The sequence below is a fragment of the Mesorhizobium sp. BR1-1-4 genome, from assembly GCF_020165375.1.
GTDB lineage: Bacteria > Pseudomonadota > Alphaproteobacteria > Rhizobiales > Rhizobiaceae > Mesorhizobium > Mesorhizobium australicum.
This window is the reverse complement of the sequence record NZ_JAIUIB010000002.1, coordinates 1-57466: the sequence shown is the minus strand read 5'-3', so window position 1 is coordinate 57466 and position 57466 is coordinate 1. Positions and strand designations below refer to the sequence as shown.

Genomic DNA, 57466 nt, shown 5'->3' with positions numbered 1-57466 from the left:
CACGGACTGGTCGACATGCAGCGTTACCTCGGTGCCGCGTCCAAAACACATTGGCCCGTCAATCTGCAGCCTCTCGATCACCGGGCGCGAATCGATGCGCACGATCGAATGCACGTTGCGGGCAAGGGCCGGATCGCCCCGATCGGCATAGAGGTCGAGCAAGGCATGCAGCGGATCGACTCCCCGGCCTTCCTTGGCAAGGCTGAGGAAGTTGAGCGAGAGCTGCGCCACCAGACGCCAGGCGAGATTGTCGGCGCGCGATTCGCCGTCAGCGCCGCCCGGCAGGGATGCCGGGATGGCCGGCTGCGGCGGCCGCAGCGCTCCAAGCAAGCGCACCGTTTCGACTGGATCTGCCGTCTCCAGCGTCAGCGTCGGTGTGTCGTCCAGGATCGGCAGGTCGCGATTGGTGCAAAGCGCCACGATGCCGAGACGCTTGAGCAGCCGGTTTGGCACGCTTCCTGCCGGCCGCGAGACGGCGATAAAGACGTCGTCGCCGGTGTAGGAGGTGCGGGTCAGGCCGTCGCGCCGCTCGTCTTCGGTGGCCCGGCGCGGACGCCGCTCGGTCGAATAGACCCAGCCGCTGCCGCGGTTCTGGCCCAGGCTGAACAATTCGGGAATCGTCGCCTCGCTGCTTTCGGCGTCGGCATCCTCAACCTGTGTGACCCGAAAGATCTCGAAATCCCGCGCCCGGGTGCGGTCGGCATGCAGCACCTGACGGGTTTTGCGCGGATCGATCTCGATGTCGTTGCATTCGCGTTCGAAGAGATTGATGACCGGCGTCACGAACAGCTCGAAATCGGCAGCCGTCACATCGGCGAGTTCCGGCACCGCACGCCGGAACAGGAAGATGATCTCGATCGCCGCCTCACATGTGCGCACCACCGGCTGGAGGCCAGCGACCCGTACGTAATGGAAGCGCTCCGGGATCATGAAATATTCGCGCAGAAGCCGGTAGCCCTCGAAGGTCGCACGGGTGCGTGGCATCAACGCTTCGTCGTCGCGAATGCCTATCATTTCGGGCTCGGGCAGCGCTGTTAGCGGATTGGCCTTGCCCTGCGCGCGCGCGCCGAGCGCCGAGCAGGCGCCGAAGATTGCATCGAAAAGCACCGGCGCCTTGGCGCGCCCGGCGAAATAGAGGTCGAGACGGTCGAGCGACAAGTCGCTGAGCTTGCCTTTTCCTGTCCGAGCGAGCGTGACCCGGAACGCCGCCTCGGCGCGCACGCCGCCGATCGGCGCGATTGCGGCGGCGGCGAGCGCGCTGCGATCCTGGAAATAGCTGACCGAGGTGACGGCGATCGGCCACAGCGTCACCTCCTGCGCGGTGGTAAAGGTCGAGCGTGTCGAAAGCCCTGGATGCAGGGCAGAGACCAGCCGTGTGCCGCGCGCGATGGCGTGACCTGCGAGCATCGACTGCACTTGCTGGCCGGGTTTCAGGACCGCCATCGCCGTCGCCGGCGCCGGCGCGACCAGATCGGGATAAAGCACATCGAGCACGGCGCGCGAGAAGCGCGAGCGCTCCGCGTCGACCTTCAGACGGGTCCGCGCCGCCAGGAAGGCGACGCCGTCGAGCAGCCGTTCGACATAAGGGTCGGGACATGGGACCGTGTCGAGGGAAAGATTGCGGGCGACCGCCGGATGCATGTCTGCGAATTCCGCCGCCAGGGCGCGGATATGGGTCAGTTCCTCTTCGTAATACTCCACAAAGACCCGATCCATCTCAGGTCTCCCTGAATTTGGTTCGTGCCAGCCCGTTGTCGAGATTGATCGTGGTGCGCAGGCGCATACGCTCCGGTGTGGGGGCCATGATCAGCACCGCGTCGATCTCGATCTTGAGACCGATGTTTTTGTCGCCGAGCGTGACGTTGACGATTGTGGCACTCTCCTTCAGGCGCGGCTCGAAGGTGGCGAGCACCGCGCGGATCTCTCGTGCCAGGGAATCGCGGTCGAAATCCCGCGACGAACGGCCGGAAAAAGACGGCACCCCGAAATTCACCACGCTGCGGCGCACCTGCGGAAAGTCAGCGAGCGAGGGCAGTTCGTCCAGGGGCTGTTCGTGTTCGGCGTCGGAGAGCATCGGTACGGATTCGAAGCGCTCGGTGTTGAACAGGGCCTCGATGTCGCGGCGCACGGCCTCTCTCAATACTCGTGCCGAAACGACCACGCCGCGGCCTTCGATCTCGGCGCGATGCTGGCTCTGGAAGACCAGCCGGTGCAGGCGCCGTTTTTGCTCGGATGTGAGTTCGGCGTCGGCGTCGATGGCGCGTGCGCTGCCGGCAAGAAGAGCCTCGACGCGCTCGGCGCCGAGTTCTTCATCCAAGAGACGGCGCAACCCCTCGATCTCCGACGTCAGTCCAGGCAAGTCGTTGACGAGGCGATCCCAAAGGGATGGCTGGACCGCCTCGCGCCTTGCCCGCGAACTGCCGCCAGGTTGCGCTCTCGCGCCAGGCCGCCTGGTCTCACTTGCCGACATAGACGTCCATTTCGATCTCGTCGTCCTTGTCGTAGACAAACTTGATCTTCTTGTAGGCGAAGCTGACTTCTTCCTCGATCAGGTCCGCCTCGTCGGGAGCCTGCCGCATGTCGTATTCCATGATCGAAGCGTCGGTGAGCGTCACGACCAGATAGTCGCTGGTCTCGCCGTCAATGGTGCGGCGTGCCGAAAACACCACCTCGTCGAGCGCCTTGTTCTCGAACAACGCCTTCTTCAGATATGGCGACGACTTGTCGTAGTGCTTGAAGAATTTGATCATTCCCATCGACACACGGCCGCGTCGCGAAAGCGAATTCGGATCATAAGGCGCCATCATCTTGTAATCGACGCCATGCACTTCGATCTCGTCTTCATGCCCGTCGCGCTTGCTGGGCCCCTTGATGTCGGGAACTTTCAAAAAACCATCAATCTTCATTGAAGGAGCATCGTTTCTGTCTGTGGTCGGCATTGTCTTTCTCCACCGCTTTCAAATGAAACAGGATGATGACTTCGCTGCGCTTCAGCCCTTCACGGACGGCAGTTCCGACACCAACCGCAGCGAGGCGTTGATGCCCTCCAACTGGTAATGCGGACGCAGATAGAAACGGGCGTTGTAGTAACCGGGTCTGCCTTCGACGCTGTCGACCTGAACCTCGGCCGCGGCGAGCGGTCGCTTGGCTCGCGCCTTGTCGTCGGCAAAGGCGGGATTGGCCAGCACGTAGCGGTTGATCCATTCGGTCAACCAAGTCTCCATGTCGGTGCGTTCCTTGAATGAGCCGATCTTGTCGCGCGCGATCGCCTTGAGGTAATGCGCAAAACGCGAGACAGGGAAGAGATAGGGCAGGTTGGCGCTCAGCCTTTCGTTCGACTGGGCGTCGGGGTCGACCAGACGCCCAGCACGGGTCTCGTCGTCCTGAAGCGAGTGCGCCCCGATGAAGGCTGCGAGATCGGTGTTCTTGCGGTGCAAGATCGGCATCAGACCGAGCTTCGCCAGTTCCGCCTCACGCCGGTCGTCGATGGCAACTTCGGTCGGGCATTTCATCGCGATTGAACCGTCATCCGTCGGGAAAGCGTGCACCGGCAGATTGAGCACCGTGCCGCCATTCTCTACGCCGCGGATCTGCGTTCCCCAGCCATAGAGCTTGTGGCTGCGGTTGATGTTCACGCCCATCGGGAAAGCGGCGTTCATCCAGACATATTTGTTGTGGTCGCCGCTTACCTCTTCCTCGAAGGTGAAGCCCTTCACCGGAACGGTTTCCGAGCCGTAGGGCAGGCGTGCCAATACGCGCGGCATGGTGAGGCCGATATAGCGGGCGTCCTCGCTCTCGCGCAGCGACTGCCATGAGGCATAGGCCGGGTTGTTCACGATCATTTGCAGGTCTTGCGGGTTCGGCAGTTCCTGCCAGCTGTCCATGCGGAACAGCCGCGGCGAGGCGGCCGCGATGAAGGGCGTATGCGCCGAGGCACAGACACCCGAGATGTTGCGCAGCAGGCCGACGTCGCGCGGGTGGTTGGAGAACTCGTAGGCGCCGATGATGCAGCCGATCGGCTCGCCGCCGAGCATCGAATACTCGTCGGTGTAGACTTTCTTGAAGATTGGGCTCTGGTCCCACATCTGGCCTTCATAGTCTTCCAGCGTGTCGGCCAACTGCTCCTTGGAGATGTTCATCACCCGGATCTTCAGCTTGGTATCCGTCTCGGTGTTGTTGATGAGGTACCAGAGGCCCCGCCAGGTGCCTTCCATCTCCCGCACTTCGGGGGCATGCAGGATCTCGTTGACCTGCGTCGTCAGCATCTTGTCGATGCCCGCGATCAGCGATTTGATCGACTTGATCGCGTTGGACGAGATGGTCGTCGTCTCGGATCGGGACTGAGCGGCCAGCGCCAGGTTGCGCACCAGTTGCTGCAGCTTCTCAGTGTCGTCCTTCCTGACCTTGAAATCCTTTTCAAGCAGGCCGCTGAATTCACCCAGATCTATGGCTTCCGCCTCGGCGGTTGCGACTGCGGTCTTTTGCTGTTCAGCCATGACTTACTCCTCGCCCTTGCCGTCGGACATCGCCTGGCTGGCGATCTTGCTCAGCAAAGGCTCGTTGTTGAGAAGCTGCGCAATGCGCTTTTCAGCATCGACGCGGCCATCCATGAAGCCCAGCAGTTCCTCAAGTTGCCGCCGCATCTTGAGGATCTCGGCCAGTTGCGGCACCTGCTCGGCGATCTTGTCGGGCGCGAAATCACCCATTTTGGAGAAGGTGAGATCGATCGCCATTTCCTCGTCCCGCTCGGCACCTTCGGCCTGCGGCAACGTGTTCTTCACCCGCGCCTTCACGCGCGGTCCCATCGCTTCCATGAATTTGGGAAAGCGGTTGGCGTCGGTTTCGACGAAATTCCGATCCAGAACCGACTTTGAGGCTTCCTTGGTCTGCGAGGCGCCGGAAAGGTCGGCAATGACAGCCATGACGAACGGCAACTCTATCGTTGTCGGGCTGCCGTAGGTTTCGACGTCATAGGCGATCTGCACGCGCGGGGCGCGGTTTCTTTCGATGACCTTCGCTTTGCTCTCTGCTGGCATGATTGTTACCTTTCATCCTTCTGGGCCGGCTTCTTGGGATCGGGAACACCGGCAAGCAGCCGGAATTCCTTCAGCCCCGACGGGGCGAGATCTTCCATCAGTTCCACGAAATCCATATGCACCATGCGGCGCACACGCCGGGCGAGATGCGGGATCGGGCTGGACGGCTCGGTGCGATCGTAGAACGCGACCACGAGGTCGAGGCATTTGACGACTTCGTCGCGCGAATTGAGGCGCTCAGGCAGACCGATGCTGGTTTCCGCCAAGTTTGCCACACTTGCCATCGTCTCGGCTCCATGGCCATTTCGGGTGGGCGTCGATGTCGGTTGAGACGGCTGCGCTGCAGGCTTTGCGGCACCGTTGGCGACCGCGTTGGCACTGGTATTCCACTCCAGCGTCGTCAGCAGTCGCTGCAGGAACTTCTTCAATTCCGGAACGGCTGCACCATTGCCGTCGATGCGGACATTGAGCGCAGCATCCACCGCCTCCAACGCCGAAATGGCGGCGCGCGCATCGCTCAAAAGCGTCATGATGGCGTCGGCGTCTTGATCGGCCTGCGCCGCGCATCCCGTGCGCACCCGGTTCAGCATCTGGTTGTGGGCCGAAGTCAGCGCCGCCCTTTCGCCGGTCCCCAGGCCGGAGGCAGCTTCCTGGAGTATGACGCGCTCGTCGAGCGCGGCCTGTTCGAGGTCTCGCCCGCTAATTGGCCCGATCGCACGCGGTGAGAAGAACACGGTCTGCCTCAGGTTCGCCAGCAGGCCGTCCTGGCCGTTTTGGAGGTCAAGCAGCGCATTGATGCGTCGCAGCGCTGCCTCGCGGGGCGTGGCGGCCGTGCGCAAAGCCGGGTGCATCGTATCCCAATACTGGTCGAACGTCTTTGCAATCAGGTTCAGCCCCTGGGCGAGGCCCGCGAGCCTCTCTTCGTTGGCCAGCGCCCGCGTGACGATCACCAGAAGGCGCAAATCGCGGCCGCGCGATTGCAATTCTTCGGCTTTTTGTAGGACGGTCGCCCAGTCGACCGAAATGGTTGACTGCGAAGCCTTGTTGCCGCCCTCGTGAACGACCTTGATCTGGGCTTCCGTCAGCCGCTCCAGCTCGTGAAAAGCCGGGTCGTTGCGCAAATCCACTCCCGACGGGTTGTCACCGTCAAGAGGATTCAGCCAGAGTGCGAGATCAACCACACCTACCCCCCGCAAGCCGCCCCGTGCCCCCCATGTGACGCAACGTTATCATCGGTCCCGTGCCACGACAATTGAGCAGATGCTCGAAAACTCACAGAAGCTGAATGCTCGGTTATCTTTCAACGAAACCTATGGGCGATCGGCGGACCCGGTATGCGCGATGGGTCACGTCGTTGGCATCGCAGTGCTGGTTCGTTGCGGGAGTTTGCTAGCCTTGTGTAACGACAAGGTGCCGCCCGAACGGGGCCAAAAGGGGCCCGCTCGTCACATGGCTTTGTCAAGCAGCCGCTTCTGTGGCAGGGTAGGGTCAGCAGTTTTCGGGGGCAGGTTCGAATGGAACAGCGCCGGTCGTCGCAGAGTTTCAAGCGCAAGGAACTCGTTGCGAAGCTCAATCCAACGGGGGTGCGCGCCTTCAAGGCCGCCGCCGACACGGCCAAGTTGCGCGGCAACCCTTATGTCGAGCTGGTCCACTTCGTCCAGCAACTGGTGCTGTCCGAGCGCTCGGACGTGCAGATGATCGTCGCTGATGCCGGACTGGATGTCAGCCGGCTGACGGCGGATATGACCCGTGCCGTCGACAAGCTGCCCTATGGCGCGACCTCGCTGGAGGAATTCTCAGATCACATCTTCCACGCCATACAGGAAGGCTGGAACCTGGCCACACTGGAATTCGGGGTAGAAGAGGTGCGCAGCGCGCATATTCTTCTCGCATGCCTGAAGACACCGGTGCTGGAAGGTCTGGTTTCGAAGATCAGCGCTGAATTCGACAAGATCGACGCGGATGGGGTTATCGCCCGCTTTTCCGATGTCGTCGAAGGCTCTCTCGAAGCCGGCTCACCGCCTGCCGCAGTCGCCGCCGAAACGTCGATGAATCGGGGCCCGGGGCGCGATTCGGCACTCGCCAAATACGCCACTGACCTCACCCAGCGCGCCCGCGACGACAAGATCGATCCGGTCGTCGGACGCGATGCGGAGATCCGCCAAATCATCGACATCCTGATGCGGCGCCGGCAAAACAACCCGATCTTGACCGGCGAGGCGGGCGTCGGCAAAACGGCGGTCGTCGAGGGCTTTGCCTTGCGCATTGCGCAGGGCGACGTGCCGCCGACGCTTCAGAACGTCAGCGTACGCATGCTCGATGTCGGGCTGATGCAGGCGGGCGCCAGCGTCAAGGGCGAGTTCGAAAAGCGGCTGAAGGCTGTCATCGACGAGGTTCAGCAGTCAGAGACCCCGATCATCCTGTTCATCGACGAAGCCCACACGCTGATCGGCGCCGGTGGCGCGGCGGGAACCGGCGACGCGGCCAATCTCCTCAAGCCCGCTCTGGCGCGCGGCGAGCTCCGCACCATCGCCGCCACGACCTGGGCCGAGTACAAGCAGCACATTGAGAAGGACCCTGCGCTGACCCGTCGGTTCCAGGTCGTAAAGATCGACGAGCCTTCCGAAATGGTGGCCGTATTAATGTTGCGCGGTGTCGCAGGCGTTCTCGAGCAGCACCACCAGGTGCAGATCCTCGACGAGGCGATCGAAGCCTCGGTTTCGCTTTCGCACCGCTACATCGCAGCCAGGCAGTTGCCCGACAAGGCGGTCAGCCTACTCGACACCGCCTGCGCGCGCGTTGCCATCTCGCAGCACGCGACGCCTGCCGAGGTCGAGGACATTCTGCGTCGTCGCCAGGCGCTCGAGGTCGAGAAAGGCATTATCTCCCGCGAGGCGGCGATCGGCATCGACGTGACCGACAGACAGCGGCGCGTAGAGGTCGGCTTGGCGGAAGCCGAGACCGCGCTTGCGCAGGCGCAAGCGCGTTGGGAGCGGGAGAAGGCGCTTGTGAGCGCGATTCTCGAGCTGCGCGCCAAGCTCCGTGGCGAGGGCATGCCCCTTGACGGGCAGGAGAGCGGGGAAGCTGCTCCGGGGCAAGCTGTCGGCGCGCCAGCGGGCGAGGCGCCTAGGTCACAGGCCGTTGCTGCCCACGAGCCTGCTCCTGCGCCCGATTCCGCCGCTGATCTGGCGCGGCTGCGCGAATTGATGGCGGAACTCGCCGCAGCCCAGGGCGAGACGCCGTTGATCCTGCCCTCGGTCGACCGCAACGCGGTGGCGGCGGTTGTCCAGGACTGGACCGGCATTCCGACCGGAAGGATGCTGTCCAGCCAGACCGAGAAAGCGCTCAAGCTCGCGGCCACCTTGTCCGAGCGCGTGGTCGGTCAGGACCATGCGATGGAGATGATTGCGCGGCGCGTTCAGACCAGCCGCGCCGGTCTCGGCGCACCGGAAAAGCCGGTCGGCGTGTTCCTGCTTTGCGGCCCCTCGGGCGTCGGCAAGACCGAGACGGCCCTGGCGCTGGCCGAGACGCTCTATGGCGGAGAGCAGAACCTGATTTCGATCAACATGTCCGAGTTCCAGGAGGCGCACACGGTCTCGACGCTGAAGGGCGCGCCGCCCGGTTACGTCGGCTATGGCAAGGGCGGCATCCTGACCGAGGCCGTGCGGCGCAAGCCCTATTCGGTGATTCTGCTCGATGAGGTCGAAAAGGCGCATCCCGATGTGCACGAGATCTTCTTCCAGGTCTTTGACAAGGGCATGATGGACGACAGCGAAGGGCGCCGGATCGATTTCAAGAACACGCTGATCCTGCTCACCTCGAATGTCGGTTCCGAGGTTATCATGGACCGCACGAGGAACGGCACCTTGCGCACCGGCATCGACGATCTGGACACCGCTTTGCGCGATCCGCTGCTGAAAGTGTTTCCTGCCGCTTTCCTCGGCCGCGTGGTGACAATCCCTTACTACCCGCTTTCGGACGCGATGATCGAGGCGATCACCGCACACCAGTTCGGCAAGATCGCGCGGCGTCTCAAAGCCAGCAACGAAGCCGAGTTGGTGATCGGCGAGGGTGTCATGGACATGGTCAAGGCGCGTTGCACCGAGATTGAATCCGGTGGGCGCATGATCGACGCCATTCTCACCAACACGTTGCTGCCGGAACTCAGCCGCGGCGTGCTCAATCGCACGCTTGAGGGCAAGAAGATGACGAAAGTCACCGTCGGTGCCTCGGCGCAAGGATTTACCTTCGTGTTCGAATAGAGCCCGACCGAGATTTGCCGTCTCGCATTCGAGCAATAGAGCCGCGAGTGTCGGTGACCTTGCGGTCGCCTTCCACTAAGCGGGCGCCGTCTCCCGAACGAAATGCCTGGCGAACCGCGTTCATAGGCAGGCGGACCGGAACAAAATCGGCATCGCGCATCGCACTGGGAATCTCGTCCGACATTGGTTCTCCAACCGGCCTCTGCGGATTGCCGAAAACCGACCGGCGGTCGCCTATCTCCACAATCTCTCCCGGATATATGACAGCGACGCGATGGGCGATGCGCTCCACGACCGCCATGTCATGGCTGATAAGCAGAATGGCGATCACGCTGCAGATCCATCCGCAGGTTGCTAGGCTGGGCCTAGATCGTGACCTCGAGCGAGGCCCACCGCTTCATCGGCGATGAGGAGACGGGGATCCAGCGCCAAAGGCCTGGCGATGCAGATGCGCTGTCGTTGACCGCCAGAAAGGCATGTGGATAGCGTTCGAGATGCTCGGGCTTGGCCAGTAGGTCGGCGGCCCGTTCACGCGCAGCACGATACGACTAGTCTCGAGGACCGCAGACCGACCATTGGTTCGCGCGGGTCAATGAACAGTGGGAGGTGGCGATCTGGTATCAGCGGCGAAATGCTGGCGAGCGTGTGCGCCGCGCCACGGTCATTCGGATCGCGGATACGTCACGCGACTAGAAGGCGACCTTCAGTCCGAGCTTGGCGCCGATGGTGGAACTGTCGGACGACACCTTGCCACGGACTTCGCCGTTGACGGTCGTCAACTCCGAGACCTTCAGGTTGAACCCGGCTGATAGCGCCGCGGAAAAATCGGCATCGTCAAAGGAAATCGTCCTGGTGTCGATTTCGGTCGTGTTCTTGTAACTGAAACGCTGCTGCAATTCGGCCCTTGCATAGGGGCTGAACACCATTCCGTTGCTTAGCTTGTAATCGCCATAGATCCCAGGCTCGAGCTTAAACGCGCCAAAGGAAAGCCGGCTCTTGCCGAACTGGTTGCCGCCGCTGTCGGTAAAGGGATCGCCTCGGAATGACACGCCAAGCAGGCCGCCACGCAGGTCAAAACGGGTGCGCTCGCCCAAGGTGAAGATGTGGCCGACCGATCCCGTAACCGCATAGCCCTCGGTGTCATAGCTGCCGGTGGTGCCGAGCACGCCGTTGGTCACGTCGCTACCGCCGAAGAAGCCGGAGGCGGAGACCAGGGCGTAGTTGTAGTCCTTGCGCAACAGCGCGTAGCCGCCGAACATGCCGGCCTTATTCGTGCCTTCGCCTATGGCGTCAAATCCGCCGAACGCGCCAAGGTTGACATCTGTCGAGGCATAGCCGGCGAAAACACCGATGTTGAGGCCATACTCATTGTCGAACTGGAAATGCTTGGCGGCATTGAAATCCAGGCTGATCGCGGCCGAAAAATCATTGGCATCGAACCTCGGACCAGGGCCATTCAAACCACCGCCACTGATAGTGTAGCCGTCATGCTCGGTATGAGCGAATTGGCCGGAGGCAAAGACGCCGAAGCTGGACGAAACCGGCACCATTCCAGATCCGGATGCGGGCGAAAGGGGGAGGTCAGCATCGATCGCGTCGCGGTTTATGCCGTAGAGAGCATCGATTGCCACCGTGACCGCGCCGGCGTTGGTGGCGCTGATCGGCGCCGCCGCAATACCGAAATTGGCCGGCGTGGCGCGCAGGAACAAGCCGCCATTCGGGCCAGTGACGATCGCATAGGTGAAAAGTGAGCCCAGCGTGCCTGGAGTGCCTTGGATGTTGAAAATCCCGGCAATCGGCCCGCCGGTCGAGACGATGATCGGAATATCGGTCGCCTGCGTGAATTGGGGCGTGCCCAGTAGGTTGACGATGATGGTGTTGACGCCGGTGGCCGAAAATGCGTTGGCGACGAGTTGGTCCGACTGCAAAGTCTGTTGATTGATGTCGAGACCGATGCTTGCTCCGTTGAGGGTGAGGCCGCCCAGCGTCAACACGTCATCGGCGGCACCGTCTGTCATGTTGATCAGCGAATTCGTCGCGATGATCGAACCTGGCATAGTGACGTTGCCGTTGATGAACAGCGTCGAGCCATTGCCGAGGTTCAGTTGGTTGATGCCTTGCGTGCCACCGCTGAAACGGAGCGTGGAATGATCGGCGGAGAAACTATCGAACCCGGCGAAATTCTGGCTTTTGCCCCCGGCAGCGAGGTCGGTATCGGTGACGGTGCCATTGGCATTGGTTCCGCTGAAAAGGACGTGATCGCTCAGATTGAGCGGATCGACCGCGCCGGATCCGTTGATGATGAGCGTGTCGGGTCCAAGGCCGGTGATGTCACCGCCGATGGTGCCGCCGGAGAGCTGGACGTGGTCGGCGTCGATACCACCCTTGATGGTGCCGCCGGAAACCGAAACTTGGTCGAATCCGGCACCGCCGCTGACATTGCCGTCGACGGTGCCGCCAGAGACCGTGATCGTGTCGTTGCCGTCGTCCCCCGAAACGGTGGATCCGATGGTACCGCCGCTGATGACAATCACATCGTCACCGGCGTCGCCGATGACCTCTCCCGCAAGCGCGCCGCCCGAGACGAATATCTGATCGTTGCCGGCGTTGCCTTCCAAAAAGCTGTTTACGGCACCCCCGCGCAGAGCGATGACATCATCGCCGGCCCCACCGCTCACCGAACCCGCGAGCGAGCCACCCGTCATGGTGAAGGTGTCGTTACCGTCCTCCAGTCCGACGGAGTCCGGTCCATCCACGTTCGGATCAATCCCTAGGATGGCATTGCCCGAAATTGATACGATATCGTTCTGGCTGCCAGCAAAGATCGAGCCGTCGATCCTGCCGCCGCTCACGTCAAAGCTGTTGCCGCCGCCTTCGCCGAACACCGAACCGATTACATGACCCGCGGTCATGTTGAAAAGATCGGCGCCCTCAGCGAGGTCGACGCGGCCCGGCGCCGCGGTCGTTCCGATGGTGCCGCCGTTAATGTCGACGGTGTCGTTGCCTTCGTTGCCGAATATGCTGCCACCGACGGTGGCGTTGTCGCTCACCGTTATCGTGTCGTTTCCGACATCTCCGTCAACATCGAGATCGACTGTGGCATTGCCGTTGATCGTGATGCGGTCGTCGCCTGCGTTTCCCGTCACGGAGCTCTGGACCGCACCACCGCTGATGTCCAGCGTGTCGTTGCCATCGTCACCGCTCAGGCTGCCGTCGAGGACCCCACCGGTCATGGTGAAACGGTCATCGCCGTCGCCAAGCCCAATGGCACCTCCTCCTTCCGAATCGCCGTAAACAATGGCGCCATTCTTGACGGTGACGCTGTCGGCGCCTCCATTTGTCAAAACAGAACCCACGACAATGCCGCCGTCGCCATCGCCGACGCTTGTATCGGTGCCCATGGTGATGGTGTCGATGCCATCGCCGCCGATGACTGAGCCGTCAATTTCACCGCCGGTCATCTCCAGCGAATTGTTGCCTTCGCCAAGGTAGATGGTGAAAATGCTGCCGCTGTGGATGATGACCGTGTCATCGCCCGCCCCAGTGTCGAGATTGGCGTCGACGTGCGGCGCGAACGGCTCACCGTTGAAAACCCCATCGGACATTTCGAACCGATCGTTGCCGCCAAGGAGTTGGATGGTTCCCGCTCCCGGCTGTAAGGAGGTCGTGGCCTGCGAGGTTATCGGCGGCAGGCCACTGACGTTGGGTGTAGGCGTACCGTTGTTGAGGATGCCGCCAACGATGTTCACAATGTCGTCGCCATTGCCATCATAGTCGTTGACGATGACAGTCGACGAGCTGTTGTCTTGCCCTTGGTAACCCTCGAACCCCGTCGTGAATACGCCCCCGACGTCCTGGACAGTTCCGGCTGTGTTGCACGCGACCGTGACCGACGTCGTTTGGAATGTCGTTACGGCGGAGATGCCTGACCCGACTGTTGTCGAGGCGCCTTCCGCGGTGGCGGTGCAGGCTGCCGCGCCAGACATTTGGAACGTGGACGCTGCCGCTAACGCAAGCAACGAGACACCCCCCAGTTGATAGACCCTGCGCGGCACTCTCATTCGACCTCACTTACGAGAAATCGATACCGTCACAAATCAGGCTATTAAAATCGCTCGTCGACCCATCTGGTGGGTTCGATGCCTTGCTGACCGGAAGTGTACGCGGCGCGCTGCCCTATGGCAATGGAAAGGCGTTCGCCCCCAGACCATTGTAACGCCATATGTGGCGACAAGGTCACTATCCAAAACTCGGATCGAGCTGCTGACATGGCAGTACATCAACGTCAAAGGAGACTATTATAGTTCAGAATAGGCTGCCGAAACGGTCATATCTCCTGCATGGGCGACCTTGCGGTCAAAGCTTGCCCATATTTCGCCGCCACATTGCTGCGCCCAGCGGTGGCAGAAAGAGAAATCGGTAGGCAAATCCACATCGGGCGTCACGATCTTTGAAAAAGGCGTCAGAAAGCTGTCGAACTGTGCGCTGTATTTGTTATGTTTGTAGCGAGACCGGTTCACCGTTTCTGGCAGCTTCTCGATTATCTCGGTGACGCAGTCGCGGGAAACCAGAAAGACGCCCGTGCCGCATAGCGACACCCGGACGAAGCCGCTCATCTCCTGCCGGGGTTCGATGATGGTTCCAACGAACTCCAGACTCCGTGCAAAGGCCTTGTCGAAGGGCAGTTTCGACAGCGAGTGAAGTCTGCGGAGATCGATCAGACGCCGAGGATACAAAGTGCCGACCACCGGCTTCTCAAGCGCCAGCATCGCGGCGATGAGATCAGGCGAAAAGCCCATGTCGCTGTCGATCATCAGGATGTGGCTGCAATCCGGTTTGTTGTAGTAGAAATTGGTCAGCAGATAGTTGCGGGAAAATGGGATATCCGTGTACTCGATTTCGGACAGCGTGAAGGCGTAGCTGGACAGGCTCTTGTGGGTCAGGGCCGCGAACAAGCTGCGGACGAACACGCTTTTGTAGGCTGCTCCATAAACCGGTAGCGCAAGGTTGATCTTGATCGGCATCTTGTCCTCCACAATCCAGCGACTGAGCCCATACAAGTCCCTTTCTTCTATCTTTGAAACGCGTCTTGGTATAAAATCTGCTGACCTTTGGGGGGCGCAGGTCCAGACGCTCGGGCACGCTTGCGTTTGCGTCGTGGTGCGCTGTTTCGAAAGTTGCGAGATCAACATTGACGCAGGCCGGAACGAGCATGCTGACATGACCCATCGCCTCAGACTGCTGTTTCGCATCCCGCTGCTTCTGCTTCTGATGTTCCTTGGCTCGGCTGGCGCTCGCGCCGCGGTCGAACAGACCCCGTCGCCGCAACCACGCAACCGGCTGGCGATCGTCATTGGCAATTCGAGCTATCAAAGCACCCGGCTTGAGCATCTCCCCAATGCGACGAACGATGCCATAAGGCTTTCAGAGAGCTTGAAGCGGCTGAATTTCGAAGTCCTGACTGGGACCGATCTTTCGACCGATGGTTTTGCCAAACTCCTGCAAGACGCTGATGCGCGATTGCCCGGCGCCAGTGCCGTTCTGATTTTCTACGCAGGTCACGGCGTCCAATTGAATGGCGAAAACTACCTGCTGTCGGTCGATACGCCCGATCCTGAAAGCCTGGAAAAACTGACGGGCAGCGCCATCAAGTTAAATGATGTGATCGCGCGGTTCGCGCGCCGCGATCGCCAGACATTCATATTCCTGGACGCCTGCCGCAACAATCCGCTCGGTTCCGGCCCAGGCGCGAGCAATGGTCTGGCGCAAGTTGAGGTCGGTGAAAACACATTCGTTGCTTTTGCCACTCAGCCTGGCAATGTCACGGCCGATGGTGGCGGCGAAAACAGCCCGTTCACCACTGCACTGCTGAAGAATGTCGAGATCCCCGGGCTCAGCATTTCGGACATGATGATCCGCGTGCGCAACGAAACGGAAGCGCTGACGGTCGGGCGTCAAGTACCTTGGGATCAATCGAACCTGCGCGAGCAGTTCTATTTCACTGAGCAACAGGTACTCGATCCGGGACAGTTGAGCGCAAGCCTTTCACGCATCCTGGCAGACCCCACAGCTAAGAAGAGGTTGCAGGTTGAACTTGCCTCAAATGATCTGCAAACAGCCGTGGTCATCGTTGGACAGACATTGCGGTCGGTCGAGATTCCGGCACCGTCATCCAGTTTGGCGGCGCCTGTTGGCACTCAGGTTGCCAACATGTCACCCACTGAAGGGGTTGAAGACGCTCGCCAAAGTGTCGTCTCCGGTCTCGAAACCCTTATAATCGGCGCCTCCGCGGGCGTAGCGGACAAGGACAGGACGGCCGATCTTGCACGCAACGTTCAGACGGAACTTCGTCGCCTGGGCTGCTATCGGATGCAGGTTGATGGGGACTGGGGCGCGGGCTCAATTCGTGCTCTCACCGACTATTACAAAAACACCAAGCAGGTCGCAGCAACGACCGAGCCAAGCGTCGGACTGCTCGGCGATCTATTTCTGCGCTCAGGCAGAATCTGCAAGCAACCGGTCATCGTCAAGGCCAAGCCGGCCAAAGTGGCCTCGGATGCCGCCCCGTCGCGAAACACCTCCGGCGGCATGACACCGAAGCGCTCGCAGGCCGCGCCGAGACGCCCCGCAGCTCCCCCACCCGACATTTCAGGCGGCATCGGCATTGGCGGTGTATTCTAGGCAGGGCCGCCTTTGCTCACCGGCCAAGTTGGCCGTAAACCGGCAAAAAATGGGCAACCCCAACCTCACGAGGTTTTTCATGCGGCGCACGGTCGGTGGAGGCGAAGGCCGGTTATTCGATCGCCTACCAAGCGGAGGTCGAGGCTGTGACAGCGGCTTTGAAGATTCAGGACAGACTCCCGCGTACGCTTGCAAACTCACTTTTCGGCGTTGTCTCCAAGCTCGAGATAATCGTTGCCGCAGATAGCGACATCGACGGCCCGACAGATTTTCCCTGGCCACACATTGAGTGGATCCTGCATGCCTTGAAGGCAACGCCGGAAGTGTGCCGCCTGAGCGGCCGGACCGATCCATCGTGCAGGCGGATTGTCGGCGATATCAAACAATCGCCGCCGATCTGGTCGGACTAGAAAAACACTCCGCTGACCTCCATTTCGGTTCAGTTGGAGACTTCAATCCCGCCTGATTGAATGTCCGCTATCGGCTCTCGATGCGAGAATTCTGTCAGTCCGCTCCCGGCCTTGTGTCCACCCCAAAGGTCGTTTTCTCTCCGGCAACTCCTTGCGAAGCGCACGGAGATTTGACGTCAAAACGTTCGGCGGTGTCGGACGACCGTTGTTTATGACCCTGCAATCGTCTTGCGACGGCCGGTTGGGGTGGAAAGCGCCCATTTAGGGGACTAGACTTAGCGACCATGCTGGAACCGCTGGATCGAACCTATGGATTGCGGATGGCGGAATCGTTTCGTTCAAGGGATTCGATTATCCGACACGCATGGCCGTCGTGCGTCTTGCCGATGGGGGGCTGTGGTTGTGGTCACCGGTCGAAAGGACGGCTGCGATCGAGGGTGAGATTCGAGCGCTGGGTCCTGTCCGGCATATCGTCAGCCCCAACAAGCTGCATTACCTTTTTTGGGGTGAGTGGCAGGCCGCATTCCCGGCCGTGAATTTGTGGGCGACGGCGGCGACAATCGCCAGCGCAGGCAACTCCGCTTTTCGGGGGTACTGGCCAGCGATCCGCCCGCCGAGTGGAGTGGGCAGATCGACCAGTTCTATTTCACCAATTCGCCATTCATGGACGAACTGATCTTCTTTCAGCGCGCATCGCGTACCGCTATCATCGCCGACCTCTCACAGAGCTTCAGCGAGACGTTCTTGAAACACCATTGGCCATGGTGGATGCGGCCAATCGCAAGACTTTCGAAAATGGTCGAAGGCTGGGGCTATCCGCCGATCGACTATCGCCTCAGTTTCCGCAACCGCGCAACCGCGCGCCCAAAGCTTCGTGAGTTGATCGGAAAACATCCCGAGCACGTCGTCGTGGCACATGGTGAGGTTGTCAGGACGGGTGGCGAAGCCTTTTTGCGGCGTGGCTTTTCATGGCTGCTCCATTAGTCCCAACGTCGCCAATTGGACGGTTGCCGAATGGCAGCTATCCGCTGACCTTACACAACAGCGGACGGTCGTCCGGCCCCAACCAGTCGAGCTTCCCCTTGGTCAACAAGCCTTTATCGACTCTTTTTGTAGGATAAGGTAGAGACACGCCTTGCATTGAACACTAGCCCTTCTCCTGGTCCGAAGGTTCGCCAGACCGTACGAGATCATACGAAGGATACGGGTTGGCTAACCATCCGGTAAGCCATTGGATTTGTTGAGGAAATTTACACCCTCCGGGCCCACCATTGTTGTTATTTACCAATAGCGTACGGGCAAGTTCGCCCGCGGGTTCGCCAAACGGGATATTACCGTCCCGGGAGCACAATGATCGTGACGCAGAAAGGGATCACCCTGAAAGACGTGGCCGCCGCGGCCAACGTTTCGCGCGCCACGGCGGCGCGGGCGCTCAACAGTTATGGTTACGTCGGCGACGGTACGGCTTTGCGCGTGCTGGAAGCCGCCGAGCGACTGGGCTATCGCGCCAACCTCGTCGCGCAGGCCCTGCGCAGCGGGCAACTGCCGATCGTCGGCTTCATTCCCGGCGACATCCAGAATCCGTTCTTCGCGCGCATTGCCCATGATATCGAGGCGGAACTGCGCAGGCATCGCCACAATCTTCTGATCGCCAGCAGCGAAGAGAATGTCGAACAGGAAAAGGAACTGCTCGAAAGCCTGCGTTCGCTCAGCATCCGTGGCTTCATTCTCGCGCCGACCTCGGCGACGGACAGCCAGCATATCGTGCAGCTCGCCCGTGAGGGCACGCCGGTCGTGCTGATCGACCGTGTCGTCAAGGAAGTGCACTGCGACAGCGTCGTCGTCGACAATGAAGGCGGTGCGCGCGCGGCCGTGGACTACCTGGTTGCCAATGGCCATGAGCGCATCGGCCTGTTGCGGGACGAATCGCGCATCTTCACCGCGCAGGAGCGCCTTGCCGGTTACCAGAACTCGCTTGCGGCGCATGGCATTGCCCTCGACCCGTCGCTGGTCAGCGTGTCACGCTCGACCGTGGAACATGCTGTCGAAGCCACCATCCGACTGTTCAGCCGCCGCGATCGTCCGACCGCCCTGTTCACCGTGGACAGCCTGATGACCCAAGGCGCGTTGCTCGGCCTGCGCTCGATGGGACTGTCCATCCCGCATGATGTTTCGCTGGTCGGGTTCGACGATTTCAACCTCGCCACCTTCACCGATCCCCAGATCACCGTCATTGCGCAGCCGACAGCCGAAATAGGGCCGCTTGCCGCCAAAATGCTGCTCGACCGCCTGGCCGGCAAGAAGCTGGCCCCGCGCCACACGCGCTTCCCGACCCGTCTCATCGTTCGCGGCTCGGTCTCGCGGCTGCACGGGCGCTGATCGCCCGATCCAAATAGGCTCTTCCGCGAATTCGTCCTGTGAGGGGGCTTGCCAACCTCTGAAATGCGTGCGTTGAATATGTGAGATCGATCTCACAATCATTCGGATCGATGGTGGCCATGGCGATCCGCCGGCGGTGCCTGCAACGAGCGGACGCCCTGCCGCAGCGAAAATACGAGGAAGACCTGCATGCTCAACTTTGACAAAGACCGCTTCATCAAGATCCAGGGCGGAGCCGTCTCCTTCGCCGGAGAGGCGAGGGCGCTCATGCACCGGCTGCTCGGCGAGGGCGTCGAGCGGCTCTATTTCATGGGGACCGGTGGCGTGCAGCTTCTGACCCTTCCAGCGATCGAGCTGGCCGAGCGTCGTACGAGCTTCCCGGTGCGGGGAGAATATCCGGCGCAGGTCGTGCTTGATCAGCCCGCCGGGCTGGACCGGAAGTCGCTCGTGGTCATCCCGTCGCTGTCGGGCACGACGAGGGAAAGCGTGCAGCTGCTTTCCTTCCTGAAGCAGAGAGGCGTGCGCACGCTCTCGCTCACCGGCCATTCCGACACGCCACTTGCCAGGGAAGCCGATTTCACCTTCACGAACTTCGCGGAGGACGACACCTCTTCGGAGTCCTTCTATCTGCAGTCGCTGCTGATCGTGCTGGCACTGCTGGCGGAGCGCGGCGAATACGAGGACTTCGACGCCACGGTGGCCGAGCTCAAGAGACTGCCGGAACTGCTGGTTGGGGCAAAGGCGGCCTATGAAGACAGCGCGGCGAAACTCGCCGACACGATCAAGAACGAAACCTATCACATCTTCACCGGCGCCGGCTCCGTCTGGCCGCAAGCCTACTATTACGGCATGTGCATTCTGGAAGAGATGCAGTGGATCAGGACCAGACCGGTCCATGCCGCCGACTTCTTCCACGGCACGCTGGAGCTGGTTGAACCGGGTGTGAGCGTATTCCTCTTCAAGGGGGAAGATGCCAGCCGTCCGCTGGGTGATCGCGTCGAAAATTTCATCAAACGATACACCGACAAGGTGCACGTTCTCGATGCCGCGTCGGTCGAACTGCCCGGTATCTCGCCTGCTGTCCGCAAGCTGATCTCGCCGATCGTGCTTGCGACGTTGCTGGAACGGGTGAGCGCGCATCTGGAAGTGTTGCGCAATCACCCGCTGACGACGCGCCGCTACTACAAGCGCGTCGAATACTGATCACCTCACCTCATAAAAACGAAGAAGGGAACTGATCATGAAATATTCAACACAGGCGGCAATCGCCGCGCTTGCCGCGGCATCGGCACTGGGTCTGACAATGGGACAGGGTATCGGCGCCGAGGCGGTCCAGGCCGATCCGAACGCTAAGGTCGATTACCAGGGAACGCTGTCGGTCCTGACGAAATTCGGCGCGCAGCAGCTCGCGCCGTATTTTGTCGGCGTCGCCCAGGACTATGAGAAGCTTCATCCCGGCGTGAAGGTCGAACTCATCCAGGAAAGCGACGACAGCGTCAAGGACAAGACCAAAACGCTGGTCGCGTCGAACTCGCTCCCGGACATCTACTTTTCCTGGACCGGCAGCTGGGGCGGAAACTTCGTGCGCGGCCATCGCGCCGTCGACCTGACCCCGGTCATCGGGCCCGATACCGAGTGGGGCAAGACACTGACGCCGGCGGCCGTTCAGGCCTTCATGTACAATGGCAAATACTACGGCATTCCGCTCTATCTCGACGCAAAATTCATGGGCTACAACAAGCAGGCGTTCTCCAAACTCGGCCTGAGCGCGCCCAAGACCTTCGAGGAGCTCCTGTCGTCGTGCGAGACGATCCGGAAATCGGGCATGACGCCGATCTCTTTCGGCAACAAGGAAGCCTGGCCGGCAATCCACTATGTGGGGCAGCTGCTCGCCTACGACGTTCCGCAGGCGGTACTCGAGAAGGATTTCGACCCCGGCACGGCGGACTATAGCGACCCGGGCTATGTCGCCGCGCTCACCCAGTACAAGCAGCTCATCGACAGTTGCACGGATGGCGGCGCCTCGGTGAACGGCACCTCCTATTCGTCGGCCATCCAGACCTTCAGCAACACGAAATCGGCCATGTACTACCAGGAAATCATCGAGTTCGATCAGAGCGCGTCGGCGGATTCCGCTTTGAAAGTATCCGATCTGGGCTTCTTCACCCTGCCTGTGCCGAACGGCGCGAAGGGCGACGCGAAAGCGATCGAAGGCGCGCCGGAGGGCTACATGATCAGTTCCGCCTCCAGCAACATCCCGCTGGCGATCGACTTCATGAAATTCGTCACGTCCAAGCAGAATGGCCAGGTGCTCTCGGCTCCGCCCTACGGGCAGCCCAGCGCGACCATCGGCGGGGCGTCGGAAGCCAACATGAACCCTTCCGTCGTGGCCGGTCTCAAGGAGATCGCCTCCGCTTCCTACCTGATGCCGTGGCTGGACACGGTGAACCCGCCGCGCGTGGCCTCCGCCTGGCTGTCCAGCCTCCAGGCCCTCACCGGCGGCTCGATGACGCCGGAACAGGTCATGGAGCAGGTCAAGCAGGCGGCCGCGGCATCGAAATAGGCCAATGGCGAATCCCGGTCTGGCCAGAATGGAAGGCGCTGCCTTGAGCAACGCCAAGGGCGAGCCGGCGGCGAAAGCCGGCCGCCGGTTCCGCCACTGGGGCTCGCTCCGGTGGGTCGCCGTTGCGGTGATCCTGGTCGGCTGGTTCGTGTATTACCCGATCGTCGACAACTTCATCGTCAGCACCACCGACGAGGATATTTTTACCGGCGAGACCACGAATATCGGCCTCGCCAACTATGAGCGGCTGCTGCACGACCCGGTCGTCTGGGTGGCGTTGTGGAACAACACGCTCTACGCGTTGATCTCCATCGTCTTCCAGGTCGGCGGCGCCTTCGTGCTGGCGGCGCTGATCGAGGGGCTGGGCAGCGAGCGGCAAAGGCGCTTCTGGCGGGCGATTTATTTCATTCCGTCCGCGATCTCGATCACCGTGACCGGCCTGCTGTTCTATTTCATCTACCAGCCGGATATCGGGCTCTTGAACGCCGGGCTCAGGCGCATTGGCCTGGAACAACTCATCCAGCCCTGGCTCGGCGGCGAGCACACGGCGATCTACGCGATCATCGCGATGAGCCAGTGGCAGGGCTTCGGCTATTCGACGCTCCTGTTCGCGATCGCGATCCAGAAGATTCCGCGCGATCTCTATGATGCCGCGGTCATGGACGGAGCCGGACCGCTGCGCAGGCTGTGGAGCGTGACGCTGCCGCTGACCCGCGAGATGACCGGCCTGATGATCATTGTCACCATCACCGGCGCGTTCCAGGTGTTCAACGAGGTCATGGTCATGACCGCCGGCGGCCCCAACAACCGCAGCCAGGTGCTTGGCACATGGCTTTACCAGCAGGGCTTCATCCAGAACAATTTCGGCTACGGCGCCGCGATCGCCGCCGTGATCTTCGCCGTGACCATGATCACCGGAGCGGCCCAGCTTTGGTACACCAGGCGCCGGAGGGTCGAGCTGTGACGGTGATGGCGGCCAGCGGGCGGACCGCGCGCCCGGCCTTCGGGAGCGCTCTTGCGAAAGCCTTTCTGTACTCGTTCCTGATCTGTCTCGGCATCGTCGTGCTTTATCCGCTGGTCTGGATGGCGCTCAACGGCTTCAAGGATAATGGGCAGATCTTCGGCGACCCGTTCGCGCTGCCGTCGCGGTGGACCTGGGGCAATTATGTGCAGGCCTGGAACCGGGGCGTCCGCGACTATCTGGTCTCGAGCCTGCTGGTGACCGTCGCTTCAGCGATCTGCACGGTGCTGATCAGCGCCTGGACCGCCTACGGGCTGACGCGAACGCCAATGCCCGGCAAGCCGCTTATCGTCGGTCTGGTTCTTGGCGGCCTCATGCTCAGTCCGACCGTGGCGCTGATCCCGCTGGTGCGGATGCTGCAGGCCATCGGCCTCTACAACACCTACTGGGCGCTGATCATCCTCTACACGGCGTTCCGGATTCCGTTCAGCACCTTCCTGATCCGCGCCTACATGCTTGGGCTGCCGAAGGATCTCGACGAGGCGGCCCGCATCGACGGCGCCAGCGAGGGGCAGATCTTCTGGCGCATCATCCTGCCGCTGTGCCAGCCGATCATCATCTCCTGCATCATCCTGCACGTGCTGTTTGCCTGGAACGAGTATTTGTTCGCGATGGTCTTCACCAATGGATCGGCGGTGCAGACGCTGCCCGTCGGCCTCACCTCGCTGATGTCCAAGAACGGCACCAATTACGGCGTCGTCTTCGCGGCGATGACGATCTCGGCCCTGCCGATCGTCCTGCTTTTCTTCGCCGCACAGCGGTACTTCATCCGCGGCCTCTCCGAAGGCATCGGCAAATAAATCACCGGGAAGGACATCCATGTCGCAATTCAAGGTCGACCAGTTGATTGGGGCCAACTTCGCCTTCCAGCATTACGCATTCGAGCGCGTTGCCGAGATCCTTCGCGGCTTCGGCTTCAAGGAGATCGAGCTTTGGGGCATCGCGCCGCATCTCGACCTGTTTCATGCGACAGACGCGCATGTTCGATCGGCTCGCGAGATACTTGCGCAGAACGGACTGACGGTCTGGTGCTTCACGCCCGAGCAGGTGATCTATCCGATCAACATCGCGTCGGGCGACGGCGCATATCGCCGCGACAGCGTCAGGCGGTTCTGCCGCGCGGCGGACATATGCGCCGAACTGGGCGCCCGATATTTGTTCCTGACGTCCGGGCGTGGATATGAACACGACCCGCCGCAAGAGGCGTGGGCACGGTCGGCCCAGTCGCTCGCGGAGATCGCCGCCCATGCGTCCTCGGTCGGCGTGCGCTGCCTGCTCGAGCCGCTGCAACGCGTCGAAACCAACGTCGTCACCAATGCGGCGGGCCTGCGCGAAATGCTCGATGAGATCGGCGCCGACACCATGGACGTGGTCCTGGACACGGTCGGCATGGCCACTGCCGGCGATACCGTGGCCGACTATGTCAGGCTGTTCGGGCCGCGCCTCGGGCATGTCCAGATCGTCGACGGGCTGCCGGCGGGGCATCTTGTCTGGGGCGACGGCAAGCTTCCGATCGGCCAGTATCTCGACGACCTCGCTGCGTCGGGCTATCGGGGGAAACTGACCTTCGAGCCGTTCGGAAATGGCTCCTATGCTCTGGACCCGGTCGCGGCGTGGACACGCAATCTCAAGGCGATCGAGCCCCACATGACGCGGGCGCCGACAGCAGCATGACCGGAGGAGCACCGCCCAATCTGGTCGCCGTCGGTGACAACTGCCTCGACGTCTATCTCAACAAGGACCTCCTGACCGTGGGCGGGAACGCCCTCAACGTGGCCGTTCAATGGCGCCGCAATGGCTGGAGCGCACGCTATTTCGGCGCCGTTGGCGATGATCCTGAAGGCGAGATAACGCTCCGCGAGATCGAGACCGCCGGGCTGTCCCGCAACGATGTCGAGATGATCTCCGGCGACACGGCTGTAACCTTGCTGCGCGACCAGTCGGGCGACCGTACTTTCCTGTTCGAATCCTTCGGCGTCGGCGAGAATTACATGCCCGCGCCGCGCAACTGGCAGGTCATTTCGAAAGCCGATTGGGTGCATCTGGGCACCAATGCCAACGAGGATCTCGTGCGCCGCCTGGTTCGCGAGCGCGTGCCGTTCAGTCTCGACGTCTCGACCGCGCATCTGGCCTTGCCGCTGGAGGGCGTGCCTCTGGTCTTCGCGTCCGGTCCAGACGAGCCGAGCGTGCCGGTCGAGCCCCTCATGACCGCGCTGCGGTCGGCCGGGGCGCGCCAGGTCGTGCTCACCTGCGGCAGCCGCGGCGCCTATTTCGGCGACAGCCAAGGCGTTCGCCATGTCGAGGCGTCGCCGACCGCCGTCGTGGACACGTGCGGTGCGGGAGACAGCTTTATCGCCACCTTCATCACCGCGTTCTGCTTCGCGGGTCTCGATGCCGACGATGCCATGCGAAAAGCCTCTCTCGACGCCAGCAGGACCTGCACGCATCTCGGCGGCTTCCCGCAGGAACCGCGCCCCATCCCCGACTGGCTGCCGCTGAAATATGCCGACGTGATCAATCGCGAGACGAGGGTCTGACATGGCCACTTTACGGATGAGACAGCCGGCGGTCGCGGCGACAGCCGATCGGTCGTTCTGGCTGCAGGACATTGCCGCTGCCCCGGCGACCCAACCCTTGGTCGGCGGCGAGCAGGCCGACGTGGTGATCGTCGGCGGCGGCTATACCGGGCTGTGGACGGCGTTGCGGATCCGCGATCTGGCTCCCGAAACCCGCGTCATGGTGATCGAGGCCGATCAGTGCGGCTCCGGCGCTTCGGGGCGCAATGGTGGACAGGTGCATTCCTGGTTCGCCGAGCTCGATCAGATCAGCGCCGTCGTCGGCGAGGAGGAGGGGCGGGCGCTTTGCGCCGATAGCGTCGATGCCATCGCAGAGCTGGAGAAACTTCAACGCGACGGCACGATCGATATGGATCTTCGGCTCGACGGCTGGCTGTGGACGGCCAGTTCCTTGGCCCAGGAGGGAGCCTGGAACCGCGCTGTCGCGATGGCCGAGGCAGCCGGGGCCAACCGCTTCCGGCAGCTGACCGGCGAGGAGATCAAGCAGCGGACCGGGTCTTCCGCCTCCTATGCCGGCGTCGTCGAGGCGAATGCCGGAACCGTGCATCCAGCCAAGCTGGCCACCGGCCTGCGCGATCTGGCGATCGCTCGCGGCGTGGTCGTCCATGAGCGCAGCCCCGTCACCGAAATCGTGCCCGGCAGGACCTGCCTGGTCCGGACCGCGCAGGGCGAGGTGCGGGCCGGGAAGGTCGTGCTGGCGGCCAATGCCTGGCTGTCGGCGCTGCCCGAACTGCGACGGCATCTTTACGTGGTCGCGAGCCAGGTGGTCGCGACCGCGGAAATCCCTGACTTGCTCGACCGGATCGGCTGGCGAGACGGAGCCTCCATCTGCGACGCGCAGCGCCAGGTCCTCTATTACCAGCGCACTCCGAAAGGCCGGGTGGTCTTCGGCCGCGGCAGCGGCAACATCGCCTATGCGGGCAATTTCGGCCAAAGCTTCAACCGCAGCCCCGAACACGGACGGGACAATATCCGCGAACTGGCCCGCGTCTACCCCGAACTGCGAGGGGTGGCGATCGACTATGATTGGGCGGGCCCGATCGACTGCGTGCCGGAGCATGTCCCCGTCTTCGATCACTTGAAGGGTCATCCTAACATTTTCTTTGGCATGGGCTACAACGGGACCGGCATTGCCCAGACCCCAATCGGCGGCCGCGTCCTCGCCAGCCTTGTTCTGGAACGGAAGGATCGCTGGAGCAGCAGTGGGCTGGTGGGGCTCGATCGGCGCAAGACGATGCCTCCGGAACCGTTCCGCTATCTCGGCGCCAAGCTTGTGCGCGCCGCGATCGCGCGCCGGAACGACGTCGAGATCCGCAATGGGATGCCAGGCGCTCTAACGCGATTCCTGTCGGAACGCACGCCGGGCGGCGGGGGCTAGGCATCTTTAGACCCGCAAGGACCTGTTGTTGCGCCTTTCTGGTGAACACGGGCGCGGACGCTGGCGGTCCGATTATCCGAACGCCCTTCAGCTTTCCTTGTTGAGGTCGCCCGCGCCGGGAGTAATAGTTGCCCGGAAATTCGCGAGGAGGAAGGGATGACGGTGAATTTCGACCCGAGGGCGAAGGCCACGTCGCTCTACCATGGCGAATTCCGGCCGATGTTCATCGACGGCAAGTGGGTCGCAGCGCAGTCCGGCGAGGTGATGCAGGCGCTGAATTCGGCGACCGGCGAGGTGCTGGCGACGGTGCCGCGTGGCGGAGCCGCCGATGTCGATGCAGCGGTCGCGGCGGCGCGCGCGGCTTTCGAAGGTCCATGGTCGAAATTCTCGCCCTATGAGCGGCAATGCGTGCTGCTCAGGATCGCCGACCTGTTCGAGACACATTGGGAAGAGCTCAGCGTTTGCGACACGCTCGACATGGGGCTGCCGATCACGCGCACGCTGGCCAACCGGCGCCGCGTCATCGGCATGCTGCGCTTCTATGCAGGCATGGCGACGGCGCTGCATGGCGAGGCGATCGACAATTCCATTCCGGGCGAAATCGTCACCTTCACAAGGCGCGAGCCGGTTGGCGTCGTTGGCGCGATCATTCCCTGGAACGCGCCGACCGCGGCCTCGATCTGGAAGATCGCGCCGGCGCTCGCCACGGGCTGTACCATCGTGCTGAAACCGTCCGAGGAGGCATCGCTGACGCCGCTGCTGATCGCCGGGCTGATGCAGGAAGCCGGCGTGCCCGACGGCGTCGTCAACATCGTCACCGGTACCGGGGCCGAAGCGGGCGCGCGGCTCGCCGAACATTCCGACGTCAACAAGATCGTCTTCACCGGCTCGACGCTGACAGGTCAAGCGATCGCGCGGGCCGCTGTCACCAACCTCAAGCGCGTCTCGCTTGAGCTCGGCGGCAAGTCACCGATCATTGTCTGCCGCGACGCCGACATCGACAAGGCTGTCCCAATCGCGGCGATGGCGGTGTTCGTGCATTCGGGCCAGATCTGCATTGCCGGCTCGCGCCTGTTCGTGGCGCGCGAGATCCATGACGAATTCGTGCGCCGGCTGGCGGAGTTCGCCGGAAAACTGCGCATCGGCCATGGCATCGAGGCGGAGACCGAAATCGGGCCGCTCATCAATGCCAGGCAGGCCGGCAAGGTGGAAGGCTACATCAAGGCCGGCAGCGACGAAGGCGCCCAACTGGTCGTCGGCGGGGCGCGGCTGACAGGCGAACTCTATGATGGCGGCAACTTCATCGCGCCGACCGTTTTCGGCGCGGTGTCGGACACCATGACCATCGCGCGGGAGGAGATTTTCGGACCCGTTATTTCGGCGATGCCGTTCGACACGCTGGACGAGGCCGTCGCGCGCGCCAACGCGACGCCCTACGGGCTTGCAGCCGGCGTCTTCACCACCCACCTCGGCACCGCGCACAAGCTAGCCCGCCGCATCAAGGCCGGCTCGGTCTGGGTCAACATGTACCACGCCATCGATCCGGCCGTGCCTTTCGGCGGGATGAAGATGTCCGGCCATGGCCGCGAGGGCGGCATCGAGCATCTGCACGAGTATCTGGAGACCAAATCCGTCTGGATCCAGACGGATTGAGGGCGTGGCGATGTTCAGGTGAGGGCGCCCGCGGTCCGGGCCCGTCGCCGACTGCCGCGCATCGGCCGGAGCAAGGCCCTTGTTCAGGAACTTTTCGTCATCTGGCGATTTTCGATATAAGATCGAATCCCGAACAGAAGGGTGTTTGCGATGACGACGAAACGATTGGCGATCTGCGCTCTTGCTCTCGCGATGGGCTTCGGCATGTCCTCGTTGGCTTTCGCGGGCGCCAAGCACCGTCATCACCAGGACGAACAGGAGCGCTACGTTCCCGCCAATGACGATCTCATCGACTTCCTCTTCGGCGGCCCGCGCTACTATGACCAGCAGTTGTTCACAACGGCCGCTGGAGCCTGCTCCTACCACCGGACTGGTCCGGACGGTTTTGCGATAAACAAGATCAACGATCACCACTGCGGAAAATGACCGGCGGACGTTTCGTCCGCGATCAGGTTAGCACGTTGCGAACGTGACACGGTCCGCCGGCGCGGCCACGCGCCCGGCGTAACATTGCGATCCGCCCCGTGGCGTCTACGAGGTTCGCATCAGCTTGCCATAGCGCTTGATCAGCCGGTCGCGCTTGAGGCGGGTCAGCCTGTGCGTCCAGAACAGCCCGTCGAGCTGATCGATCTCATGCTGATGGCAAACCGCCAGCAGGCCCTCGGCGTCCTCGAACCGCTCACCGCCATCCAGATCCTGATAGCGAACGCGGATGCGGGCGTGCCGCTCGATGTCGTCGGTGACACCGGGCATCGAAACGCTGCCTTCCTCATGACGGATCATTTCGGTCGAGGCCTGGACGACGGACGGATTTACATAGATCGCCGGTTTTGCCGCGGAAGGGAGCTGGATGACGACCAGGCGTTTCAGAATGCCGATGTGCGGGGCGGTGATACCGATTCCGGGGGCCGCGCGCATGGTGTCGATGAGGTCGCTGGCCAAGGCCTGCAGATCGTCGTCGAACAGCTCCACGGGTTGGGCCACGGCGCGAAGGAGGGGATTGGGGAATTTCACGATCGACCGAACTGTCATGGACCTCGCCTCAACTCGGCAAGCCTGCGCGGATTTCTGCGTCATGTTCGCCGGGCATGGGGCTTTTGGCCGGTGTCTTTTGTTCCCATCCGGAAAAGCGCGGCGCGGCCGCCGCCTGCAGGAGGCCGTCCACCTTCAGCCACGTGCCGCGCGCGGCCATGTGCGGATGCAGTGCCGCTTCGTGGGGGCTGAAGACCGGACCGACACAGGCGTCCGAGCCCGCGAACAACTTGACCCACTCGTCGCGAGATCGCGTGGCGAAGATCGCCGCCAGCCGTTCGCAAAGCCCGGGCCACAGTTCGCGATCGAACTGGCTGGCGAATTGCGGATCGGCGGTCAAGCCAAGCCTGTCGAGGAAGAGCGCGTAGAATTTCGGCTCGACGCACTGGACGCTGATGAAGCCGGCGTCCGATGTCCGGTAGACGCGGCACCAATGCGGTCCGTCGAGAAGGCTCCGGCCGCGGTCGGCGGCAAGCGCGCCGGACCGTGCGAGCGACATCAGCAGGTTCATCATATGGGCCGAGCCGTCGACGATCGCCGCGTCGACGACGATGCCCTGGCCGCCGGCGCGCGCGTTCATCATGGCGGCCAGCATGCCGATCACCAGATAGAGCGCCCCGCCGCCGACGTCGCCGACCAGCGTCGGCGGCGCCATGGGCGGCTCTCCAGGCAAGGAGCCGTACCAGAGCGCGCCGGACAGGCCGATATAGTTCATGTCGTGGCCGGCGGTGGCGGCCAGCGGACCGTGCTGGCCCCAGCCGGTCATGCGGCCGTAGACCAGGCGCGGATTGGCCGCGAGGCAGGCCTCCGGGCCAAGCCCGAGACGCTCCATGACGCCGGGCCGGAAACCCTCGATCAGCCCGTCGGCGGTGGCGATGAGGCGCGTCAGCACGGCCACGTCATCCATATTCTTCAGGTCGAGCGCGATGGAGCGCTTGCCGCGATCGAGCAGCGAGCGCTGGGGGGCGCCCGGCACGGACGGCTCCCTGCGGTGGACGACGATGACATCGGCGCCGAGGTCCGCGAAAAGCATGCCGGCGAAGGGCGCCGGTCCCAGCGCCTCGATCTCGACGATGCGGATTCCCCTGAGCATCCATCCTCTCTGGTGTTGCGCGTCTAAGCTATTGCGGAGGGCGACGGTGTGTAACCCTGTTCTTTCGCCATTGAAGCATGTGCCGCCCGCATATACTTCAGGACCATGAAAAAAATTGGTTTCCTGTCATTCGGGCACTGGTCGCCCTCTTCGCAATCGCAGGTGCGTTCGGCATCCGACGCGCTGTTGCAATCGATCGATCTCGCCGTCGCCGCCGAGCAGCTCGGCGCCGACGGGGCCTATTTCCGCGTGCATCACTTCGCCCGCCAGCTCGCCTCGCCATTCCCGCTGCTGGCGGCCGTCGGCGCCAAGACCAGCCGCATCGAGATCGGCACGGCCGTCATCGACATGCGCTACGAGAATCCGCTCTACATGGCCGAGGATGCGGGTGCGGCCGACATCATCGCCGGCGGCCGGCTGCAGCTCGGCATCAGCCGCGGCTCGCCCGAGCAGGTGATCGATGGCTGGCGCTATTTCGGCTATGTGCCGCAGGAAGGCAAAAGCGACGCCGACATGGCGCGGCATCACGCCGAGGTGTTCCTCGATACGCTGCGCGGCGAAGGCTTCGCGCAGCCCAATCCACGGCCGATGTTCCCCAACCCGCCCGGCTTGCTCAGGCTCGAGCCGCATTCGCAGGGCCTGCGCGAGCGCATCTGGTGGGGCGCGGCGACCAACGCCACCTCTGAATGGGCGGCGAAGCTCGGCATGAATTTGCAGAGCTCGACGCTGAAATTCGACGAGAGCGGCAAGCCGTTCCATGTCCAGCAGGCCGAGCAGATCCGCATCTATCGCGAAGCCTGGAAGGCGGCCGGGCATGAACGCGAACCGCGCGTCTCGGTCAGCCGCAGCATCTTCGCGCTGGTCGACGACCGCGACCGCGCCTATTTCGGGCGCGGCAATGAGAGCCGCGACCAGATCGGCTTTATCGAGGAAAATACCAGGGCGATCTTCGGCCGCAGCTACGCCGCCGAGCCGGACGTGCTGATCAAGGAGCTGGCACAGGACGAGGCGATCGCCGAGGCCGACACGCTTTTGCTCACGGTTCCCAACCAGCTCGGCGTCGACTACAACGCCCATGTCATCGAGGCGATCCTCACCCATGTCGCGCCGGCGCTCGGCTGGCGCTGACCCGTGCGGGGAGCGGTCGTCGGTCTAATGGATCGAGGGAGGTTGCCGCATGTCCAGGAAAGCCCTGATTGCCTGGGGAGGCTGGGAAGGCCACACGCCAGAGCGCAGCGCCAACGTTATCCGCGACATGCTGGAGCGTAACGGCTTCGCGGTCACGCTCGGCGAGGGGACAGCGATGTTCGCCGATCCGAACCTTGCTTCATTCGATCTCATCGTGCCTGTCATCACCATGTCGACGATCGAAAAGGTCGAGCTGAACAACCTGACGCAGGCGGTTCGCCTGGGGAGCGGGCTGGGCGGCTTTCACGGCACGATGGGCGACAGTTTTCGCGCGGAGCCCGACTACCAGTTCATGACCGGCGGCCAGTGGGTCGCGCATCCCGGCAACATCATCGACTACCATGTCGTCATCACCCGGCCGGACGATCCGGTCACGAAAGGCGTCAGCGATTTCGCCTACCGGTCGGAGCAATATTACATGCATGTCGACCCGGGCAACGACGTGCTGGCGACAACCACCTTCACCGACGCGCATTTTCCCGGCATCGACGGCGTCGTCATGCCGGTCGTCTGGAAGCGCCGCTATGGCGCGGGCAAGGTTTTTTACAGTTCTCTCGGCCATACGGCGGATGAGTTCGCGGTGCCGGAAATGGCGCTAATCATGGAGCGCGGTTTGCTGTGGGCCGCGCGCGACTAGCCTACCAGTCCGCGACGCGGTCGCCGCCGGTGAATTGCGCGCTTTTGCCGGTGTATTCGAACAGTTCGATCTTCACCCCGTTGGGGTCGCGCAGCCAGGCCTGGTACGTGTCGTCGCAGGCGTGCTTTTTGGCGGTGATGTCCACGCCCATGGACGCGATGTGCGCGATCGCGGCGTCGATGTCTTCGACTTCCAGGCAGAAATGGTTGATCTGATCCGTCTCGCTGAACCGCGCGCCCTCTTTCTGGAAGACCTCGACATGGCTGCGGCCGCCGCAATTGAGGTAGAAGCCGAAAACCGTGCCATCGCGCAGGAAATTGAACTGGATGTCCACGGCAAGGACATTTTCGTAGAAGCGCCGTGTTTCTTCCAGGTCGTTGGCGAAAATGCAGACATGGGCGAGTTGCTTGACTTTGATCATGGCTGGGTTCCGTGGCTTGGCCCGTTGTGCATGGTAAGGCGGCCCGTACGGCGCATCATCACTCGATTCCGCCGGTGACCACATAGGCGCCGGCGCTGCGTCCATCCTGTAGCCGCACCACCGCCGTGACGATCGAACCGTATGAGCCGCGCCAGACGCTGTGAAAGCGCCGATGCTCGACGGCAGGGACGAGCGCCCGCCCGCTGAGCCGCGTGCCGGCTTGGTGCATGTCAATCGCCTGGCCGTTGACATGCACCTTGAGGCCGGCGTGCTCCGCTTCGCTTGCCTCGACAGCCAGGTCGATTGTGACCGTGATCTCGTCGTGATCACCGGACGCGCGCGTTTCAGCGGTTAGCGCGATTTCCACTATCGGCGCCTTGCCATTGCCGGCTTGAGTACGCTGGCGCGAAAAGACATCATCAGGCAATTCAGGCGTGCGCGGCGGCTGGGTGCGGCGCTGCGTGGAACGCTCGAAATCGCCGGCCATGCAAAGCAGCCTTTCATCGTCATAGGCCTTGCCTGCGAAGGTCAGGCCGACCGGCATGCCGATGTCGGCCATTGTGCCCATCGGCACGGTGACGGTCGGGATGCCGAAATGGCGCCAGACCAGATTGCCGTTGGCGACCCAGGTGCCGTTGCGCCAGGCCAGATCGGCTGACGCCTCGTTGACGTCGGCGTCGGCCGGGCCGACATCGGCGGCGGCCGGCAGGACCACGGCATCGAGGCCTTGTGCGTCCAGCCAGTCCTCGAAGTCGATGCGTCTTGTTGCTTCGAGTCCCTTGATGCCATCTGCGATCGTGGGAATGTCGGCCAAGGGCGCGACGCCGAGCTTTGCCCGCTCGACATACTCGGCCAGATCGAAGCCGCCTTCATAGCGGTCGGGCAGCGTGCCCGGTGGCTGCGGGAAGATTTTTGGGCCGTCGACCGAGGCGAGATCGGGCAGAGCAGGGTCGGCGTTGGCGCGCAGGAAATCGTCCCAGCCCCAGATGCAGAGATCCCAGATTTCGCGGTCGGCGAAGTCCCCGGGCACCAGCCCACGCTCGACCATGGTCCGCGCGCCTGGGCGGTCGCGCTCATAGTTGGAGACGACGGGAAAGTCGACCTCGACCACTTCGGCGCCGAGCCGCCGCAGATCCGCGGCCGCCTGTTCCCAGAGATCAAGTACCGAGGCGCGGGTTTCGATCGGGCGATCTATTTCCGTGTCGCGGCCGATATACATTCTGGGTACGCCGAGCCGCTTGCCCTTCAGCGAACCCGCAAGCGTCAGGTCGGTATAACGTCGTGGCCGCATCGCGGAGCTTTTCGGCAGCGCCACCCAAGGCTGGGCGCGCCAGAAATCGCCTCGCGTTTCCGGATCGTCGGCGACGATGACGTCAAGCAGTTCCAGCATGTCGGGCACGCTGCGCGTGTGCGGCACCACGACATCCATGGTCGGCACCAAGGGCCAGTTGCCGCGCACCGAAATGACGCCGCGCGAGGGCGTGTAGGCGACCAGCGCGTTGTTGGTGGCCGGCGCACGGCCGGACGACCACGTCTCTTCGCCGAGCCCGAAGGCGCAGAAGCTGGCCGCCGTCGCGGTGCCCGAGCCGTTGGAGGAGCCCGACGCGAAGGCGGCGGTCAGATAGTCGCCATTGTAGGGGCTTTCAGCGCGGCCATAGACGCCGCGCTGCATGCCGCCATTGGCCATGGGCGGCATGTTGGTGAGGCCGATCAGCACCGCGCCGCCGGCGCGCAGCCGGGCGATGGTGAAGGCGTCCTCGTTGGCGACGAGATGCTCGAAGGCGGGCGAGCCGGCAGCCACCGTCAGGCCTTTGACCTTGTAGCTGTCCTTGGCGGTGTAGGGGATGCCGTCAAGCGGGCCAAGCGTCTTTCCTTGCCGACGCCGCTCGTCGGAAGCGGCGGCATCCTCGAACATTTCAGGGTTGAGCACCGGCACGGCGTTCAGCGCGATGCCGTGCCGGTCGAAATACGCGATGCGCCTGACATAGGCCGCGACCAGTTCGACGCTGGTGACGGCGCCGTTGTCGAGCGCTTGGCGCAATTGGTCGATCGACGCTTCGACGAGGTGAAGGCTGGTCTCGGTCATCATTGGCCCCAGTGTCTGTACGCCATGGATGAGCGAGGCCGCCGGCTTCGGCAAGAGCCAATTGGAACTCTTTCGCGGCTCCCCGAAAAAATCGATTCTTTAGGCAACCTCCGATGGACGCGTGCGTTGCTGCGTTCCGGGGAAGGTTGAGGTTTGCATTGAACCGTTTCGAGATTCTGAACGAGCCGACAGGCACGTATTCCATTTTCGACAGATACACCGAATTGCCGGTGACGGTGCAAGGCAGGATTTTGATCGGGCTCTGCCGGCACGAAGTGCCGCTTGCCCTGCTCCGCGCCATGGAAGACGACGACAGCGGGATGCCGTCGCTCTCCCCGTTGGGCGGCTGTCGATCGTACGAACATCAACGAGATGACTTGCAAGCGTGAATGAATGCTCGCATAAGTTGCGGCAAGGCATACAGCATGAAGAAAATGGTGCCGTTATCGTAGCATGAAAGGGGAATCATGCCTGACCAGATTGCGCTTGTCCGCGCAGCCATCGCGCGGCTGCTTTCGGAAAAAACCGGGGCTCCCGTGATTTCGATGAGGGAGAGTATCGCCGAACTGCCGGCGATATCGGGTGCGCCGCTGACTACCGAAAGCCTTCAGGATCTGCTGCTGGAAATGGCGGAGGTGCGCGGGATGATGGTGGCGCTCGATCTTTAGCAACTACTGGGGAAGCGCCACGCGCTTTCCCCAGAGAACCGCTAAGCCCTAGTTGCCTAGGTGTCTAGTCCTGGGATTGCCCTTGGTCGGCTGGCAGCGGCCGATCGCGGCCTCCCTCGATCGCCCTGTTCCGCGCCGGTTCAAGCGTACCGTCGCCGTAGATCATGCGGCCGGCGCGGAAGGTGGCTCGCACACGTGGCACCGGCTGGCGGTCGGCCACGACAAGATCGGCCAGCAGCCCAGCTTCGATGGCTCCGCGATCGGTGAGCCCGAGTGCGGCGGCCGGGTTGGCGCTCGTCAGCGCCGCCGCCTTCGCCAGGCCACCGTCGCTCAGTTTCGCCAGGCCGAGGACGGCCGGCAGGATCGAGGCCGGGTGATAGTCGCTGGCCAGCATGTCGAGCAACCCGGCCTCATAGGCCTGGCGAGCGGAAAGATTGCCGGAATAGGATTCTCCGCGCAGCGCATTGGGCGCGCCCATGGCCGTATACATGCCGAGCCGGCGGGCTTCCCGCGCCGCCTCCAGCGTCACCGGGAATTCGCTGAGCACGGTTCCCAGGCCGTGGACGAATTCCACCTTTTCCGGCGTGTCGTCATCGTGCGAGGCGAGCACGATGCAGCGCGCGCGGGCAAACGCCGACAGGCCCTGCAGCGTGCCGAGCACACCGCCATGCCCGTTCCGATCGGCCATGCGCTTGCCGACGACCTCGGATACGTCGGCTATCGACATGCCGCGCTCCTTGGCCAGGCGGGCGATATACAGTTCGACGTCGCGGTACTGTCCCTGGCCGGGCGTGTGATCCATCAGCGAAACCAAATGCAGCTTGCCGGCATCCATCAATCTTTCCAGCACGCCGACAGCCGCGCTGAACGTCACCTCGAAGCGGGCATGGATGCGGTGATCGACCAAAAGGTGGTCTTTCAGCCCGGTGATGGTCTCGATGATGGACGATGTGTGTTCTTCCGAGCGCAGCAAGGCGGCCGTGGCGCTGTTGCCGATGAAGGAGAGCGCGGCATAGGCGGTGGTCACGCCGCAGGAGGCCAGCCGCTTGTCGAGCTCGGCGATGCCGATTTCCATCGGCACGTGGACCCCGCTGCGCGGCTCCACTTCCCGTTCCACCATGTCGCCGTGCATGTCGATGAAACCAGGCAGCAGCAGGCGGCCGCCGCCGACGAAGTCGGCATTCTCGACAGGCTGGTCTCGGATCTCGGCGATCCGGCCGTCTTCGATCCTGACCGCGCCATTGGCAATGACACGGTCGCGCAGCACAATCTGGAATTCGCTCAACCACAGATCGTGTTTCTTCGGCTGATTCCGGTGGGGTGCGGCCCTGTCCGTCCGTTCAAGCATGGTCGTCTCCGAAAACAACATTCCACATGTCCCGATCGCCCTCCGGCCGGGCGGTTTCAAGGCGTGTCGTGTGGATGGTTCATTCCCGAGGATCGGATAAGCTCAGTTGGTGACAGCTTTGTGTAGGACAGTCAGGTTCGGCCGCCGTGCTGCCACCGGTGGCTAAACCGCAAGATGTGACGATACGAGACGCACGTTGGCTGCCTACGTCAGGAGTGCGCCTCATTTCAGTCATTGCCATCATAATGGTCGCTGCCCAGAAGAGGACATAAGCGAGGCAGAGCCCCTTGGCACCTTTGCGCCAGGAGCGGAAGTGGGCGCCTTACCCCAAAGCAGATGTTCGAGGGCAGGTGCGCAAACCAAAAAAGCGACTATGGTCCCACTTTTCGTTTTTTGGGGCTGGTCAACCTGAGGCCCGACGCTGGCTAGGAGACGGTGCTGGCTACATCGTGGATAGCGGTCAGAAGCCGATCCGCGACAAGGATGACGCGCTGCCGCCAATGCAGGCTCATCATGATCGCAACTAGGGCACTCTTAGTTATCGCCGCCCGTGGCGGGGAAATCCATCATCGCAGTTCCTCGCTGCTGCGAATCGGCCGATGCTAACCGTCCTAATTGTTGAAATCCCGATCGGAGGCTTGGTGGCAGGAAGTCAGAAAAGCAAAGCCAGGCGAACCAAGCCGCTGCCCATAGTCGACGCCATGTCTCGGCTGGACCTTATGCTCAAGGCGATCGAGAGAGAGACACGCGACGCGATCTGGGCAAAAGGCGACGCTTGAGGTCGGAAACGATATCGTCATGGCCCACTATCATGGGCAGGCCTTTGTAGGGGCCGATTGCTACAACATGCTTCGTAACAGCACACAAACGGCCCTCATTCTATCGCTATGCAAGCTGTTTGAAACGGCCGCGCGCCGTCAGGGCCTCTCCGAGTGGCTCTCAACCGCAGTGATCTAGCCTCAATCCCGCTGTTCCTTCATCTGCTCAAACAGAAGCGCTGCCGTGCCAACTTAATCGAACGAGCTTCCGCTGGATGGGACGGAAACTCGCTCGGCATGTCGCAGAAGTGGGAAAGGGATTGCTTGGCCGCTCTTCAGTGCTGCGACGAGACGGCGCGCCGCTTGTGGTCCATTGGGGGCCGGCGTGCAGCGGCAACGTTGGCCGTTTTCAGAGATGACCACGTCGCGCATCTTCGAGGGCTGCAACCTCGACTTCAAAGAAAGGGAGCAGCTCTGGATGGAGGAGGCGCGTGCCTTCTGGACGCCAGCGCTGGCTGCAGCGATTGCAGCCGACCCATCTGCGATGGAGAATGCCGACGCAGAATGACGGGCCGCTCAGGGGAGTCTAGCTCTCAAGATCGACCTCAACATCCTGTTCAATTACTGCGCTTTCCACCGCCTCGGCCATAATACGGCGGAATTCGTTGTAAGTGTCGGCGCCTGGATCACGGCTCTCCACCATGACGACGAATGTGACCTTGCAGGACGTGTCGCGGATCGTGTTTGCGCTGTACTTAAATGTATCGCGCCAGAACAGCCTTGCTCCCACTCGGAGGGCAGGCTGCGCTCCTGGGATCGTCACACCTACAGTTCGACGGCAGTCCTTTTCGTAAATGCGCACAGGGTCCCACTTGTTGTCCTCACGCCGTGCGTCGGTCTCGAATTGATGAGGATTGGAACATCCGGCCAAAGCCTTGTTCTGCCACGCCCCGTTTTGATTAACGCGGTAGTACAGACCGGCTTCTATCCGCGTTTGAAAATAGTGGCTCCCTTCGTTGTTCACGAGTGGATTGAGAATAGCGACGAGCTTTGCTCTCCCCCTGAAACGATCGCTAGCCATCAAGCTGGGAGGGATGCGAATACCGAGCCAGTAATATCGCTGCATGTAGGTTAAGTCGGCTGACCATGCGACGATCGCAGCGTGTGGTGGGCAGTTCCACGGAAGCTCTGGTCGGGTCGGCGAACCAAAACCCATCTCGTGGCTGAAGCTGGGCAGATCCGACGCGTTGAGCAGTAGTGCTTTCACCATGTCAGGCGACGGAGTGGCGAGGTTTTCCCAGGTATGAGCAGCTAGTCTTGAAATCAGCGGCGCGGCAAAGCTCGTGCCGGTCTCGGAGGTACCTCCGAGCACCCTCAAGGTGGAAAACCAGCTAGCTTCTGGCTTCAACATACCCTCAGGTCCTAGCCCGGTTCGGGACACCGCACATGGGCCTCCTACTGTGCCATCGTTCAAGTGCTGGCGGCCAGCTACGACTAGCGCGGATTCGCAATCCGCTGGCGGCGCGAGTCGAGTGCTACCCCCGGATCTATTTCCAGCGGAGATCACCAGCAACTTGTTGTGACGTCGCGCTAGCTTCGCTAGGCCATGTCCAAGCTCGCTGACTTGATCGTAGTGGCAGTCACGATCAGCATTCGCCGACAAATTCCAGACGTGAGTGTCAGGACGGTCGATAAATGCCTGTTCGATGTGAGCGAGAGTTCGATCGTCCTGCATCGTGGCTCGCCGGTCGCGCGGGACTGCCTGAACCACACCAACGCGGCAATGGAGTTGGGGGAGCCGCAAACGGTTGCTCCATAAATGAGCATCCACCACTACCGACGTCACCTTATTGCCGTGGTCTTTAGCCGCGAGAGCGTCAGCGATAAGAGGAGGTGCTTGGCGCCAAGCGATGGCATTCTGATAGCGGCGAGCATGATAGCCGCCATCAATCACCCCCACGACAGGGCTATTTTCAAGATCAGGCAAATCGACGTCTGGCTCAGGACCTTCGCCTGGAAGAGTCGGCTGTAGACCGGCAACGGGCTCCCAACGAGTGATCGAGCCGGTCAAGATTAAATCGCGCAAACCCTCCTTGTCACGGAGCCCCAATGCTAGCGAGCTTCTCGGCAAAGGGTCCTCGTTGCTGTGTAGCGTCAGCGAGCGGCTTGATTCTTTATCCTCTTCCTCGCCGAGGATGACCAGCGCAGCCCGGCGATCAAGATAAAGGCGATCCGCGTTAGCCAGCCGCTCGAAAACCTGCATTATTGATTGCCTGGCTGCGGTATCCTCCAGCGGGGCGATGCGAACATTGAAGCGACGCAGTCCTGTTTCATCGATAGGCGCCGCAGCCCAATCGGCATCGATCCGATCATCCGAGGCTAGGATCTGAGCAAAAACCTCGAGTCGCTCGACGCTGTAAATGTCGCACCGGTGCGCTATGGTCCGTGCCTCCGCGATCCTGCCTGCCAAGTTCGATATGGCTGAGTCGGGCACTTCGACAACGTAGCCGTCCCGCCAAGCCATCTTCATCTTGACGCCGACTTCCGCTGAAAACAGGTCGTGCGGCGTATGCGTACTGGCTAACGAGTCCTCATGCATGCCTGCCCAAAGGAGGCGGCGACCATGGTGAGCCGCGCGCCGATATTCCACTTCGCGCGGCAATGCTGCGAGCCTGTTCAGAAGGTATTCGCGATGATTTTGAAGGCGGCCGAAATCCTTTATGCGTCGTTCATCCTTACCGCGCGCATCAGGCCGTTCCCTCACCGGTTCGGTGAGTAGGCGCAAAATAGGGTTCTGGACGACTTCTCGACGCTCAACCACCTAACCCCCCTTTAAGCCGTTTTTCGTTCACGCTGACGCTTCGCCATCGTGGTTGCCGCCTGTCGCGTCACGCCCGTTAGTAAGCCGAGCTGCTTGTAATTCAGCAACTCCAGCGAGCTTAGTCTATCAAAGAGCTCGCGTTTGGACTTGCTATCTAATTCTTTTGGCGATGGCAGATGCAGCTTGCCCGCTTCGCTGTTGATGATAGCTGCCGCAAGGGCGCCGACGTCAATATCCCGTTGATTGATTAATGCGGTGCGCCTGGCTGCTAGCGATAGCTCTCGAACATCCGAGCACGATAGGCCGTGTGAGATCTTCGCTAAGGGTTGCGATTCAGGTCTAACGTGGTCCTGGAACAGGTAAAGCTCCCAGAGCGCTTGGCGCATTTCATCGTCCGGCAGCGGCACTTCCAAATGATATGGAAATCGGCGAAATATAGCTGGATCAAGCAGATGCGCGTGATTGGTCGCCGCTACTACCACGGTTTGCTCATCCAACATGTCCAGAGCTTGGATCAACGTATTAACCACTCGTTTGATTTCACCAAGCTCTCGATTGTCATCGCGCTTCTTGGCTACTGCATCGACCTCGTCGATGAAGATAAATCCGGTCCCAAAGTTGGCATATTCGAACAAGGCGCGAATGTTTTTCGCTGTATCGCCCAGCAGCGAGGAAATAATGGAGTCCAGTCGCACAACATGAAATGGTCGGCCAAGTCGTGAAGCAACATGACCGGCTATGAATGTCTTGCCCGTCCCAGGCAGGCCAGACAGCAGCAAATTGAATCGAGACCCCAGTCCAGCTTGCACTAATCGGTCGGCATTTTGGGCTTCCGTGACAAACCGTTCCAATATCTCTGATTGGGCATCTTCTAGGATGAGAGGCGTAGTGGGCCAGGGCATTTCCTCGGCCAACGGAATTCTAGTCTTATTGTCGACGGGCAGGCGCTCTATATCTCGCATGCTGTCCAGCGATGCGGTACGTCGCCTCATAAGTGAGCGAATGCGACTGACGATCTCCTTCTGATCCTCGCCTTTGTATTCGCGGGCGAACAATGCCGCCACGCGGCGCACCTGATCATGATCCCCGGCAAGAGCGGCATCAACTAGATCGGCGAACTGGGTGGCGCCGCCCGGGAAATCGATGTCCATCGGCGTTCCTGCGAGACTGGGCTTCAATGCCGTGGATCGCATGGGTGGGCTCCTTGAATATAAAGCCCGACAACCTTTTGAGGCTGTCGGGCAAATTTGATGAGGGAATAATTGCAGATAATTCGGTAAAGAGCAACATAAATCGAGATAGGAGCAACATTGGTAGTGAATGCAAGCGCCGCCAAAACGTGCAATTGAAGGTCTGCCTAGGCAGGGCCCGCCAGGGTTTCAAAGTGCTTATGGCACTCGTCAGCTTGGCCCCCGGATTTTCCCTCACCGGCGTGCAGCAGTCGGGCAACCGCGCGACCGCTCTAGCACAATTAGGTCGTTGACGTTCCTACCGCCAACACGATTCGCAGCCAATCGACCTATCCGAAAACGGATACCTTGGACCTTGCGCCAAGTCGCCAGCTAGGCTGCCCGAAACCGGACGTTGGCAGGGTCTGGTAAGGGCCACTTCGGGCTCTAGGCTTCTATCGAAGGTATGTCTGCTTCTCGTTAAACGTCCCCAATAGCGGACCGTCCGCTTGCGGCCCCACAACGGCCGTTTATGTTCATCGCGAATCGCCAACGCGCGTTGTCATAGTCCCACCCTGTGGTGGGCTGGTGCCATCACCAAATCTCACGCCACTCGCTGGCCGGCGGTAGCCGGGTGGCCCCGGAGTGATTGAAGTGCATGGCGCTGGGGCTGAAGGCGGTTGGGGCGTAGCTTGCGGTCGAATCTGTCCTGGCGGTCAGCCGCCGCGGCTCTCAGCGCCGTTGCATTGGCGCTACCCCGGGGCGAAAATGCTCTCCATGAAAGCAGTTCCCAGGCTCACCACACCAAGGCTCGTGCTTCGGGCGCCGGGCGAGCGGGATATCCCGGCGTGGTTCGCGCGCGCGAGCGATATCGAATCCGCCTCCCTTGCCGGCGATCCCGTTGCCGACGACATCAGCGCGGGCGAGCGATGGCTCGCCCTTGCGCGTCAGCGGTTCGCCGACGGCCGGGCGATCAAATGGTCGATAGACCAGACAGGCGTGGCGGACGCGATCGGGACGATAACCCTGTCCTTCGGCGCGGACGATGCCAGGTCGGCCGCATTGGGATTTGTGGTGGGGCGTGCGCATTGGGGGCAGGGGCTGGGCTCCGAGGCGGCCCGCGAGGTCATTCGCTACGCCTTCGAGACCCTGGCGCTCGCACAGGTGACGGCCGAGGCGGCGGCGCGCAATGTCGCGTCGCTGCGGATACTGGCGAAGCTCGGCTTCAAACATGTCGACAGCTTCATCGATGAGTCCGACGGCGAGCAATGCGAGCGTTTCGTGCTCGCCGCGCACATAGGACCGTTGGTCCTGGCGAACCAGGCTTAGAGCTATCGGAGCACGCCAAAGGCCGCCGTGTTTGCTCAGGTCAATCGCAGCTGGTCGCCGCCTTGAGCGCTTCGGCACGGGCCGGTTCGCGCAGGTCAGCGATCCGTCGAACGGAAGCGTAGAATCTCGGATAGTCGCTGGAGCACAGCTCGAACAGGCGAATAAACGCAGGAACCTGTTCGCCATAGACAGACGTCGCGGCGAGCTTTGCGTTGTTGATCGGCGCGTTGAACCAGGCATCGTATCCCCGGTATCCGTGCCAGCTTCCGTCGCGCATTTGCCGGTAGCGCGTCCGCAACCTGTCGAGCGTGGCTGCCTTGGCCGCCGCCATCCCGTCGGGGGGCCGGGAGCTTTCATAGACCTGCCGCAACTCGTCGCGGGTTTTCGACACCAGTGCGAGAAAATCGGCGCTGCGCTTGCGATCGGCCTCGTAGCGGCGCAATCCGGCGCGATCGCCGGCGGCGCGGAGCCATTTTCTCGTGCCGGTGGTTTCGACGGCGACCGCGAAAGCCTCATTGAATGCGGAATCGCCGTTCACATAGAGGCGCTGATGCGCGAGTTCATGAAAGACAAGGCTCGCCAGATAGGTGTCGTCCTGACGCAGCATGGTCGAGAGCAGCGGGTCGCTGGACCAGCCCAGCGTGGAATAGGCGGTGATGCCGGTGACATAGACGTCCAGCCCCTGTCGATGAAGTGCCACGGCGCTTTCGGTCGCGGATTTCCGATCGAAGTATCCCCGGTAGGGAACGCAGCCGAAAACCGGAAAGCACCATGTCTTGGGCGTGAGCGAGAATTGCGGGGCGGCAAAAACGGCCCAGGTCACGGCATCCCGGTGGATGTCGACATAGCTGCGATAGCTGCTGTTGTCGGGCAGTGCCAGCTCATCCGTCGCGAACCGCCTTATGGCGCTCGCCGACGTCAGCTTGGCGCGCAATGCCTCCGGCGTCCAAGGGGCCTCGATCAGTTTTCCAACGTCTTGGCGCGCGGCCATGATCCGGACATGGCCCTCCAGCGATTGCGCGTAGTAGGAAACGCTGGTGCAGCCGCTCAGTGCGGACGCCACGGCCGCCACCGCAAACAATCGAAAAACGCGCTTCACTTCTTCCCCACCGCTTCGTCACCTGCCCATGGAGCACATGTTGCGCCCCAATGTCCAAACCGGCGCACCAATTTTCGTCAAGATTGATAGCGAGCAGCGGCGCGGACCGTCGACCTGATTTCTGGCTGACGACAAATCTCCCCCACCGCTGACTCTTTTCCAGATCCTCAAACGTCTTAGCTACAGTGAAACACTGGAGCAGGGTCAAATGAGCCTCAGGGACAAGAAAATCGTGGTCACCGGCGGCAGCCGTGGGCTTGGCCTCGGACTGGTCGAAGCGCTGGTCGAGCAAGGCGCCAGCGTGACCGTGGTTGCACGTGGTGCCGAGGCGCTGCAGGCGGTCGGTGCGCGGCTTGGGGTCGCCACCATCGCCGCCGATGTCACGGACGAGGACGCCGCCTATCGCATTCTTGGCGAGGTCCGCCCTGACATACTGGTGCTCAACGCCGGCGCCACGCCCCGGATGGGGCGGCTGGACCAGTTGAAGTGGGAGGACTTCTCCATCGCCTGGGAAACCGATGTCAAGGCCGGGCTCTACTGGCTGCAGGCGGCGCTGAACCTGCCGCTCGGGCCGGGCAGCCGGGTGCTGGTCGGGTCGAGCGGTGCGGCCGTCACCGGGTCGCAGATGTCGGGCGGCTATGGCGGCGCCAAGCGGATGCTCTGGTTCATGGCCAAATATGCCAATGGCGTGGCGCAGGAGAAAGGCCTCGGCATCCGCTTCCAGGCGATCGTGCCGCGGCAGATGATCCTCGACACCGGCATCGGCGATGCGGCGGCGAGCGCCTATGCCGGCTCAATGGGCATCACGCCGGAACAATTCGTCACCCGCTTCGGCGCGCCGATGCCGCCCCGGGCGTTCGGCGACAGGGTGCTCTCGCTGCTGGAAGACCCGCAATATGGCGAGGGCGTCGTCTTTGGCCTCAGCGGCGACGCCGGGGTGACGATCATGGAGGGCGCGGGTCCTTGAGCGACGGAAAGCCAGCGGTGGAGCGCGACCGGCAGGAAGGGCTGCTCGCCCTTGCCACCGCCTTGCGGCCGGAGCTGCACCGCTATTGTTCGCGCCTGATGGGCTCGGTCATCGACGGCGAGGATGTCGTGCAGGACACGTTCGCGCGCGCCGTCGTTGCCCTGGAGGAGTTGTGTGAGGCGCCGCAGCTCAGGCCCTGGCTGTTCCGGATCGCCCACAACCGCGCGCTTGACCTGTTGCGCAGCCGCGCGATCCGCGCCGCGGAGCCGATCGAGGCGGCGCTCGACATAGCCGACGAAGCCGACCCGGTGGAGGTGCTGATGCGCAGGCAAGCCGTGCAAACCGCCGTGTCGCGCTTCGCCGAGCTTCCGGTGACGCAACGCAGCGTGGTCGTCCTCAGGGATGTGCTCGACGAGCCGCTGGCCGACATCGCCGCCCTGCTCGGCATCACGGTCGATGCGGTGAAGGCGCATCTGGCGCGCGGCCGCGCCCGGCTTCGGCGGATCAACGCCCAGGCCAATCCGCTTCCCGACGCTCGCATCGCATCGGCGGCCATCCTGCGCTACGTCAATCTGTTCAACCGACGCGACTGGGACGGCTTGCGCGCGCTGCTGGCCGACGATGTGAGGCTCCATCAGTCCACGCACAAGCCGCGCGCAGGGGCCGCCGACGTCGGCATGTTCTTCACCATCTACGCCAGGAGCGACGGCTTGTGGCTCAGGCCGGCATGGGTCGAGGGCCGCGAGGTGATCGCGGTGTTCGAAGACCGGGCCGACGCGAAACCCAGTCATTTCATGTGGTTGGAATGGCGCGACGGCCGGATCAGCTTCATTCGCGACTACCGTTATGTCCGGTACGTTCTCGAGGACGCCGACCTGGTGCTGGCAAGGTGAGGCGCCGTGCCTTCACGAGATGAGGGCGGAGACCTCGCGGTCGGACGGACGCTCGCTCGCGGCCAGCCCGGAGGCCACGCCGGCGCGGTCGGCGGCGTTGCGGTTCTGGCTCATCTTGCGCTTGCCTTCGAGCCTGACGACGGGCATGCGCAGGCCGACAATGCCGCGAAGCTGCGACTGGACGAAGTCGAGCGGCGCGTCCGACACGGCCCAGGGCGCGGCGCGCGCGCCTTCGTGCAGGTTGGTCAGCCGGGTGACGACCTCCAGCAGCCTGTCCGCATCCTCGAAGAACTCGACCGGACCGTAGGCGTGGACCGCCGCGTAGTTCCAGGTCGGCACGACCTTGCCGGTTTCCTGCTTGGTGGCGTACCAGGCCGGCGTCACATAGGCGTCCGGGCCCATGAAGATGGCGAGCCCGTCGCCGATCGCGGGAACGCGCCACTGCGGGTTGGCCTTGGCCAGATGGCCATGGATGACGCCGTGCTCGCCCTCGGTCTCGTCGAGAAAAAGCGGCAGCGGGGTGGCGAGCGGCCCGTCCGCCGTGGCGGTGACGAGATTGGCCAGCCGCGCGGCGCGGATCGTCGCGATCAGGCTGTCCTTGTCGTCGTCGCGGAAGGCGGGCGGCGTGTACATTTTCGAACTCCTCGCGTTGCCCTCACAGATGCCACACAATCGGGCCCGTTGGAAATATCCAGTTCGAGGCATCCAGGTGGCCAGTCGATCGGGGACGGTGCTTTGCCACGGTGCTGGCCGGATGCCGCTGAGATCAGCCGAGAAGGTTGCGCGCGGTCCTCATGAAGATCTTCGAGCCGATCGGGATCAAATCGTCGGGAAAGTCGTAGTCGGGATTATGCAGGGCAGGGTGCCGCTCGCCCGCACCGAGGAAGAACATCGCCGACCTGGCGCTGTGGCCGAACAGGCCGAAATCCTCCGAGGCGCGCATCGGCAAGGCTTCCTCGCCATGCTCGACGCTCTCTTCATCGAGGGCGCGCCGCAGGTGCTCGACCGCATCCGGCGCGTTGACGCTGGCGACGAAGATCTCGTGATAGTCCCAGCTGGCTGAGAGGCCGTGGCGGCCGGCGATCTCCTTGACCAGGGTTTCGGCGGCGGCGCAGAGGTCGGCCATGCGCTCGTCGCGGCGCGTGCGCAGCGTTGCCCAGACCTCGGCGTGGGCGGGCGCGATGCCGAACACGGCTTCGCCCATCCGCGCATGGGTGACGGTGACCATGGAGAAATCATCGACGGCGAAAGTCGCGCGGCCGAGCGCGGGCAGGGCCGGCATCAGCTCCGAGATCGCCGGCATGGGCGAGGTTCCGGTCTCGGGCATGGAGGAATGCGCGGTCTTGCCCTCCAGCACGATGCGCATGCCGCGCGAGGCGCAATTGACGACGCCGGGCTTGAGCCTGACCTCGCCGAACGGCACGCCAGGCAGATTGTGCAGCGAGAAGGCGAAATCCGGCGCGATCTCGCCAAAGCGCGGATCGGCGACGACGCCGGCCGCGCCATTGCCGGTTTCCTCGGCGGGCTGGAACATCAGCACGACGCGGCCGCTGGCGGGCCGTTCGCGCCCGAACTGGCGGCCAAGGGCGGCCAGGATAGCGGTATGTCCGTCATGGCCGCACATATGCGACTTGCCAGGAATTTGCGATGCATGCGGCACGCCGGACAGTTCCTCGATGGGCAGCGCGTCGAGTTCGGACCGAAACAGGACGGTTGGTCCGTTTTTGCCGCTGTCGTAGATGGCCGCGACGCCGTGGCCGCCGAGGCCGGTCAGCACCTTGTCCGGCCCGGTGTCGGCAAGGAAGGAGACGACCTCTTTCGCCGTCTTCTCCTCCTCGTTCGAGATTTCCGGCTGCCGGTGCAGCTTGCGCCGCCACTCGGTCAGTTCGACAATGTCGCGATTGGTCAGGGTCATGGTCTTTCGCCTCCACTGCGGTCCTGTGCTAGCGATAAACGGCCGTGCCTACCACGGTCCAAGTCCGGGGCTTTGGCGGGCCAGGCCTCGCGACCGGTCTACTTCACGCGGTTGGGGCAGAGCGCCTTGAACTGGTCCAGCGTATAATCGTAGCCCGAGGCGCCGGAGCCATCCAGCACCACCTTTTCGTCAACGGCGGTGATCCGGTAATCCGTCGTCACATCCGTGCCCTTGTTGCGGCCCTGGAACAGCATGGCGGCGCCATAGAAGGTGGTGAATTCGCCGGTCTTGCAGTTGGCGGTGATTTCGAAATGCAGGGGCGCCTTCATTTCCGCATCAATGCACTCCTGGGTGAAATCATGGCCATATTCGCGGCAGTAGAGGCGGGCCTTCCGCCTGTCGTGCCTGGCCAGGATACTGGCGTGCGTGGAGCCGATGCCCGACTTTTTGACGATGGTAAGCTCCATTCCAACCCGGGCGCCGTAATAGAGTGTCGCGGCGCCAGCCGGCGCGGCCAGCATCACGGCGCAAAGCACAGCCAACAGACGTCGCATGGAAACTCCTCCCTTGGCCGGGAAGGATTGACGCACGGGACGGGGCGGTCAAGCCCCAATTGGCCCCACTGGCTGACGCTTCCCGGCCATGTTCCAGGTCGAGTGGACTGCATTTTGCCGCACCTGGCCCAATCGCCTCGGCTCGGGAAACGGATGGTCATTATGAGACGATTGTTTATAACGGTCGCTGAAAATCGCGATACCAAGGGGAGACGATGCGCTACATACGTCCGCTTTCAATCGAAGACGCCGTCGGCCAATTGGCCGGATCGGCCGGCCCGGCCGCCATTCTTGCCGGTGGCAGTGACCTCCTGGTGAGGATGAAGGGCGGCTTTGTCGAACCCGAACTGATCATCGATATCAAGTCGATCGCCGGCTTGCGCGAGATCAGGGAAACCGCCGACGGCTTCAGCATCGGCGCCGCCGTGCCTTGCGCGGTGCTGGGCGAGAACGCCGGCTTGAAGAAGGCTTGGCCCGGAGTGGTCGAGGCGGCCAAGCTGATCGGCTCGAAGCAGGTGCAGGGACGCTGCACCATTGTCGGCAATCTGTGCAACGCCTCGCCGGCGGCCGACAGCGTTCCGGCGCTGGTGGCGGCGGGCGCCAAGGCCGTGGTCGTCGGCCCGTCGGGCAAGCGCACCATTGCCGTCGAGACCGTGCCGACCGCGCCGGGCCGGACATCGCTCGCCAAGGGCGAGATCATCGAGGCGATCCTACTCGGCAAGCCCGCGCCGCGTTCGGCCGATGCCTATCTCAGGTTCATTCCGCGCACCGAGATGGACATCGCCGTGGTCAGCGCCGGCGTCAACCTGACGCTGGACGGTGCTGGCGTCGTGACGGCGGCCCGGGTGGCGATCGGCGCCGCGGCGCCGACCGTGTTGCTGGTGGAAGAAGGGGCCGAGGCCCTGATCGGCCGCAAGCTCGACGAGGCAGCGCTGGAGCGGCTGGCCAAGGTCTGCGCCGGCGCCTGCCGGCCGATCGACGACAAAAGAGGCACAATCGAATTCAGGCGCAAGGTTGCGGGCGTGCTGGCCAGGCGGGCCGCAATGACCGCCTATGCACGTGCAGGAGGCAAATGATGGCTGGCGTAGCGGTTTCAACCACGATCAATGGCGACAATGTCGAATATCTCTGCCAGCCCGACGAGACGCTGCTCGACGTGCTGCGTGACCGGCTCGGACTGACCGGCGCCAAGGAAGGCTGCGGCACGGGCGATTGCGGCGCCTGCAGCGTCATCGTCGACGACCGGCTCGTGTGTTCGTGTCTGGTGCTTGGCGCGGAAGCGGAAGGCCGCCGCATCGAGACCGTCGAGGGCATGGCGCATGGCGACAGGCTGCACCCGCTGCAGCAGAAATTTCTGGAGCACGCCGCACTGCAATGCGGCATCTGCACGCCAGGTTTCCTGATCGCGGCCAAGGATCTCTTGGCCAAGAATCCCGACCCGACCGAGGAGGAAATCCGCTTCGGCCTGGCCGGCAATCTCTGCCGCTGCACCGGCTACGACAAGATCGTGCGCGCCGTCCAGGACGCGGCCATCGTTATGAAGGGAGCCTGAGATGAATTTCGATCCGCGTTTTTCGGGGCGTAAATTCGCATCCGTCGGCACGCGCCCGATCCGTCCCGACGGTGTCGACAAGGTGACCGGCCGCGCCCGCTATGGCGCCGACTTCAACATGGCCGGCCAGCTGGTCGGCCGCGTGCTGCGCAGCCCGCACGCGCATGCCAAGATCCGCAAGATCGACACTTCGAAGGCGGAAGCGCTTGCGGGCGTCAAGGCGGTGATCACCGCCGCCGACCTGCCCGACCTCACCGATGGCGATGCCGCCATGTACGACATCCTCGACAATTGCATGGCGCGCACCAAGGCGCTCTATGACGGCCATGCGGTGGCCGCCGTCGCCGCGATCGACGCCCGCACGGCCAGGCAGGCGCTGAAGCTGATCGAGGTCGACTACGAGGTGCTGCCGCATGTCACCGATGTCGACGAGGCGATGGCGCACCACGCGCCGCTGATCAACGACACGATCTTCACCGAGGGGCTGGAGGAAAAGCCGGTCAAGGCTTCCAACGTCACCAAGCGCTCGCAGTTCGGCCATGGCGACGTCCATCAGGGTTTTGGGCAGGCCGACTTCATCGTCGAGCGCTCGTTCAAGACCGAGCAGACGCACCAGGGCTATATCGAGCCGCATGCCTGCGTGGCCAATGTCAGCTCCGACGGCACGGCGGACCTGTGGGTCTGCACGCAGGGGCATTTCGTCTATCGTCAGCATTGCGCCCAGCTGCTCGGCATGGAAGCCTCGAAGCTGCGCGTCACCTCGTCGGAGATCGGCGGCGGTTTCGGCGGCAAGACCCATGTCTGGGCCGAGCCGGTGGCTCTCGCCCTGTCGCGCAAGGCCGGCCGCCCGGTGAAGCTGGTGATGACCCGCGACGAGGTGTTCCGCGCCTCGGGCCCGACCAGCGCCACCTCGATCGACGTCAAGATCGGCGCCCGCAAGGACGGCACCATCACGGCGGCGGAAGCGACGCTGCGCTACAGCGCCGGCCCCTATGCCGGCTCCTGGGCCGAGATCGGCGCCATGACGGCCTTCGCCTGCTATCGTCTCGATAACGTCAAGACGGTGGGCTACGAAGTGCTGGTCAACCGGCCGAAGACCGCCGCCTATCGCGCGCCCTCGGCGCCGATGGCGGCCTTCGCGGTGGAAAGCGCCGTCGACGAGCTCGCCAAGGAGCTCGGCATGGATCCGGTCGAGTTCCGCATCAGGAACGCCGCGCAGGAAGGCACGCGCTCGTCCTACGGCCCGGTCTACGGCCCGATCGGCATCGGCCCGACGCTGGAAGCGGTGAAGAGCCATGCGCACATGAAGGCGCCGCTGAAGGAGAACCAGGGCAGGGGCATGGCCTGCGGCTTCTGGTTCAATTTCGGCGGCCAGACCTGCGTGGACTTGAACATCGGCATGGACGGCTCGGTGTCGCTGGCCGTCGGCACGGTCGACGTCGGCGGTTCCCGCGCCTCGCTGTCGCTGGTCGCGGCGGAGGAGCTCGGCATCGACTATTCCCAGCTCAAGGCGGTGGTCGCCGACACCTCTTCCCTCGGTTACAACGACATGACCGACGGCAGCCGCGGCACCTTCTCGTCCTCGATGGCGACCATCTCGGCCGCCCGCAACGCGATAAAAATCCTGCGCGAGCGCGCCGCGCAGATGTGGGACATCTCGGTCGACGACGTGATCTGGGAACAGGGCCATGCGGTCGCCAAGGGCGAGAAGCACGGCAATCTCGGCAAGCTGTCGCTGAAGGAGATCGCGGCCAAATCGGGCACCACCGGCGGGCCGATCGCCGGCCACAGCGAGCTCGTCGCCGACGGCGCCGGCGTCTCCTTCGCCACCCATATATGCGATGTCGAGGTCGACCCCGAGACGGGTTCGACCAGGGTGATCCGCTACACGGTGGTGCAGGATGCCGGCAAGGCGGTGCACCCGACCTATGTCGAGGGCCAGTACCAGGGCGGTGCGGCGCAAGGCATCGGCTGGGCGCTCAACGAGGAGTATATTTACGGCAAGGACGGGCGACTGCAGAACGCCGGCTTCCTCGACTACCGCATCCCTGTCTGCTCCGACCTGCCGATGATCGACACGCAGATCCTGGAAATCCCCAACCCCAACCACCCCTATGGGGTGCGCGGCGTCGGCGAAACCTCGATCGTGCCGCCGCTGGCGGCGATCGCCAACGCGGTGTCGAACGCGGCCGGCGTGCGCATGACCCACATCCCGATGTCGCCGCCGCGCATCCTGGCGGCGATCGAGGCGGAACGGGAAGGCTAGGCCATGATGCCGAAAAGTGCGAAGCGGTTTTCGGACAACATCATGGCCCATACTGAATAGGGTCTTGCTCTGATGGTCGAGGTCACGCTCTGGGGGGCGCTCAGCCAGCTTGCCGGAGGCCAGAGCAAGGTCGAGGTCCAAGCCAAGGACATCAGGGAGCTGTTCAGGAAACTGGCTGAACAGTATCCCGCGCTCGAGCCATGGATCGAGAAGGGGATCGCGGTGGCGATCGACGGGGTGATTTACCGGGATACGTGGGGGAAGACGCTGCCGCCGGGGGCGGAGATATTTTTGCTGCCGAGGCTGGCTGGAGGGTGAGGGGGACACCCCGCCTTCGTTTAGCACTATGCCTTGATAGGGTCGCAAGCGAACTGTCTGGCTCCGGGTGCCAATGGTCGATACTAGGTATAGAACCTGCTACTTGGCTGTTGTAGAGGTCAGACCGTCGGCGCCTATTCTGGAAATTGCTGATTCCGCGGTCCATCCTGCGCTGCCATCGCCGCGTTGCTACCCGCTGCCCAGGTGCGATAGATCAGGTTGTCGTCTGCGAGGAAAAACTCGCCACCAAGCACCTCTGCGCCATCTTCCACGAGGCGCTTTTTCATGGCGTCCTCGCCGGCGATCGCAATTTCTGCATTCGCATATGGTGCGGCGTCGGGCTGAGGGTTTGGCTTGAAGACCTCCCAATGGAAGGCTCCTCTGGGATAGGCGCTCTGGATCTGATCGCGACGCGCCTGCGGGCTCTTTGAGAAGCCTACTTTGATGATGTGTTTGTCTTCGACTTCATCATCCCGAAGCCCCAGATAGGCGCCGATGTTGCCCACGAGGCGGAGTATATAGATATGCTTCGGCCCGTCCGTCTCCCCGACCAAATACGGCCGTGAGGCCGGTCGAACGGCGCGGCTCGGGCTAAGCGCGGATTCGAGGGTCTGAATTGTGGGGTCCACCGGCTCCGTCTGCCCATAGACCGGCACCTCGTAGACGTCCAACTCATAGAGCTCTGCCGCCTCGTCGGCTGAGACGGGGACGCCGTTTGCTCCTATGAGTTCTGCATTCGAGCCGCGATAAGCCTGAGGAAACAACTCTTCTACTGGACGCCAATCCTCCGGAACGATGCGCCACGCCCTCGTCGCCTTTACCGCATAAAGCCACTTCCCGCGGGAGTCCCGATCGCGCTCCTTTTCAGCCCAGCGATCCCCCGAGATGAACTCCTGCGCGTGACCGATGTCGTGGGAGATCTCAAGCACTCCGACAACCTTGCCGCGCATGTTCTCCGGGCCCTTTCCCTTGGTCACGTAGATCGCGACCAGTGTCCCGGGTTTAGAGTTGCTAAGGTAACGGGCCCGCCGAGCTTCGTCGGCAAATCCGATGCATCCCCAACTGGCTGGATCGAAGCCCCAGAACGATGTCAGCCAGACTTGGCGGCCATCGGGTAGGGTATCGGTGGCCGGGGCGAGTTCTGGAACCGACGTCCAGTCAAACGCAAACACCTCTTGCTGGGCAGCCTCGATGTCTATAGCTCCGAGTGCGCTGCGGATGTATGCCATCGCATCTTCAGCCGGATGCCGCTCCCCCTTCTTCACTAGGATCGTCGTGAGAGGCGGCAGCCCACGATCCGCCAAATAGTGCAGAATGATCTCGAGATTTCGCCCAAGCCCGCGGCCCGTTGGATGGTTCCAGCCTACTGCCTCACCAACCTGCTGGTATGTCGTCCGCCTCTTATGCAGAGCCTTTGCAGCCAGGAAGCGGGCGATTTCGAATTGAAGCGCGTCCATTGGTTACCCATCATTTCAAGTGAATGCACAAAGGACCAATTTTTCATCAATTCCATTGCGCACTGATGTACAGGGGAGGTTAGCTTGCTTCCTTGCTGCCAGAAGTCCCCGACCCTGGCTTCGTTCGCGGCCAGTGGAAAGACCGTGCTAGAGCTCCGCTACCGGGCAAGAAGTCAAAAACGAGATCAGTAATTGCGCTTATAGCAGTCGCCTCTTTCATGCCGAGTGACATCGGCTACCCCCTCTCAGCATTTTCCGACGTCTGGTCCGGATGAATAGCAGGTGTCTGGATTTCGACGTCGCAAACCACGCTACAGAAAAATCCGCTCGTGGTGGCGAGTTGGCTGGTTTGGGCATCTATCGATCCGTCGGCTTTCCTTGTAAGTGACCGACTGTGATCGTCCGACCGAAACCGCATGTATCGGCTGATGTTGGCTAGGCCAACAAACAATGGCCGAAACCCAAAACCGTGCCCCTGTTCGGTGTAGTAACGGGATACTCCTTCGTCCAAGGCCAATTCGAGCGCGGTGCCCGCATCAACCAGATGGGCATATGTCGGATTGCTGCGAAGGCTGTTCAGTACCCCCCTTCCAGCATCCCCCACAACAAATTCGAAACGGCCGGGTGAGGCGCTATAGACAACGTAGCCGGAATCGATACGACCGCTATGGTCGATGACGTTTGCATAAAACTCGCCAATCGCCGCCGTTAGCTTACCGCCATAGTCGTCAGAAAAACCGGCCGATATCGCTGCCCGTTTGGCGCGTAGCACGAAGTCGGTCCATGCGAGCTCATCTAGCAGAAGTTTGTCGACCGAAATAAATCCCTGGTATCCCGATCTTGGCTCGAACCAAGCATCCGTTTCGCGCATGTTGCGCATAAGTTCGAGGTAGTTGTCCGCCGTTAGCCAAAGGGGGCCGCCATCTCGGTTTAAAATGTTTGGCTGCGTGTGCCGCAACTCTAAAAGCGGTCCGAGGCCATCGGCATTGGTCGTCGGCAGGTTAGCCTCTGTGATCGTGCCGCTCTGCACTCCGAGGCAAATGTCATCTACAAGATCGAAGGTCAGCGTCTCGATTTTCCACCTCACGCAGCTTTTGCAAAAGGCCCATCGCAGCCGTAGTAGGTGGCTCGCAAAAAGGCGATCTGCTCTTCAACATTGTGGCTCAGAAGCTTGTCGACGGTCTCGCCGACAACGGTCGGCGCCGGGGGCCAGCGAAGCGCATTGTTGTCTAATCGTTCGGCACGCTGGCGCTTCAAGGTTTTCATGAAAGCATTGGTCTCAATGTAGATGACGCGGCGGTAGAATTGCCGCAGAAACGGAATGACCTTAGGATCGCCGCGAACCACGATGTCCAGTCCCCTGCCGGAGGCCTTGGCTAGATCAGCGAGCCTATCCAAGTGAAACTGCGTTCTGAGCTTCTGACCTGAGCCGGTGATAAATTCGTAGGCGAGCGTTTCGATCTCGGAGCGCTCGCCAATAAATTTCGACCAGCGCTCAAAGTCCCGATAGGTCCGGCCGTTGGGATGGAGTGCGCAGGCCACCCCTTCACGCTGGAATTCTTCGAATGTGATGGCGATGCGCTTTATCGCGTGAAGATCATCTGTTCGCGGATTGTCGAGCAGAAGACTGAAGTTCGGGGTCGTTACAAGCGCGATCCCAAGTTCCTTCATCGCCCTAATGATGGCGATGCGCTGCTCGCCGAGAGTCCACCACGGCTCAATCCTATGATCGTGATTGACGCCGGTTAGAACAAGGTCAGCGGTGGAGTCTATGTTGTATGTCCGACACAAGGCTTCGCGCGTTTTGAAGTGAAGCTTCCCGCATTTGAAATCGATGAGATCGGGCAAGCGCAAGGCGAACACTTTGCCAGCGAGCGCTGTCGTTCGACTGCTTCCATGGTAGATGAGCGGCACGATATCCGCGCTCAATTTTGCAGAACAAATGGCTGTGCGTGGAATGTCGTCAAATCCGAAGCCGCCAACCTCCCGCATCTGCTGCACAAAGAGCTGCGGCTTAAGCCGACATACACGCGTGCAATGAGCCGGGTTCCCGCAGCAGAGTTGCAAACAATCGAAAATTGAATCGCGGACCGAAAGGCCGCCGCATTCATAGAAGTGCGGGCATCCGGGGCAACCCAATGCCATGGTGTTCCTGTAGGGATCGTCTGTTAGCGCCCGGACGATCACCTCATGGCTTCGCGTGTCTGGACGATTAAGGTTCAGCACAGAGATACTTCTGCTTTCTTCGAGAGCTTGTGTACTCGGCCGACGACACCGTTCGCTGCGCCTCCCGATTTTTCAATTGCAGAAATTACATCGCCAGCGGGATTATCAAATGAACCGACGACGCTATTGCCTCGGCGCAAACTCACCCGTCCGCCCTTAGTCTCTACGATAAGCACTTCACCGTTGGCGACATTTACCCCAGCGGTGATCGACGCAATTGCGCGGCGCGGCTGGTTGGTGGGATTGACCGTGAACAAGCCGGGCGTCGCAAGCTCCGCTCGCTTCGTATCGACGTGCTTGCGGATCGTTTTCTTTGTTCGGTTTAAAAATTCGACCCCCATCAGATTACCTCCTCAAATAACGGACGATAGTATTTCGAACGACCCTGAGCGAATTCACGAATCACACCGCGAGCCGCAAGACTGGCAAGCCGATTGTTCCACGCCGTGGTGCTCTTGGTCTGCTCAGCTTCTCCAAATTTTTCCATGAGATGGTTGGCGTCAACTCCATTATATTCGTTCACTAAGTCGAATGTCATCTGTTGCTTCGGATCAAGGCTGCCAACCAACTCGGCTCCCGAGACGCGTTCGTCGCGGTCCAAGCGGCAGCTCATAATCGCATCACCTTTAGTATTCGCGACGATCAGCAATTCATCCAAAATATCATCATTTATGTTTGCAACAACGGGATAATATTTTGATGAAAGGGTTCGCATGTACGCTTTCAGAGCGAACACTGATTCTCGAAGATAGCTGGCGGTAGCCACATCGATATTTGTAAAGTCGAGGAATAGCGGTGTCGGCGCAGCCGGCTCGCGATCAATGGCCTTCACAAAGGCCGCAAAAGCGGCTTTGCCATTGATGGAGCCAGATAGCACGGGGCCGCTCCCAATGATTGCCATGTCCATTTTCATAATCGTCACCTTACTCACGTGTCTAGCGTGAGATATAGCCCGCTGGTCCATAATGTCAAGAATTTTCTGCTTGGCACCAAGGTCTCGAATGTCTTGGTACGGCCGCTAGAGAACCGTCGGATCCTGGCATTGAGGGCAGGGAGCAGACCCGCCGTCGGCCCCTGTGGACATCGCCGCCACCACCCGTCGAATTGTTGCAGCTTTATCGTCGCCCATGGGTTATCCCATTTCCCAACACCATTCGACACGGAGTTCCAATCCATTGAGCGTAGCCTTTGCCAAGGAGGAAAGTGCGGAGGTGGCGTCGGAAACCGTGCTGCCGGCTCGACCTGTTTCTGATCGGATCAATCTCGTCACCGAGGCGGGTCTCAGGATGCTAAGGGATGAATTGGCGCGCGCCCGGCAGGCGCTGGAGGCGGCTAGCGTGCTGGATGATGTCAACGAGAGGCGGCGGCAGTCGGCGGTTCCGGTTCGGGATGTCACCTATTATGCCGAACGCGTCCTTACGGCTAAGCTCATGCCGGCGCCGACATCCAATGACGTGATCGCCTTCGGGCACACCGTTACCTTCGCGCGCGATGATGGCCGCACCCAGACCTTCCGCATCGTCGGCGAGGATGAGGCCGACCCGTCCCGAGCTTCCATCTCGCATGGTTCACCGGTGGCCATCGCGCTGATCGGAAAGGCCGTTGGCGATGTTGTCCAGCTGGGGCCGCGCGAACTCGAAATCCTGTCCATTTCCTAGCAGACCACCCCTCCTAATAGACCACCCCAGCCGCCTTCGCCCGCCCATACAC

At 62.2% G+C, this 57466-nt stretch carries 53 protein-coding genes and 1 pseudogene (1 of these 54 cut by a window edge); 28 read left to right on the top strand and 26 right to left on the bottom strand.

Features of this window, described 5'->3' with window-relative positions; all coding sequences use genetic code 11:
- The 6 genes from tssF to tssA form a co-directional block, all read right to left on the bottom strand.
- Positions 1–1716 carry the 5' portion of a type VI secretion system baseplate subunit TssF gene (tssF, locus tag LB571_RS03520; RefSeq protein WP_224592369.1) on the bottom strand. It extends 159 nt beyond the left edge of the window, so only the first 1716 of its 1875 coding nucleotides appear in the window; it begins with the start codon at positions 1714–1716; the stop codon falls past the left edge of the window.
- Position 1717: 1 nt separating this feature from the next.
- Positions 1718–2470 carry a type VI secretion system baseplate subunit TssE gene (gene tssE / locus LB571_RS03515; RefSeq protein WP_224592366.1) on the bottom strand — a complete coding sequence of 251 codons (753 nt, stop codon included), beginning with the start codon at positions 2468–2470 and terminating at the stop codon, positions 1718–1720.
- Complete coding sequence (locus LB571_RS03510) at positions 2457–2906, bottom strand: Hcp family type VI secretion system effector (protein ID WP_181166515.1); 450 nt, start codon at positions 2904–2906, stop codon at positions 2457–2459. The genes tssE and LB571_RS03510 overlap by 14 nt, the downstream gene beginning before the upstream one ends.
- An 84-nt stretch (positions 2907–2990) precedes the next feature.
- On the bottom strand, positions 2991–4496 hold the full coding sequence (tssC, locus tag LB571_RS03505) for a type VI secretion system contractile sheath large subunit (RefSeq protein WP_140620043.1): 1506 nt from the start codon (positions 4494–4496) through the stop codon (positions 2991–2993).
- Positions 4497–4499: 3 nt separating this feature from the next.
- Positions 4500–5036, bottom strand: a complete 537-nt coding sequence (tssB, locus tag LB571_RS03500; protein ID WP_140620028.1) for a type VI secretion system contractile sheath small subunit — start codon at positions 5034–5036, stop codon at positions 4500–4502.
- Between the two features lie 5 nt (positions 5037–5041).
- Positions 5042–6217 carry a type VI secretion system protein TssA gene (tssA, locus tag LB571_RS03495; protein ID WP_224592363.1) on the bottom strand — a complete coding sequence of 392 codons (1176 nt, stop codon included), beginning with the start codon at positions 6215–6217 and terminating at the stop codon, positions 5042–5044.
- A gap of 333 nt (positions 6218–6550) precedes the next feature.
- Here tssA and tssH point away from each other — a divergent pair, with 333 nt between their 5' ends.
- Positions 6551–9298 carry a type VI secretion system ATPase TssH gene (gene tssH, locus LB571_RS03490; RefSeq protein ID WP_224585574.1) on the top strand — a complete coding sequence of 916 codons (2748 nt, stop codon included), beginning with the start codon at positions 6551–6553 and terminating at the stop codon, positions 9296–9298.
- Here tssH and LB571_RS28910 read toward each other — a convergent pair.
- The 4 genes from LB571_RS28910 to LB571_RS03475 all read right to left on the bottom strand — a co-directional run bounded on the left by LB571_RS28910 (position 9279) and on the right by LB571_RS03475 (position 14322).
- Complete coding sequence (locus tag LB571_RS28910) at positions 9279–9629, bottom strand: hypothetical protein (RefSeq protein ID WP_411961413.1); 351 nt, start codon at positions 9627–9629, stop codon at positions 9279–9281. The two genes, tssH and LB571_RS28910, sit on opposite strands and share 20 nt — an antisense overlap.
- 23 nt (positions 9630–9652) lie before the next feature.
- Entirely contained in the window at positions 9653–9742 is a 90-nt protein-coding gene (locus tag LB571_RS28905) for a hypothetical protein (RefSeq protein ID WP_411961416.1), read from the bottom strand.
- A 245-nt stretch (positions 9743–9987) separates the two neighbouring features.
- Positions 9988–13284 (bottom strand): autotransporter, encoded by a 3297-nt coding sequence (locus tag LB571_RS03480; RefSeq protein ID WP_224585575.1) that lies wholly within the window; start codon positions 13282–13284, stop codon positions 9988–9990.
- A gap of 312 nt (positions 13285–13596) precedes the next feature.
- Positions 13597–14322 (bottom strand): hypothetical protein, encoded by a 726-nt coding sequence (locus tag LB571_RS03475; protein WP_140789665.1) that lies wholly within the window; start codon positions 14320–14322, stop codon positions 13597–13599.
- Between the two features lie 196 nt (positions 14323–14518).
- On the opposite strand from LB571_RS03475, the gene LB571_RS03470 reads away from it, so the two are divergent.
- From LB571_RS03470 to LB571_RS03405, 14 genes and pseudogenes are all read left to right on the top strand, one after another.
- Positions 14519–15979 carry a caspase domain-containing protein gene (locus LB571_RS03470; protein ID WP_224592350.1) on the top strand — a complete coding sequence of 487 codons (1461 nt, stop codon included), beginning with the start codon at positions 14519–14521 and terminating at the stop codon, positions 15977–15979.
- A gap of 95 nt (positions 15980–16074) precedes the next feature.
- Complete coding sequence (locus LB571_RS03465; protein WP_181763196.1) at positions 16075–16389, top strand: hypothetical protein; 315 nt, start codon at positions 16075–16077, stop codon at positions 16387–16389.
- A 364-nt stretch (positions 16390–16753) separates the two neighbouring features.
- A pseudogene (locus LB571_RS28900) lies at positions 16754–16879 on the top strand (hypothetical protein); the annotation flags it as partial.
- Between the two features lie 20 nt (positions 16880–16899).
- Positions 16900–17373, top strand: a complete 474-nt coding sequence (locus LB571_RS03455) for a hypothetical protein (protein ID WP_224593052.1) — start codon at positions 16900–16902, stop codon at positions 17371–17373.
- A 366-nt stretch (positions 17374–17739) separates the two neighbouring features.
- On the top strand, positions 17740–18768 hold the full coding sequence (locus tag LB571_RS03450) for a LacI family DNA-binding transcriptional regulator (protein ID WP_015316711.1): 1029 nt from the start codon (positions 17740–17742) through the stop codon (positions 18766–18768).
- A gap of 189 nt (positions 18769–18957) precedes the next feature.
- Positions 18958–19971 carry an SIS domain-containing protein gene (locus LB571_RS03445; RefSeq protein ID WP_224592348.1) on the top strand — a complete coding sequence of 338 codons (1014 nt, stop codon included), beginning with the start codon at positions 18958–18960 and terminating at the stop codon, positions 19969–19971.
- A gap of 37 nt (positions 19972–20008) precedes the next feature.
- Positions 20009–21331: an ABC transporter substrate-binding protein gene (locus tag LB571_RS03440; RefSeq protein WP_140665927.1), complete on the top strand. Its 1323-nt coding sequence runs from the start codon at positions 20009–20011 to the stop codon at positions 21329–21331.
- Between the two features lie 4 nt (positions 21332–21335).
- Positions 21336–22295 carry a carbohydrate ABC transporter permease gene (locus LB571_RS03435; RefSeq protein WP_224527425.1) on the top strand — a complete coding sequence of 320 codons (960 nt, stop codon included), beginning with the start codon at positions 21336–21338 and terminating at the stop codon, positions 22293–22295.
- Positions 22296–22300: 5 nt separating this feature from the next.
- Positions 22301–23152 carry a carbohydrate ABC transporter permease gene (locus LB571_RS03430; RefSeq protein ID WP_041163763.1) on the top strand — a complete coding sequence of 284 codons (852 nt, stop codon included), beginning with the start codon at positions 22301–22303 and terminating at the stop codon, positions 23150–23152.
- A gap of 19 nt (positions 23153–23171) precedes the next feature.
- A complete protein-coding gene (locus LB571_RS03425) occupies positions 23172–24026 on the top strand; it encodes a sugar phosphate isomerase/epimerase family protein (protein WP_224592346.1) in 855 nt (284 codons plus the stop codon).
- Positions 24023–24889: a PfkB family carbohydrate kinase gene (locus LB571_RS03420; RefSeq protein WP_015316717.1), complete on the top strand. Its 867-nt coding sequence runs from the start codon at positions 24023–24025 to the stop codon at positions 24887–24889. Before LB571_RS03425 ends, LB571_RS03420 begins: the two co-directional genes overlap by 4 nt.
- 1 nt (position 24890) lies before the next feature.
- Entirely contained in the window at positions 24891–26306 is a 1416-nt protein-coding gene (locus tag LB571_RS03415) for an NAD(P)/FAD-dependent oxidoreductase (RefSeq protein ID WP_224592344.1), read from the top strand.
- Between the two features lie 156 nt (positions 26307–26462).
- Positions 26463–27959 (top strand): aldehyde dehydrogenase family protein, encoded by a 1497-nt coding sequence (locus tag LB571_RS03410; RefSeq protein WP_224592341.1) that lies wholly within the window; start codon positions 26463–26465, stop codon positions 27957–27959.
- 150 nt (positions 27960–28109) lie between these two features.
- The gene (locus LB571_RS03405; protein WP_015316720.1) at positions 28110–28385 is read left to right on the top strand and encodes a hypothetical protein; all 276 of its coding nucleotides are present in this window, start codon (positions 28110–28112) and stop codon (positions 28383–28385) included.
- Between the two features lie 105 nt (positions 28386–28490).
- On the opposite strand, the gene LB571_RS03400 is transcribed toward LB571_RS03405, so the two are convergent.
- Together LB571_RS03400 and LB571_RS03395 are read right to left on the bottom strand one after the other, a co-directional pair.
- Positions 28491–28991 (bottom strand): peptide deformylase, encoded by a 501-nt coding sequence (locus LB571_RS03400; RefSeq protein WP_224592338.1) that lies wholly within the window; start codon positions 28989–28991, stop codon positions 28491–28493.
- A gap of 10 nt (positions 28992–29001) precedes the next feature.
- The gene (locus LB571_RS03395; RefSeq protein WP_224592335.1) at positions 29002–30084 is read right to left on the bottom strand and encodes a CaiB/BaiF CoA transferase family protein; all 1083 of its coding nucleotides are present in this window, start codon (positions 30082–30084) and stop codon (positions 29002–29004) included.
- A gap of 105 nt (positions 30085–30189) precedes the next feature.
- Between LB571_RS03395 and LB571_RS03390 the strand changes: the two genes are divergently transcribed.
- Together LB571_RS03390 and LB571_RS03385 are read left to right on the top strand one after the other, a co-directional pair.
- Positions 30190–31212: an LLM class flavin-dependent oxidoreductase gene (locus LB571_RS03390; RefSeq protein WP_224592317.1), complete on the top strand. Its 1023-nt coding sequence runs from the start codon at positions 30190–30192 to the stop codon at positions 31210–31212.
- 49 nt (positions 31213–31261) lie between these two features.
- Entirely contained in the window at positions 31262–31909 is a 648-nt protein-coding gene (locus tag LB571_RS03385) for a ThuA domain-containing protein (RefSeq protein ID WP_224592315.1), read from the top strand.
- Position 31910: 1 nt separating this feature from the next.
- Here the strand turns inward: LB571_RS03385 and LB571_RS03380 are convergent, their stop codons facing one another.
- Together LB571_RS03380 and LB571_RS03375 are read right to left on the bottom strand one after the other, a co-directional pair.
- Positions 31911–32330, bottom strand: a complete 420-nt coding sequence (locus LB571_RS03380; RefSeq protein ID WP_224592313.1) for a VOC family protein — start codon at positions 32328–32330, stop codon at positions 31911–31913.
- Positions 32331–32388: 58 nt separating this feature from the next.
- The gene (locus tag LB571_RS03375) at positions 32389–34416 is read right to left on the bottom strand and encodes an amidase (RefSeq protein WP_224592311.1); all 2028 of its coding nucleotides are present in this window, start codon (positions 34414–34416) and stop codon (positions 32389–32391) included.
- A 158-nt stretch (positions 34417–34574) separates the two neighbouring features.
- Between LB571_RS03375 and LB571_RS03370 the strand changes: the two genes are divergently transcribed.
- Positions 34575–34805, top strand: coding sequence for a hypothetical protein (locus LB571_RS03370; RefSeq protein ID WP_224592309.1), 231 nt, complete (start codon positions 34575–34577; stop codon positions 34803–34805).
- Between the two features lie 78 nt (positions 34806–34883).
- Positions 34884–35084 (top strand): hypothetical protein, encoded by a 201-nt coding sequence (locus tag LB571_RS03365; RefSeq protein WP_224592308.1) that lies wholly within the window; start codon positions 34884–34886, stop codon positions 35082–35084.
- A 64-nt stretch (positions 35085–35148) separates the two neighbouring features.
- On the opposite strand, the gene LB571_RS03360 is transcribed toward LB571_RS03365, so the two are convergent.
- Positions 35149–36375, bottom strand: a complete 1227-nt coding sequence (locus LB571_RS03360; protein ID WP_224592983.1) for an alpha-D-ribose 1-methylphosphonate 5-triphosphate diphosphatase — start codon at positions 36373–36375, stop codon at positions 35149–35151.
- A 1230-nt stretch (positions 36376–37605) separates the two neighbouring features.
- Here LB571_RS03360 and LB571_RS03355 point away from each other — a divergent pair.
- A complete protein-coding gene (locus tag LB571_RS03355) occupies positions 37606–37758 on the top strand; it encodes a hypothetical protein (protein ID WP_224592306.1) in 153 nt (50 codons plus the stop codon).
- A gap of 18 nt (positions 37759–37776) precedes the next feature.
- Here LB571_RS03355 and LB571_RS03350 read toward each other — a convergent pair whose 3' ends face one another.
- Both LB571_RS03350 and LB571_RS03345 read right to left on the bottom strand, forming a co-directional pair.
- Positions 37777–40011, bottom strand: coding sequence for a S8 family serine peptidase (locus LB571_RS03350; protein ID WP_224592305.1), 2235 nt, complete (start codon positions 40009–40011; stop codon positions 37777–37779).
- Positions 40012–40022: 11 nt separating this feature from the next.
- Positions 40023–41162 carry an AAA family ATPase gene (locus tag LB571_RS03345; RefSeq protein WP_224592303.1) on the bottom strand — a complete coding sequence of 380 codons (1140 nt, stop codon included), beginning with the start codon at positions 41160–41162 and terminating at the stop codon, positions 40023–40025.
- 786 nt (positions 41163–41948) lie between these two features.
- Between LB571_RS03345 and LB571_RS03340 the strand changes: the two genes are divergently transcribed.
- Positions 41949–42509 (top strand): GNAT family N-acetyltransferase, encoded by a 561-nt coding sequence (locus LB571_RS03340; RefSeq protein WP_224592300.1) that lies wholly within the window; start codon positions 41949–41951, stop codon positions 42507–42509.
- Between the two features lie 40 nt (positions 42510–42549).
- On the opposite strand, the gene LB571_RS03335 is transcribed toward LB571_RS03340, so the two are convergent.
- The gene (locus tag LB571_RS03335) at positions 42550–43572 is read right to left on the bottom strand and encodes an aminopeptidase (RefSeq protein ID WP_224592297.1); all 1023 of its coding nucleotides are present in this window, start codon (positions 43570–43572) and stop codon (positions 42550–42552) included.
- A 244-nt stretch (positions 43573–43816) separates the two neighbouring features.
- On the opposite strand from LB571_RS03335, the gene LB571_RS03330 reads away from it, so the two are divergent.
- Entirely contained in the window at positions 43817–44575 is a 759-nt protein-coding gene (locus LB571_RS03330; protein WP_224592294.1) for an SDR family NAD(P)-dependent oxidoreductase, read from the top strand.
- Positions 44572–45468 carry a sigma-70 family RNA polymerase sigma factor gene (locus tag LB571_RS03325; protein WP_224592287.1) on the top strand — a complete coding sequence of 299 codons (897 nt, stop codon included), beginning with the start codon at positions 44572–44574 and terminating at the stop codon, positions 45466–45468. Before LB571_RS03330 ends, LB571_RS03325 begins: the two co-directional genes overlap by 4 nt.
- Positions 45469–45480: 12 nt before the next feature.
- Here the strand turns inward: LB571_RS03325 and LB571_RS03320 are convergent, their stop codons facing one another.
- The 3 genes from LB571_RS03320 to LB571_RS03310 all read right to left on the bottom strand — a co-directional run bounded on the left by LB571_RS03320 (position 45481) and on the right by LB571_RS03310 (position 47937).
- Positions 45481–46101 carry an FMN-binding negative transcriptional regulator gene (locus LB571_RS03320; RefSeq protein ID WP_224592285.1) on the bottom strand — a complete coding sequence of 207 codons (621 nt, stop codon included), beginning with the start codon at positions 46099–46101 and terminating at the stop codon, positions 45481–45483.
- A gap of 133 nt (positions 46102–46234) precedes the next feature.
- Positions 46235–47383, bottom strand: coding sequence for an amidohydrolase (locus LB571_RS03315; protein WP_224592284.1), 1149 nt, complete (start codon positions 47381–47383; stop codon positions 46235–46237).
- 98 nt (positions 47384–47481) lie between these two features.
- Positions 47482–47937 carry a hypothetical protein gene (locus LB571_RS03310; protein ID WP_224592282.1) on the bottom strand — a complete coding sequence of 152 codons (456 nt, stop codon included), beginning with the start codon at positions 47935–47937 and terminating at the stop codon, positions 47482–47484.
- Positions 47938–48152: 215 nt separating this feature from the next.
- Here LB571_RS03310 and LB571_RS03305 point away from each other — a divergent pair, with 215 nt between their 5' ends.
- From LB571_RS03305 to LB571_RS03290, 4 genes are all read left to right on the top strand, one after another.
- A complete protein-coding gene (locus LB571_RS03305; RefSeq protein WP_224592280.1) occupies positions 48153–49013 on the top strand; it encodes an FAD binding domain-containing protein in 861 nt (286 codons plus the stop codon).
- A complete protein-coding gene (locus LB571_RS03300; RefSeq protein ID WP_015316741.1) occupies positions 49013–49489 on the top strand; it encodes a (2Fe-2S)-binding protein in 477 nt (158 codons plus the stop codon). Before LB571_RS03305 ends, LB571_RS03300 begins: the two co-directional genes overlap by 1 nt.
- A gap of 1 nt (position 49490) precedes the next feature.
- Positions 49491–51755 (top strand): xanthine dehydrogenase family protein molybdopterin-binding subunit, encoded by a 2265-nt coding sequence (locus LB571_RS03295; RefSeq protein ID WP_140876546.1) that lies wholly within the window; start codon positions 49491–49493, stop codon positions 51753–51755.
- Positions 51756–51827: 72 nt separating this feature from the next.
- Positions 51828–52073 carry a MoaD/ThiS family protein gene (locus LB571_RS03290; protein ID WP_224592279.1) on the top strand — a complete coding sequence of 82 codons (246 nt, stop codon included), beginning with the start codon at positions 51828–51830 and terminating at the stop codon, positions 52071–52073.
- A 134-nt stretch (positions 52074–52207) separates the two neighbouring features.
- Here the strand turns inward: LB571_RS03290 and LB571_RS03285 are convergent, their stop codons facing one another.
- The 5 genes from LB571_RS03285 to LB571_RS03265 form a co-directional block, all read right to left on the bottom strand.
- Positions 52208–53530, bottom strand: a complete 1323-nt coding sequence (locus LB571_RS03285) for a hypothetical protein (RefSeq protein WP_224592276.1) — start codon at positions 53528–53530, stop codon at positions 52208–52210.
- 235 nt (positions 53531–53765) lie between these two features.
- On the bottom strand, positions 53766–54617 hold the full coding sequence (locus LB571_RS03280) for a hypothetical protein (RefSeq protein ID WP_224592274.1): 852 nt from the start codon (positions 54615–54617) through the stop codon (positions 53766–53768).
- Positions 54614–55531, bottom strand: coding sequence for a hypothetical protein (locus LB571_RS03275; RefSeq protein ID WP_411961412.1), 918 nt, complete (start codon positions 55529–55531; stop codon positions 54614–54616). The genes LB571_RS03280 and LB571_RS03275 overlap by 4 nt, the downstream gene beginning before the upstream one ends.
- Positions 55532–55749: 218 nt before the next feature.
- Entirely contained in the window at positions 55750–56097 is a 348-nt protein-coding gene (locus LB571_RS03270; RefSeq protein WP_224592270.1) for a hypothetical protein, read from the bottom strand.
- The gene (locus LB571_RS03265; RefSeq protein ID WP_224592268.1) at positions 56097–56669 is read right to left on the bottom strand and encodes a hypothetical protein; all 573 of its coding nucleotides are present in this window, start codon (positions 56667–56669) and stop codon (positions 56097–56099) included. Before LB571_RS03265 ends, LB571_RS03270 begins: the two co-directional genes overlap by 1 nt.
- A gap of 262 nt (positions 56670–56931) precedes the next feature.
- On the opposite strand from LB571_RS03265, the gene greA reads away from it, so the two are divergent.
- Positions 56932–57414, top strand: coding sequence for a transcription elongation factor GreA (gene greA, locus LB571_RS03260; RefSeq protein WP_224592977.1), 483 nt, complete (start codon positions 56932–56934; stop codon positions 57412–57414).
- Positions 57415–57466 lie beyond the last annotated feature (52 nt).

Coding starts and splice junctions, on each gene's coding strand:
- LB571_RS03475 (WP_140789665.1), bottom strand. CDS start 14,322: ATGCCGATCAAGATCAACCTTGCGCTACCGGTTTATGGAGCAGCCTAC.
- LB571_RS03265 (WP_224592268.1), bottom strand. CDS start 56,669: ATGAAAATGGACATGGCAATCATTGGGAGCGGCCCCGTGCTATCTGGC.
- LB571_RS03410 (WP_224592341.1), top strand. CDS start 26,463: ATGACGGTGAATTTCGACCCGAGGGCGAAGGCCACGTCGCTCTACCAT.
- LB571_RS03340 (WP_224592300.1), top strand. CDS start 41,949: ATGCTCTCCATGAAAGCAGTTCCCAGGCTCACCACACCAAGGCTCGTG.
- LB571_RS03385 (WP_224592315.1), top strand. CDS start 31,262: ATGTCCAGGAAAGCCCTGATTGCCTGGGGAGGCTGGGAAGGCCACACG.
- LB571_RS03430 (WP_041163763.1), top strand. CDS start 22,301: ATGGCGGCCAGCGGGCGGACCGCGCGCCCGGCCTTCGGGAGCGCTCTT.
- tssE (WP_224592366.1), bottom strand. CDS start 2,470: ATGTCGGCAAGTGAGACCAGGCGGCCTGGCGCGAGAGCGCAACCTGGC.
- LB571_RS03480 (WP_224585575.1), bottom strand. CDS start 13,284: ATGTCTGGCGCGGCAGCCTGCACCGCCACCGCGGAAGGCGCCTCGACA.
- LB571_RS03380 (WP_224592313.1), bottom strand. CDS start 32,330: ATGATCAAAGTCAAGCAACTCGCCCATGTCTGCATTTTCGCCAACGAC.
- tssB (WP_140620028.1), bottom strand. CDS start 5,036: ATGCCAGCAGAGAGCAAAGCGAAGGTCATCGAAAGAAACCGCGCCCCG.
- LB571_RS03415 (WP_224592344.1), top strand. CDS start 24,891: ATGGCCACTTTACGGATGAGACAGCCGGCGGTCGCGGCGACAGCCGAT.
- LB571_RS03440 (WP_140665927.1), top strand. CDS start 20,009: ATGAAATATTCAACACAGGCGGCAATCGCCGCGCTTGCCGCGGCATCG.
- LB571_RS03355 (WP_224592306.1), top strand. CDS start 37,606: ATGACCACGTCGCGCATCTTCGAGGGCTGCAACCTCGACTTCAAAGAA.
- LB571_RS03375 (WP_224592311.1), bottom strand. CDS start 34,416: ATGACCGAGACCAGCCTTCACCTCGTCGAAGCGTCGATCGACCAATTG.
- LB571_RS03270 (WP_224592270.1), bottom strand. CDS start 56,097: ATGGGGGTCGAATTTTTAAACCGAACAAAGAAAACGATCCGCAAGCAC.
- LB571_RS03395 (WP_224592335.1), bottom strand. CDS start 30,084: ATGCTCAGGGGAATCCGCATCGTCGAGATCGAGGCGCTGGGACCGGCG.
- LB571_RS03365 (WP_224592308.1), top strand. CDS start 34,884: ATGCCTGACCAGATTGCGCTTGTCCGCGCAGCCATCGCGCGGCTGCTT.
- LB571_RS03310 (WP_224592282.1), bottom strand. CDS start 47,937: ATGCGACGTCTGTTGGCTGTGCTTTGCGCCGTGATGCTGGCCGCGCCG.
- LB571_RS03405 (WP_015316720.1), top strand. CDS start 28,110: ATGACGACGAAACGATTGGCGATCTGCGCTCTTGCTCTCGCGATGGGC.
- LB571_RS03445 (WP_224592348.1), top strand. CDS start 18,958: ATGCTCAACTTTGACAAAGACCGCTTCATCAAGATCCAGGGCGGAGCC.
- LB571_RS03305 (WP_224592280.1), top strand. CDS start 48,153: ATGCGCTACATACGTCCGCTTTCAATCGAAGACGCCGTCGGCCAATTG.
- LB571_RS03300 (WP_015316741.1), top strand. CDS start 49,013: ATGGCTGGCGTAGCGGTTTCAACCACGATCAATGGCGACAATGTCGAA.
- LB571_RS03425 (WP_224592346.1), top strand. CDS start 23,172: ATGTCGCAATTCAAGGTCGACCAGTTGATTGGGGCCAACTTCGCCTTC.
- LB571_RS03470 (WP_224592350.1), top strand. CDS start 14,519: ATGACCCATCGCCTCAGACTGCTGTTTCGCATCCCGCTGCTTCTGCTT.
- LB571_RS03345 (WP_224592303.1), bottom strand. CDS start 41,162: ATGGACATCGATTTCCCGGGCGGCGCCACCCAGTTCGCCGATCTAGTT.
- LB571_RS03435 (WP_224527425.1), top strand. CDS start 21,336: ATGGCGAATCCCGGTCTGGCCAGAATGGAAGGCGCTGCCTTGAGCAAC.
- LB571_RS03290 (WP_224592279.1), top strand. CDS start 51,828: ATGGTCGAGGTCACGCTCTGGGGGGCGCTCAGCCAGCTTGCCGGAGGC.
- LB571_RS03295 (WP_140876546.1), top strand. CDS start 49,491: ATGAATTTCGATCCGCGTTTTTCGGGGCGTAAATTCGCATCCGTCGGC.
- LB571_RS03390 (WP_224592317.1), top strand. CDS start 30,190: ATGAAAAAAATTGGTTTCCTGTCATTCGGGCACTGGTCGCCCTCTTCG.
- tssC (WP_140620043.1), bottom strand. CDS start 4,496: ATGGCTGAACAGCAAAAGACCGCAGTCGCAACCGCCGAGGCGGAAGCC.
- LB571_RS03400 (WP_224592338.1), bottom strand. CDS start 28,991: ATGACAGTTCGGTCGATCGTGAAATTCCCCAATCCCCTCCTTCGCGCC.
- LB571_RS03285 (WP_224592276.1), bottom strand. CDS start 53,530: ATGGACGCGCTTCAATTCGAAATCGCCCGCTTCCTGGCTGCAAAGGCT.
- LB571_RS03450 (WP_015316711.1), top strand. CDS start 17,740: ATGATCGTGACGCAGAAAGGGATCACCCTGAAAGACGTGGCCGCCGCG.
- LB571_RS03315 (WP_224592284.1), bottom strand. CDS start 47,383: ATGACCCTGACCAATCGCGACATTGTCGAACTGACCGAGTGGCGGCGC.
- tssH (WP_224585574.1), top strand. CDS start 6,551: ATGGAACAGCGCCGGTCGTCGCAGAGTTTCAAGCGCAAGGAACTCGTT.
- LB571_RS03420 (WP_015316717.1), top strand. CDS start 24,023: ATGACCGGAGGAGCACCGCCCAATCTGGTCGCCGTCGGTGACAACTGC.
- LB571_RS03330 (WP_224592294.1), top strand. CDS start 43,817: ATGAGCCTCAGGGACAAGAAAATCGTGGTCACCGGCGGCAGCCGTGGG.
- LB571_RS03510 (WP_181166515.1), bottom strand. CDS start 2,906: ATGAAGATTGATGGTTTTTTGAAAGTTCCCGACATCAAGGGGCCCAGC.
- LB571_RS03320 (WP_224592285.1), bottom strand. CDS start 46,101: ATGTACACGCCGCCCGCCTTCCGCGACGACGACAAGGACAGCCTGATC.